We start from the raw sequence: 57,671 nt of genomic DNA on the forward strand, positions 1-57,671 counted from the left end.
TTTAGGCATCGCATTTCCCTTGAGTACACGATCTTTATCATCAATTTTAAAATCACCATTCTGATCTTTCCAAATCGGGTCTCCTGCGGCGAAATCAACACCATCAAATTGCATTTTTTGGCCATTTCTCACTGGAATTTCTGTTTCTGCGTTATAAATTCCTTCATTTTCGTAGAGCCAGAATTTATCCACTGCTTCCCCAACACGCAATAAACGATTGTTAATTTTTAGCTCCTGTTTGCCATTTGGCAAAGCTGTAAGCTTATTTTGATTCCAATTTAGATTTAAGGCCGTATTCCATTGTAATCCTTCAGGATTAGATAGTACGTTAACATTTAAATCTAGATCGATACCTCTATTTTGTACTGTCATACCATTGACAATTTGCCCAGAATAACCATACTCAGCAGGTATAGGCATATTTGCCAGTTGATTGACATCCTTCTTTTGGTAAGCTGCAATTGCAAAATTCAGACGCTTGTCAAGCATGGAACCATCTAGAATTATTTCGGCGTGATCTGTATAAGGCCATTTTATATCATAACCAACCCAGCCTTCAGAATAAGGACGTGATGCAACGGCAAAACCATTGTATGATACAAGAGACTTCTCAGAACCCCAGTTTAAATCAGCTGTATAATTGGGACCTACGGCATATTTACTTGTAAAAATAGGTTTTCCGATCCGGGCCCATGATGCTTTGATATTGAGGTTATCCATCATTGCATGTTCCTCAGGATTGATCAAATGATATTTTGCTGAAAATGCTGGAGTCATCAACCAACGCGAATCAGGTTGCATCGTCGAAGAACCATCATAACGGAGCACTGCATTGACATCCAATTTGTCTTTCCAGCTGTACATACCCGACAAAAAGAAGGAATGAAGTCTAAAATCCTCCCGATTTGTCCATCGGTTGACATACAAACCGCCAATCGGTTTCAGATAATCGCCAGAGTTTGGATCGCCGTTAACGACATTGACTTTAATAAAGTCATTCGGGCCGTCATACGCACGGGCATAATGATACCTGTAAAGATCTTGGGTATAGTTTGATCCCAAGATAAAATTAAACTTATGTTGTTGCTGCAGTGTAAAATTGTAGTCTAAGCTATTATTAAAAGTTAGTCGCTCATTAAATCCAAAATATCCTGACATGTAGTTGTTTGTCTCCATCAAAGACCCCGGAAAAAATGCCTGTCTGGACCCCTCAGAATAATCAATACCTAGATTTGTGTTAAACTTAAGGTTCGGCAATAAGTAAAGATCGAGATTAACCAACAGGTTAAGCATATTGACGGAGTTATTGTCCAACGCTCTCTTATAAATATCTAAATATTGACCATACATCTCCTTATTCGGCGAGATTGGAATGGACAAATCCGGAACATAGGCTGCTTCTCCAAAACGATCTCTTAAACTTCTATTCCGATCACGAAGGCTTCTGCTAGCGTTAACAGTTGTCCCAAAATTAAACCACTTAAATGGTGCCATATTTACATTGAACAATGCATTATACCGTTCTATATTGGTTTTATCTGCAGAGCTCGCATTTTTCATATAGCCGCCCATAAATGCAAAATTCGCTCGGTCACCACCGCCTCGAATACCCAAATTCCCACCGTAAATAGGTGTTACTTTGTAGTATTCTTCATTCCAATTTGCTGGACCATAATAATTTACATTGGTTGAATCACTGAGATAGCCGGGATAATTCAAACGGTCGCCTGCTGTGCCATATTTATTGTAAAAAGTAGAGCGGAATAAGTTTTCATATTGTGCGTTTACAGGTGTCACAGTAGGTTTTGTAGCTAAACCAACATAAGCATCAAAACTAATTTCTCTTCTCCCCTCCTTTCCTGGCTTGGTCAAAATCCAAATTGCGCCATTTGCTGCAAGTGGTCCCAACTTAGCCAGCACGATCGGATCCTTGATTACCTCAATTGACTCAACAACAGATAGGTCAATTCCGGCAAAATTATCCGTTGCCGGACCTATCCGATTAAATTGATATTGCTGAATTGAGTAGGTAAAATTGTTATCCCGGGCAATTGGTACACCATTGACATAAACTGTCGGTTGGACATTGACCGCATCTTTGGTTTCAAAAAGGGGACTTCCGAGACCTCTAAGCACCATATTTTTAGGAGCTCCAGGTTCGCCAGTTGCTTCTTGAACGTAGAGTCCAGCAATCTGTCCTTTTAGCATTTGGGCAATGCTCACCAAAGGCAGCGTTTCAATATTGCTCGTATTGAGGCTATCCCTCACACCTTGTTTTTTGAGCAATGTCTTAAGTCTTCCCCGTAAAAGCTGTTGATCAACCTCGCTTATCTCGGAGGTGTCTTTTTGAGCTCTCCAGTCGAGCCAAGTATGTGCTTGGGTTTTCTGGAAAATCGGAAAAAGAAATAAAAAACAAAATAGTCTTCTCATTCGATTTTTGTCTTAGGCTTAAATTTAAAAATTGGCACACAACGGCTTATAGCGTTCGTGTCGGCAAATAAAAAGTTCGCTGCTTTTGGGCGGCAATAATTGATAGTACATGACAATACTATGAATTATTAGCATAGGTAGATGATGCCGACATAAACGAAATCGATTGCGTAATTCACACAAACGATTGCATTGGTATTGAATTCATAAAAGTTCGTCACAACGCAAGTTTAAAGAAATGTTTTTTCTTTAAAAATAATCAAATAACATGCAAGGAAACATAAATAACATACAATAGTAAATAAAACATGGATTATGTTGTACATATATTTTTTATTTCTATTATAGAATATTAGAAATATGATTTTTTAAAAAAAGATTAAATCAAAACTGAAATTTTAACAAAACAACGTTCCTTGATTTAACTGGATCATCAGCTGTTATCGTATGATTTTATGCTTTGCAGAGAAGATTCAAAGGCTGGTATCGAATACCAATCACGTGACTTCAATCATTAATAAAATAGCATAAAAAAAAAACCGGTGCTAAACAAACACCGGTCTTTTTTAACACCAAAATTGTTGTGTCTATACAGGAGAGCTGTCTACCGACACTGAGCTATCCTGACTTATATAGATCACAACTCTTTGAAATAAACATTTATTCTATTGTCGGATTAAATTCTCCACCCCAGTCTTTATTTTGTTTTATATTGGGATTCTTATCTATCACAGATTGAGCAATCGGGAAAAAATAATAGGTATCTGGCACCAGATTGATTTTATTTCCGGTACTAGGCACCTGCAATACATTGTACTTAAACTGATTTTCTTTCAGTTGATAATTTTTGGCCAAGTCTGCAGCCGCCTTTAGATCCATATCGGTTCCGTTTGCATTGATCGCAATAGCTTCTACTCCCTGCTTGGTTTTATTGTTAAGGACAGCAAGCTTACGCAGGCGACGTAAATCCCAAAAACGGTGCCCTTCGAAGCAGAACTCAATATTTCTTTCCGCCAATAAAGCTTCCCGCATATCTGCTTTATTATCGGCAGCGATACCATAGCTATTATCTCCCCCCGGTTCAATACCTGCACGCATCCGGATCTGTCTTAAGAGGGTCATTGCCGTAGTCAGGTCCCCTGTTTCATTTGCTGTTTCAGCATAATTCAATAGTACCTCCGCATAGCGCATGAGCACAAAATCCACATCATATTGGGTCTCCACCTGTGTTTGTCTTAAAGAGAGTTTTGAATTCTTCAAAATAAAAAAGCCTGTATACCGGTCTCTATTCGAGGAGGTTGTTCCAGCTTTTGGGTTTTCTCCAAAATTGTCTAATGCATCCGCGATGCCCAGCGAGGTATATTGTCTTTTCCCTGTTTTAGCCGAAACCTCATAGACCTTCCCGTTCCAAACAATGGATTTGTCAAAACGAGGATCGCGGTTCTCCCAATAGCTTTGTAGAAACTGTTCATCCGTTTTATGGTATTTACCCGTTGGATCTGTATATAATTTACCATCTTTCATCGGAAATTCTTTCACAAAATCCCAGGTTGGGACAGCACTGGCAGTTCCCCGGCTTTCGGAGCCCGGCCGTACCCCATTATCCCAGTTAGCAACCTTGTTGGGATAGGAGTTTATGACAGCAAAGACCACCTCAGGACCTTTCTCTACTAATGTAATATTGGCGTAATCAGCAGTCAGACTATACCCCTGTGCCTTTAGCTGCTCATAGGCTTTTTTATTCACCGCATTTGCTTCTGCCCAGTAGGCATTCCCATAAGGATTGGAAGGATTAAACTGTGGCGATGCTTTATACAATAATACTTTAGCTTTAAAAGCCAGAGCGAAATTACCATCAATACGTCCATAATCTGCTGTCCCCTTCCCAATAGTCATCGGCAAATAAGTCAGCGCCTCATCCAGGTCTTTTACCATGAAATCAAAACATTCTTTGGTACTGTTTCGCGGCACTTTCAATTCATCACTCTCCAGATCCTGCGGTTTTGTGATATAGGGTACTCCACCATGATGCTTGACCATATTAAAATACATATAAGCACGCATAAAAAGTGCCTGACCTAAGATAGATTTCTTAGTTGCATCATTTAATCCTGTACTTCCGGACACTTTCTGAATAGCGGTATTGATCTTACGCATGGTTGTATAGTCCCAAGCCTTATAGGCCGTATTATTGACTGTAACCGCATTCAAAGGAAAGTTAATCCCTGCAAGCTGTTGCGAATTATTGTCTGCGCCACTGCTCCAGTTTCCAAATAAGGTATATAAATTAGCCAGATAAGCATTGACAAGATTGGGATCATTCCACACCTTGTCTTCATTTACCGAGTTGAGATCCTCAATATCCAATACATTCTTGCAAGAAGCCGTTGTCAGCAACAAGGCAACTAGCGGATAAAATATCTTTTTCATCATTAAAATCAATTAAAATTTAACATCAAGACCCAATGTGAACGTTTTCATCACCGGATATGAATCGTACATTTTTTGCTCCGGATCATGGAATTCCTTCATCGGTGAAAAAACAAACAGGTTAGTACCATTTAAGAATATGTTGACACCCTTCATTTTGATTTTTTCCATCATTGCCTGTGGCAGTGTATAGGAAATATTTAAATCTCGTAATCGCATATAAGCTCCATTTCGGATCCAGAATATTGAAGAGGTGGCACCGGATTCCTGCCAATTATAGCCTACAGGCCGAGGGTATTTAGCTTCTGTATTCTCAGGGGTCCAGACATCCGAAGTCCAGATAGGATAATAAGGTCTAAACGTATCCCCATGTTGCCGCATTCCTGCACCTTCCTGATTGCTGATCACACGATCATAAGCCAATACGCCTTGAAATAAAGCAGAGATATAGAAACCTTTCCAACTGGCATTAAATCCAAATCCATAATTAATGCGAGGTGTATTATTCTCCGAAAGTAACTGCATATCATTGTCATCAATAATGCCGTCTGGCTGGTCAGAATAATTTTGTCCACGGATATCTTTATACAGAATCATACCCGGATAAGGGTCACGTCCATAAGTCTTAAAGCCCTTTCCCTTCAGCGCATCAGCTTCGGCCTGCGTACGGACCAGTCCCGAAGCTTCCAGACCAATAATGCGATTTTCAGGTCGCCCTACCTTGGATCGAAAATTTTCCCGTCCTCCTGCTGCGTAGGAAGGTTCCTCGTCAAAAATATCCCATCGGTCTTTTGCATATCCCATATTCGCATTCAAACCGTAAGAAACTTCACCAACCCTGTCATTCCAGTTGAGCGAGAGTTCTCCTCCTCTAAAGCTTCGCGCCGCATAATTTTCCGGTGCCAACCCTCTCCCATAATTATCAGGAACCTTAATCCCCCGCGTTCCGAGAATATCGCTCTCCTTCCGGATAAATCCATCTAAACTACCCGTCAATTTATTGTGAGCAAAACCAAAGTCTACCCCTACGTTGTAACTCTTTGATTTTGTCCAAGTAAGATTCATAGTTGGGTTGTCAAGGTACGTTACCCCGGTGTAATAGCTATCGCCAAAAATATATCCCGGCACCGGTGTTCTGCTTCCTGTTCGTGAAGTGATGATCGAGCTATATTTCTCCATATACGAATAGGGTAATATCGAATAGCCTTCCACATCCACAAAGTTGCCCGAACTTCCATACGATGCTCGTAGTTTCAGATCACTGACTGTATTCTTGATGGACGAAAAGAAGTTCTCATCCGACATGCGCCAGCCAAGAGACATAGACGGGAAAAATCCCCAACGCTTATCATTTGGGAATAAAGGCGAGCCGTCGTAACGGAAAGAAAACTCGGCTATATACTTATCCGCATAGTTATAGTTCGCTCGACCGATTACTCCGCGTCGTGCGTCCATTAATTCAAAAGCATCCGTCGATCGCATGCTCCTGTCTGTCGGATAGATATACATCTGATCCAATGGAATAATTGGATTTTCTGCCCGCGACGTAATATTGGTATTCCCCGATTTAAACTGCTCATAGACAATCAGACCATCCACCGTATGTTTGCCAAACTTGCGGTTGTAGTTTAGGAACCAGTCCACCTGATATTGCCATTTGCGCTGTGGATTATAGTCCATAAAAGGTTGGGCCTGGCTAAAAGTGAATACATTTGTCCTATCCTCTGACGGTGGGGCCGGTATGAAACGGTTGCCATTAGGATTCAGCGAAGTAAATGTATAGTTCTTTTGAAAACTCATATAGCGTTTACGCATATAATCTTCCGCTACGTAACTTCCCACCAATTTTGTTGACAACCCCTCTAGCAGTTTATCCAACTTTAAATTAAGGGTCATGATTGGATTTACCTGGCGTACTTTGCGATCGATATATCGGTCACCGATGACCTGGTCGATCACATTCCAGGCCTGCCAGCTTCCCATTGGCGTTTGAACCGGATAAGCCGTTGGAGTATTGCTCGGCGTCCCATCTGCGGTCAGATAAAATGGATACATCTTGGGCCAGTTGAAAGTAACGCGGTAGAAATCCGAAACATCAAAATCATCATCACTCGCGGATGTACTAAATGGCCAGAAAAACCTATTGGAATTCGTCTGGTTGGCCGAGATGTTAAAATCTAGGCTAAATGCTTCACTAATTTTCGCTGAAATATTGCTCCGGAGATTAAATTTTTCGTGATCCAGCGATTTATAAGATCCATTTTCTTTCCGATAGCTCAATAAGGCATAGTAGGTAATCTTGTCGCCACCACCGTTAACAGCAATAGACTGCCTATGGCTGAAAGGATTTCGCCAAATAACATCATTGGTATTATAATTTTTGTCTTTAAAATAGTCAAATTCGCGCTGTCCATTTGGAGCCACCCATGGGGTATTCTTGCTCCCCTGTTCCCAACGGAATTGGGAAACTCGATTCTGATAGATTAGTTCATCCGTAGCGGTAGTCAGATTGGCCAATAAAGTCTGTGTTGGTGCACTGAAGGAATAATTGCTCTGCACATTGAATACCGGAGCCTGGGCAGTCCCTTTTTTTGTCGTCACTAATACAACGCCATTACCTGCTCGCGTACCATATACAGCGGCGGTTCCGGCATCTTTTAAGAAACTCATCTGATCTACTTCATTTGCTTCCAGCGCGTCAAAAGCCGCTTTGTCGCGCACCACACCATCAATCACATAAAGCGGTTCGACAGCAGCTCCACGGATACGTAAGGAAGAGGAAGCTCCGGCCATCCCTGAGGTATTGGTCACATTAACCCCAGCAGCCCTTCCTGCCAAGGTATTGGACAGATTGGATGGCGAGATATTTTTCAGTTGTTCAGAGTTTACCGCTGCGACAGCCCCGGTTAGATTTCCCTTTTTCTGCTTACCATAACCCACGATAACCACCTCTTCCAACGACTCGGTATTGCCAATCATCGTCACAGCGATCGTTCCGCTACTTACTGCGACCTCTTGTCGCGCATAACCTTGATAATTGATAACCAAAAAATCGCCCTGTTTGGCGCGAATGGAAAAGCTGCCATTGGCATCGGTCGACGCTTGGATCGTGCTCCCTTTTACGGTAATCGTAGCACCCGCAAGCGGTTCGCCCTTTTCATTCTTCACATTACCCGAAATTTGCTGTTGTTCGACATGAAAATAACTCAATTTCGATTTCAAATTGCTCGCAATTAAATTAGGGGACGAGCATAAAAGACTTAGACCTAAAAGACTTAAAGGTCTGGCTTTGCTGTAAAAAAGATAATTCTTTTTCATAATTAAGATGGAGGTGTTTAGATAATAGTTTACAAACAATTACTAAAGGTTTATTGGTATTTTATCTTTTGTCAAAAAATCACAAAAGATAGTTGATTCTACTAGGAAATTAAATAAAAGAATCTGAAAATAAAAATGAAATTGAACAAAAGAAACTGAAAACTAGATTGTTTTTTTATGTTTCACAGATAGGTTATTAGAATAATTAACCCATTGTTTTTATAAAACAGCGAATTCAGCAGGAGCTGGTCGCACTAAAAAGAGCAATATTTAGACAACAGAAGAGGTCTTTTTAACCACAAAAGCAGCTACCGGGGCAGCTGCTTTTGTGGTTAAAAAGATATATTGCATGTACTATCTTTTCTCCGTTCTGTTGAAAGGAAGAGTTGGTGACAAATTAAATGTAAAATTACCCCTCGAATCTATTCCACCAGCTCCTCTAACACGAGCCTTGATTTCGTATTTCGCATTCGGATTATAATCTCTCACCGTGAAATTGTAATAAAAAGGTTTAATCTTATTCGTTCCTCTAAATTTATCCGCAAGCGCATGATGTCCATCCTCATCAATAATACGACCATCTTGCAGCAATTGGACAGCGTCTATCTCCAGAAAATTCTTACCTTCTAAAAAGAAAAAACCAGCTTGTGCCCGCCCATTGTCATAGATCTTTTTTGTCACATCAAAGGTTAGTGTACTATACTCCTCTTTAATGTCTTCACTTTTCCAGCTACCTGCGATATAACCGCCAGTATGATAGTAATCAATCCGCATGGAATCCAAACGTGGAAGATTAGCATCCAGCCTACGGCAAAACTCCGCATAATCTTTCTTCGACTTAGAAGCCCAACCTATTTCAGCGACGGCAAGTAAGCGTGGAAAATTCTGCACATTCATATCTTTGATATCCTGCGCAATCGCCGACCACATATTACCCTGTACCCCCAACACCAATTGATCCTCCATTGCTGTCAGCCCATTTGATGGATCAAAGTCATAGACCCTCTTTAAAGAATTAATCTGCGGATAGGCCAGGTCGGTCATTGTGCCATCATTGCGGTCCGTCTGCGTAATATCGAAATACAAATGCGAGGCGGGTGTTGCCACAGCCTTAAATCCATCTTTGGTCGCCTCCTTAATCGCCTCCTCTCCTAGCCAACTCATGATAGCTGTACTTTTGGGAAGATTCTTAGCATCGGCTAAAATATCATTCCAACCAATAGGCTTTTTCCCTTTCTGAACAATGATAGCTGATACACGTTGTACAAAATAGCTTTGCAATGCTTTGACATCGGCAATCTGATGCTGCTTCATAAACTCCTGCACATGTGGTTCCTTTTCCCATAGATCATGACGGACCTCATCCCCCCCAAAATGAATATAGCTTCCTGGAAATAGACCGGCAATCTCTGTAAACACATTATCCAAAAATTGATAGGTTGTCTCTTTTGTTGGATCAAGTGTATTTGGTGTAAACTGGTTACCCCAATAACCCCAGGACGATACGAAAGGAAAGATATGATTGGGGTAAGAATTTTTGTTCACCCCCAATGCAGGATAGGCTAATATTGTTGGCCAGGAGTGCCCAGGTACGTCGATTTCAGGAACGATTGTAATATTGCGCTCTTTAGCATACTGAACCAGCTCCTTTATTTGCTCCTGCGTATAAAAACCGCTACGCTCAGCCGGTTGTTTTTCAGTACGGTGGAAGACAGTCGCATTCTCTGCTGTTAATTTTGGATACTTCTTTATTTCGATACGCCACCCCTGGTCATCCGTCAAATGCCAATGAAAGATATTCATTTTATATAAAGCCATCGCATCCAGGTACTTCTTCACCGTGTTTACATCATAGAATGTCCGACTTACATCTTTCATATATCCACGCCAATGGTATCGGGGATAATCTTTGATCGCCACAGCAGGAATGGACCAGGTAGATTCAGGAACTGTACTCGTATTAGTCTCTATTGCTAAGGGGAGGAGTTGGCGCAACGATTGTGAGGCATTGAAAAGACCATGTGCTGTCTTTGCTTTCACCGTTATCTTTTTAGCAGATACATGTAATTGATACCCCTCATCACTAGGCAGATCCAGTTTTTTATCCAAAATAAACTCGATCGTATTGCTTGATTGCTTTTTTTCCAGCATTGGATAATGGCTTGCTTGCCGCAATTGCCGAATGAACAAGTCCACATCTTTAACGCTACAATTTTTAAAACTTATGGTCGTTTGTTTATCTAATTGGAATAAACCTTCCCCGTAAGTGATTTCCTGTGGTTTTGGAATAATATTTACAATAGATTGCGCATTACTTACCTGCCAGGTAATCAGTGACAACATTGCTGAAATAAACAGTTTTTTCATCAGTTTTACAATTTGTTATTTTAATGGAGCTGAATTATTTTGGCTCAACTATTTGACTCTTTTAGGTTTCCATCTGTAAAATAGAAAATAAAAATTGTACTATCGACTCGCCTTTTCAATCAAACGATTGTGTAAGTTTTTTAAAAAGTAGCGATTAATTGACAGTTATAAACAACACCTTTCATTTTTAAGTCTTAAATTTGAATTCCATACTAAACAAAGAGGCTGTAATTAATTTATTGGTTGAAAGAATAACAACGTGAAAAATAATAGAAAAATATTTATTTTCAGGACAGTTTTAATTGCTTTTCTGATTCTTTCTTTAGTGTATATCGGTTCGATATTTACCTATCAATATATTGAATATCAAAAAACTGAAGCTCGTCTAAATAAAGCCTATAGTTCCAAAAATCAATTGACAAGTTTATTTTATGAGCTATTTGCATCTTATAACGCTGCAGGAAACGCATTTCGGTCATATACGGTAGATTTTAGTACCGAAAATTTGGCAAACTATACGAAAAACTTAGATAGCCTCCGCTTTTATATTGACTCCCTTTCTACGCTTTCTTCCAAAAAAGGAATATCGTTTTCAACCAATACACCATTGGAACAAAACATTCATCTCTCTGATGAATTCGCACGCATCAAGAAATCTGTAGACAATATGATTTTCCTGGCAAAAGACTCCCTTTCTCTTTTGACAAAAACCAGTCGAACATTACGCCCAACGACTAATCGGATAGATGCGGATTCAGTTGTTAGTAGAATATTACGGGATACCTCCTTAACTGTAAGCAAAAAAGATACAATTGTCAGAAAAAAAGAAAAACTTTTCACACGGATTTTCAAAGCAAAAAATGACACTTTAGTTTCTAACAAACTTGAACAACAATTTAATGTCAATCAGATTAAAGCAATTCACAGCCAGATCCAGACGTTAATTGAACAGAATGAATCGTTCTATAAACAAGATTTTAGTAAAATCCGTCGTTCTTTCGTCGAACTCCAAGATAAAGAAAGACAACTCCTACAATCAAATTATGCACTTTTTAGTACAATCAGTACCGCTCTGCTCAAGATAAAAACACAAGAAGATGAGTCCTTACGGGCGGCCGAGATACAGGATTTCACATTGTATAAGGAAAATTCTGCCTTTTTCGGAAAGCAGGTTATTGCCTCAATCATCCTAATGATTATTATGGTGACTTTGATTCTATCCTATCATTACAATACCATCATTTACGAACGTAAAATCACAGCAGCGCGAGATTACGCCCTGCGCACTGCCAAAGAAAAAACCAGTATATTAGCTAATGTGAGCCACGACGTGCGTACACCGGTCAATTCGCTGGTCAGCGTCATTGACCTCTTAAAGAACAACACATCCAACAATCGTGTTAATCCCGCATTATTGGATTCCATCACACAGGATATCCATGTGATCAATGATACTGTTGAAGATATACTCAATCTTGGCAAATTAGAATCAGGTATGCTTGAAATTAAAGAAGAATATTTCTCACCAGCGAACTTGCTTGCCAATTTGATAAAAATGCAACAAAGTCAGGCTGATAAAAAAGGTCTTAAGCTTATCAGCCATATTACGATAGAACCAGACACCTTAATCAAGAGCGGGGCATATCGTTTGCGTCAGATTGTATCCAATCTCCTGAGTAATGCTATTAAATATACTGACAAGGGACAGATAGAGATAAAGGCATTTATCAACTCGGACGCAATAAAAACGTTGCAAGTACAGGTCAGTGACACTGGAAAAGGTATTTCGGTTAAAGATCAAGAACATATTTTTGAACAATATTACATGACTGACCTCAGGTCCAAAAATAGCTTTGGATTGGGATTACATATTTCCAAACTTATGGCTGAGCAGCTAAATGGAACATTAAGTGTGCAAAGTAAACAAGGAAGAGGGTCGACGTTTACATTAGTCGTTCCAATTGCTGATGAAAAGAAAAGCCCGACGCAAGTTATTACACAGGACAATCTACCGCTACATTCACATATTGTCGTTATCGATGATAACCCAATCAATAATTTATTTATTAAGCAGGCCCTGCAGCAGTTCAAAGATGTACAGATTTTTCAAGATTCGTCACATGCGATGGAGTATCTTCAAAATAATACCAGTGATATTGTCATTACTGACCTCAACATGAATGGTCCTAGCGGCTGGGATATTTTGAATTTAGTCAAAGGAAACACAACTATCCACGGCGCTAACAACAAAGTAATTGCATTAACATCAGATGAATCACAGGTAACCGTACAGACCCCTCAAGGGCAAATGTATCATTTTGATGGGATCATGGTCAAGCCTTTTAATCTAACAACATTCGTACAAATTTTAACATCTTAGATCGTATTGCTAGATGCTGTTGCAATTATCTTCCCATAAAACCAACATCCGTTCCTATCGGCTTCAATACAAAATAAGATCTACATCAAGAAAATAAGGAAAGGGGCCTGCAACGCTTGCAGCCCCTTTTTCTTACGTATTATTCATAATCCTGAAGCACTTCATTACAGCTTGGTTGCCGTTAATCGTTAAGATATTATTCGGGTGCTCGGGATGGTAATAAAATATTGGACAGGCCTTCTGCTTACAATCCAATAGAATTTCAACATCATGTTTAGAACTTAGGTCTTTGATGGCTTCTGCCCCTTCATTCGTTCGCGGAATATGTATTTGATTGGCTTCCCGTCTCTCACTTGGGAAACTACAGCATCTCTTCGCAACACAACGCCGCATGGGGGGAACAAACTGAGCCGCTACAACATTCGTAATCGACTAAGCAGACCTGTCCAGACAAAGAACAAGACGAAATTCCCCCTGTAAGTAGTAAAATTAGAGTTTCTCCATAGCTGCAGAGTCATTGCCACTGGAAAGTAGATAAACGGAATAATAGCGCAATACTTTAGATCAGTACCCGGCAGAACCGTATTTTATAGTACAACTTCGGAGACTTATCTCTGTGTGGCTTTGTGGCGGCACCACTTTTCTTTGGAACCTTTTGGGAAGTCTGTAAACGAAAGAAGCCCTTGACTGTTTCCAGCAAGGGCTTCCGTGTAAAAAAAGGCACCGACCTACTCTCCCACCTGTTACGGCAATACCATCGGCTCTGGCGGGCTTGACTGCTCTGTTCGGAATGGGAAGAGGTAGACACCGCCGATATAGGCACCTAAAGATCTTGTATAGTATCAAGTTTTAGATAGCAGTATGTAGACTTTCATGTGAAAGTTTATACCCATCTTATAGCTTAAACCATAATGACATATATATTGAAAGATTAATTCAAAAATTAAAGAGGAAGACAACAGTGTCTGTCTGCTTGAGAAAGCTTCGGGCTATTAGTACCACTTGGCTTTGGTCTCTCAACCTTTACACCTATGGCCTATCAACGTAGTCATCTCCTACGACCCTATAAGGAAGTCTCATCTCGTGGCTAGTTTCGCACTTAGATGCTTTCAGCGCTTATCTATTCCAGACGTAGCTACCCTGCCGTACACCTGGCGGCATAACAGGTTCACCAGAGGTCTGTCCAACCCGGTCCTCTCGTACTAAGGTCAGATCCACTCAAACTTCCAACGCCCACAACAGATAGGGACCGAACTGTCTCGCGACGTTCTGAACCCAGCTCGCGTGCCACTTTAATGGGCGAACAGCCCAACCCTTGGGACCTTCTCCAGCCCCAGGATGTGACGAGCCGACATCGAGGTGCCAAACCTCCCCGTCGATATGAGCTCTTGGGGGAGATCAGCCTGTTATCCCCAGCGTACCTTTTATCCTTTGAGCGATGGCCCTTCCATACAGAACCACCGGATCACTATGTCCGTCTTTCGACCCTGTTCGACTTGTTGGTCTCACAGTCAAGCAAGCTTATGCCATTGCACTCCACGTACGGTTACCAAGCGTACTGAGCTTACCTTTGAAAGCCTCCGTTACCTTTTTGGAGGCGACCACCCCAGTCAAACTACCCACCAAACAATGTCCTCCTCATAAAGGAGTTAGAAACCGAATACAGAAAGGGCGGTATTTCAAGGTTGATTCCACGACTCCTGGCGAAGCCGCTTCAACATCTCCCGCCTATCCTACACATCCTGTACCCAATCTCAATGTTAAGCTATAGTGAAGGTGCATGGGGTCTTTCCGTCCCGTTGCGGGTAATCGGCGTCTTCACCGATACCACAATTTCACCGAGCTCATGGCTGAGACAGCGCCCAGATCGTTACACCATTCGTGCAGGTCGGAACTTACCCGACAAGGAATTTCGCTACCTTAGGACCGTTATAGTTACGGCCGCCGTTTACTGGGGCTTCGATTCAATGCTTCTCTTACGATGACATCCCCTCTTAACCTTCCAGCACCGGGCAGGTGTCAGGCCTTATACCTCATCTTGCGATTTTGCAAAGCCATATGTTTTTGTTAAACAGTCGCCTGGGCCTTTTCACTGCGGCTGCTCTTACGAGACAGCGCCCCTTCTCCCGAAGTTACAGGGCCATTTTGCCGAGTTCCTTAGCCATGACTCACTCGAGCACCTTAGGATTCTCTCCTCGACCACCTGTGTCGGTTTGCGGTACGGGTCTTCATAACCTGAAGCTTAGCGGGTTTTCTTGGAAGTCTGTTTACCTGCTCTATCAGCGCCACCGGAGCTTTGCTGTACTATTGGGGTTCAGCAGGGTCGGCGGATTTGCCTACCGTCCCTATACCTACGCCTTTCAACGAACTATTCCGTCAGTTCGCGGCAGTGTCACTACTCCGTCACCACATCGCAGTTATGAAGAGTACTGGAATATTAACCAGTTGTCCATCGGCTTGCCCCCTTCGGGTGCGCCTTAGGTCCCGACTGACCCTGATCCGATTAACGTTGATCAGGAAACCTTGGTCTTTCGGTGGGCGGGTTTCCCACCCGCCTTATCGTTACTTATGCCTACATTTGCTTTTCCATACGGTCCAACACCCATTACCAGATATCTTCGCCCCATATGGAATGCTCCCCTACCAGATGCATATCTTTCAATGCAAATCCATAGCTTCGGTACCGTTCTTGATGCCCGTTTATTATCCACGCCCGGCCGCTCGACTAGTGAGCTGTTACGCACTCTTTAAATGAATGGCTGCTTCCAAGCCAACATCCTAGCTGTCTGGGCAACCGGACCTCGTTAGTTCAACTTAGAACGAATTTGGGGACCTTAGCTGATGGTCTGGGTTCTTTCCCTCTCGGCCTTGGACCTTAGCACCCAAAGCCTCACTGCCGGCCATATTTAATAGCATTCGGAGTTCGTCTGGATTTGGTAGGATTTGACTCCCCCGCACCCAATCGGTAGCTCTACCTCTATTAAACTCGATGCCGACGCTGTTCCTAAAAACATTTCGGGGAGTACGAGCTATTTCCCAGTTTGATTGGCCTTTCACCCCTACCCTCAGGTCATCCGGAAACTTTTCAACGTTTATCGGTTCGGTCCTCCATTACATGTTACTGCAACTTCAACCTGCCCAAGGGTAGATCACAAGGTTTCGCGTCTACCTCATCTGACTATGCGCCCTATTAAGACTCGCTTTCGCTTCGGCTGCGTCCCTGAAGGACTTAACCTTGCCAGACAAGAGTAACTCGTAGGCTCATTATGCAAAAGGCACGCTGTCACAGAACTTGTCTGCTCCAACCGCTTGTAAGCACACGGTTTCAGGTTCTTTTCACTCCCCTGTTCGGGGTTCTTTTCACCTTTCCCTCACGGTACTGGTTCACTATCGGTCTCTCAGGAGTATTTAGCCTTACCAGATGGTGCTGGTGGATTCCCACAGGATTTCTCCGGTCCCGCGGTACTCAGGATACCACTATGCCAATATTCTTTACCTGTACGGGGCTCTCACCCTTATCGCGCAGTTTCCCACCTGCTTCCAGTTCATAGCATTGTACAATATCGTGGTCCTACAACCCCGACTATGCCGTAACATAATCGGTTTGGGCTCTTTCCCGTTCGCTCGCCACTACTTGGGAAATCATTGTTATTTTCTTCTCCTACGCCTACTTAGATGTTTCAGTTCAGCGCGTTCGCGTATTATACGACTATTCTTCAAATAGTCAGGTTGCCCCATTCGGAAATCTCTGGATCAAGTCGCATTTGCCAATCCCCAAAGCTTATCGCAGCTTATCACGTCCTTCTTCGCCTCTGAGAGCCTAGGCATCCCCCGTGTGCCCTTATTTACTTTCTTCACCGGCATAGCCTTTTGCTACTATGCGGCTGCTTGTGATATATATACCAATATGCTACGCAGTGATTCGTTCGGCCTTCGACCGAGGGTCTCCTCCCTACATCAAACACATACAAGTATTGTCTCTATACTGTTGTCTTCTCTTGTAATTTTTTTTCTCTTTCAATATGTCAAAGAACTCTTTTTTTAGTAACCAGTAGTTAGATAGCAGTAGTTAGACTCCGATATGTCGCCATATCATCTCTAAATACTATATACCAAATACTTTGTACTAAGAACGTGGAGAATAACGGATTCGAACCGTTGACCCCCTGCGTGCAAGGCAGGTGCTCTAGCCAGCTGAGCTAATTCCCCTTTTTGTTAGACCTGAGATGTTAGACATTAGTCCTTAGATCCATGTATGTCGCCATCCATTTGTCTAAATACTAGATACTAAATACTCATTACTACCTGGTAGTCCCGAGCAGATTTGAACTGCTGACCCCTACATTATCAGTGTAGTGCTCTAACCAACTGAGCTACGGGACTAGCTATTCTGTTCATCTCTTCTCTCAGGGACCGCTCCATTAGGGGCGGGCACTTTCTTCTGATGTTTTTTCTTCTTATGCAATCATATGTAACGTGACGAGTACCGATCCGCGATACTCTAGAAAGGAGGTATTCCAGCCGCACCTTCCGGTACGGCTACCTTGTTACGACTTAGCCCCAATTATCGGTTTTACCCTAACACGCTCCTTGCGGTCACATGCTTTAGGTACCCCCAACTTTCATGGCTTGACGGGCGGTGTGTACAAGGCCCGGGAACGTATTCACCGCGTCATTGCTGATACGCGATTACTAGCGAATCCAACTTCATGGGGTCGAGTTGCAGACCCCAATCCGAACTGTGAATGGCTTTTAGAGATTAGCATCATATTGCTATGTAGCTGCCCGCTGTACCATCCATTGTAGCACGTGTGTAGCCCCGGACGTAAGGGCCATGATGACTTGACGTCGTCCCCACCTTCCTCACTGTTTGCACAGGCAGTCTGTTTAGAGTCCCCACCATTACATGCTGGCAACTAAACATAGGGGTTGCGCTCGTTGCGGGACTTAACCCAACACCTCACGGCACGAGCTGACGACAGCCATGCAGCACCTAGTTTCGTGTCCCGAAGGACGAGACCGTCTCTGGTCTCTTCACTAACTTTCAAGCCCGGGTAAGGTTCCTCGCGTATCATCGAATTAAACCACATGCTCCTCCGCTTGTGCGGGCCCCCGTCAATTCCTTTGAGTTTCACCCTTGCGGGCGTACTCCCCAGGTGGATAACTTAACGCTTTCGCTAAGACGCTGGCTGTCTATCGCCAACATCGAGTTATCATCGTTTAGGGCGTGGACTACCAGGGTATCTAATCCTGTTCGATCCCCACGCTTTCGTGCATCAGCGTCAATACCAGCTTAGTGAGCTGCCTTCGCAATCGGAGTTCTAAGACATATCTATGCATTTCACCGCTACTTGTCTTATTCCGCCCACTTCAAATGGATTCAAGCCCATCAGTATCAAAGGCACTGCGATGGTTGAGCCACCGTATTTCACCCCTGACTTAATAGGCCGCCTACGCACCCTTTAAACCCAATAAATCCGGATAACGCTCGGATCCTCCGTATTACCGCGGCTGCTGGCACGGAGTTAGCCGATCCTTATTCTTCCAGTACATTCAGCTCTCTACACGTAAAGAGGTTTATTCCTGGACAAAAGCAGTTTACAACCCATAGGGCAGTCATCCTGCACGCGGCATGGCTGGTTCAGGCTTCCGCCCATTGACCAATATTCCTTACTGCTGCCTCCCGTAGGAGTCTGGTCCGTGTCTCAGTACCAGTGTGGGGGATTCTCCTCTCAGAGCCCCTAGACATCGTCGCCTTGGTAGGCCGTTACCCTACCAACTAGCTAATGTCACGCGAGCCCATCTCTATCCTATAAATATTTAATAATCTCCCGATGCCGGAAAATTATATTATGCGGTCTTAATCTCTCTTTCGAGAGGCTATCCCCCTGATAGAGGTAGGTTGCTCACGCGTTACGCACCCGTGCGCCACTCTCACCAATGATAGCAAGCTACCACCGGATCCCGTCCGACTTGCATGTATTAGGCCTGCCGCTAGCGTTCATCCTGAGCCAGGATCAAACTCTCCATTGTAAAATGAAGTTTTTGATTCCAACTATTTACATAATCAGAATTCTTTTTTTATATCTCTGATCTTGGATCGAATTGAACTAATTCTTGAATTTGTTCATGACTTTCGTTTTGCCTACTCGTCACGCTTACATGATTGTGTTTTCTTAAAGAACTTCTCTCGCTTCAACTTCCGTATCCGCTATATTCCGATGAGCATTGCGCTCCTCTTTATCTTTTTATCTTTCCCTCCGTTTCCGTTGGGACTGCAAAGGTAGAAATCTTTTTTGAAATACCAAAAAACTTTTGAAGTTTTTTTTCTTTTCTTTTTTTCCGATTTCCGCGCCTAACTTCCGTTAAACCCTTCTTTTTTCAGTGGTATCCCCTTCCGGAGTAACCGTCCCTCCCTTGCGGAGTGGTGCAAAGATAGGATCTTTTTATAATCACTTCCAAGCCTTTTGTTTTATTTTATTTCAATATGTCTGTAACTCGCTGGAAACTTGGCGGATTGTTTTTCTCAGCATGGGCTCCAGGGGGCTGATGGAGCGAAAAAAGGACTGGAGAATGGAACGTGGGGGTGGATCGCCTGAACTGGAATGGTTATAGAAACAGAGGCGTTTAGTCCGAAAGGGGGTTATCATGGCCACGGGAGACGCTGATAACAACGGGATGTGCACAGAGTGGAAATAGGTCTCAAAACGCACAATACCAACAAAATGGACTGGGATGCTGACCGCAGCACAAAGGACAGCATAGGACGATTATATAGAGATTGACCGGCAAGGAACAGGAAGCTGAACGCTGCAGGAAATCAAATGAACGGAGAGAAGTCCCGGATTTTAGTCAAATCGCCTATACGGCAACGCACAAATAGGTTATGAACAAATTATAGTTTTACTTAGGTTTTAGTTAGGGTTTGTTTAGGTATAGTTTAGGTTTTGATTAGGTATAATCTAAACTATACCTAGCTAATAGATAACTTAAATCTTTCTTATTACTAAGCTAACAACGAGTTTGCTCATAAAAAGAAATAGCATTGGGCCGATCACGCACAGCGTCCTGTGACTTTCGGGCAATAGCAACGTTCGGGAGGCATATATTTATATATCATAATATATTACGCGCTGCAGTTCCCATTAGCTCAGGGGCTGAAGCGCAGTTTTTTGAAGCAAAACCGTGAATATTTTATAAAAAGGACTGTGCTTAAAACAAGAAACTCCAAATTACTTTCGCAATTCGGAGTTTCTTGTTCTATACATCGTCAATACTAATTGAAGTTGCTACATTTGACTGGACATTAAGTTAAGAGAATTTAATAACTTAACAGACTTATGTCAAGAGAAAGAAAAGTTTATACCAAAGAGTTCAAACTGATGAGCGTTGAACTGAGCAACACGCGTAGCGACCTTAGCGCGCTGGCCAGGGAACTGGATATTAGCCCAGCATTATTGTATAGGTGGCGAAAGGAACATTCTGTAAAACAAGGAAGTAGTTTCTCTGGGAATGGAAAAGTTATCTTGAGTGAGAGTGAACAGGAGTTAGCACGATTAAGAAAAGAACTTCGGGAGACACAGATGGAACGGGATATATTAAAGAAGGCTGTAAGCATCTTCTCCAAGAGCGACACCAAATATTCAGGTTCATAAGGGACAATAGGGAAATATTTTCAGTCGAGAAGATGTGTCAGGTGTTCAAGGTGAGCAGAGCGGGCTACTACAACTTTTTAAAGGGTATCCCTTCAAATAGAAGTATTGAAAACCAACAGATTACTATGGAAATCCAGGATGCATTTATAAGAAGTAAAAATACTTACGGCAGTCCGCGTATTACCAGAGAACTACACAAAAAGAATATTAAAATATCCAGAGTGAGGGTAGCCAAACTGATGAGAAAGGCCGGGTTAAGAAGTATTGTCAAGAAAAAATTTAAGGTGACCACAGACTCCACCCATAAGTTTTCGGTACCGGAGAATATATTGGACCGTGATTTTAAACCGGGAACACTTGGTGCAGTATGGGTATCAGACATCACTTACATCAAAACGCAGCAGGGATGGTTGTATCTGACAACTGTAATCGATCTGGGAGATCGAAAAGTAATTGGATGGGCTTTAAGTGAGACTATGAATGCGGTAGATACGGTGATTTCTGCTTTTAAAATGGCACAAAAAGCAAGGCCAATCACCCAGAAACTAATATTCCATTCCGATCGTGGCGTACAGTATGCCTGTCATGAGTTCAGCTCTATGGTGGAAAAAAATCCACTCATCATAAGAAGCATGAGTAGAAAGGGAAATTGCTGGGATAATGCTGTCGCTGAAAGTTTTTTCAAGACACTGAAAGCGGAATGTATATATCAGCATAAATTCGCTCACAGGAAGCAAGCTGCGCTTATTGTCTTTGAATATATTGAGACTTGGTACAACCGAAAAAGGCAACATTCTGCCTTAGGATACTTATCACCAGAGGAGTTTACTAGAAAAATAAATAAACAAAATATTGCAGCTTAACTAGGTGTCCATTTTATTGTTGCAATTCCAAATTGTCTCTTAGCGTAGTAAGATCTATTTTAGGTTGGGACAAGTTCATATTCTTAATAACCTTCTTGCATTCATCAACCATTTCTTGCGTCATTGTATAAGTATACTTTCCGTAATCATCATACTCCAATGTACCAATATAAAAGAATCCATACTTATCGAAGAAATCCGTCAGATCTATTTTGGCAACCTCACACGCTGTTTTAACAAAGTTTAATTGATGAACAGCTGGATTCCGTTCGCCCATCATCCTATCGGAACTCCAATCCGAACGACCCCTTCGTGAAGGTTTAACATTATGCTGTTGACGAAAAGCCTCAAATAGATCCGCATAAAAATCTGGACGCTTTCCAATTCCCTCAAAATATAACTGTAATTGCCAGAAAGGGATTAAACGATTAAATACATCAGGATCGGATAAGTAAGAAATTCTCTTCTCAATAATACTGGATTTGGCTTTTTCAAAATTATTCTGCTCAGAAACGCGTGTTTTATTACCAAATGATCGTGTTACATATAAAGAAAACAGGTTATTGCTCACTTCACCAAGCCCTCCCCAATTAAACATTGGTCGAGTTTGATGCACATGTCCTACTTCATGACTAAACCCCCAGCAGGGATCTCCTTTTATTACTGAAGCAGGATCAACAACCATCCGCATCGCATAACCGACTTTATCACCCATATAGGCAACACCATCTCCATCACGGAACATGTAATAATTATAATTTACCCGCGCAAGGATACGGTTCTTAGGAACTCTTTTGTATTTTTCCAAGCCCATCAAACGATGCTGTCGGAATACTAAAGAATCATAATTACTGATCAGTTCAACACCTCTCCCATAGGCATATTTCTTCATTGCCTCAATAGGATAAGCTGTCTGTATATGTTCGCCCTTTGCATCCATAATTGGAAAGACTGCATGATCAATCAGACTGTCCCATTCTTTGTTGCCCTGTTTTTTTATATCAAAATATCCGTTTACCTGTCCTGTTGGAAAATGCACCGTAACAGGTTTTTCTTTCTCAGGTTCTTCAGAGAAATAATCGATATAAGCTAAACTTCCAAAATCGTTGAGCTGGATAATATTCACGCCATTATGCAGTCTAAATTCTTGTTTTTCTAATCCCCAGCCTTTCGGATCTTCTGTGGGTTTGGTCGGATCCGGAGCTTTACGCAACCAATTTGGCACCATTAGGTTAACTTCTTTGCCATGTGCAATCCCATCCACAATAACAATATGTCGTCCTTTTGGAAGATATACCCCAGTTACATTCTCATACTTGCTATAGCCATCACCAATACTCAACTGATGACCTAATGTCGATGGGTTAAGCAAGGCAGAATAGGTCGCGTATCTATAGTCTTTATTGTAATTGCCAGCTAGCATAGCTAAGGCTACGCTGCGCAATGTGGTATCACCTATCTGGCTGATCTGCTTCTTCTTAACACCTTTTTTTAATTTTAATGCGAATGCATCTTCGAATACGGAAAGATCCGCATAGGTCTGCTTAAAATCCTGAGCAGATTGTGCCATTAGATTTGCACCCATCAATAGCCCCATCCCTAAGGCCATAAATTTATTTATCATATCGATTATTATTTTGGTTATATCTTTAATTCAACTATTTCAATTAGTATAACATATGATTTATTCATTTTCTATTTCACAGATCTAAAATCCTGTATCGTTCAACCACATAAAAAACAATTGTTCTATTATATGAAAAGGAGGTATACAAAAGCACACCTCCTTTTCATACAATAGCATATGATAACTAATTCACCCTCGTCACCTGCGGGACTATAACCTCCACTTGATATGTCCCTGGGACAAATGCTTGAAAAGAAAATCTCGCATTACATGAATAAGTATTATAAGGCAAGTCCAAACTATCATCAAATTTAACATAAGGCGCTGGAATTCGATAATAATAATTAAATCCGTTGCCCAATGACACCAATGGGAAAGGCAACACACCATAAACAAACTCCATCCGATCATCAAATAAGGTGGTTGAAATAGAATAATCTTGCATTGTCTGTAAAAAGCCTCCTGCGGTCCCCGAATTCGGACGTCTCGCTATTTCACCTTTTTTAGGATTAAATGGAAGACCATTTTTATCAACTATTTTTACAACAACTTTGTTTTCTCCAAGTCCCAAATAAGTAACTTTAATATGACTGGCGTTGCTTGGGATAGATTTTGTGGTCGTTTCCGCCCCAACCTTCATCGCAACAGTAGATCTAACTGCCGGAACATCGTAGTAAGGTGCTTCGACCAGTGAAAACTCACCAATCGCCGGGTATATTCTGGTTCCAACCGCATTTTTTATTTCGAGATCAAACACATAGTTACCCTTTGGCAGCTTTAGCGTATTTGGAGTTGCCTCAATTGCTCCTGAAAATTTATTTATACTTAACGCTGTCATTACAGTATCTTTCTGTTTTGCTGCAATTAAGTCCAATGTAGTATCCACTTTGGAATCGTATAGTTTTTTCCAGATTTTAATAGGAAATGTTTGCAAGAAAATATCTGTTACATCCTTTCCTGTTTCCTTCTGATATACTTTCAACAATTTGACCTCAATAGGCTTGCTAGAGCCTGCCGGATTTATTGCTGTTGAAACTGTAGACCGCCCCATTTGAATTTCTATGGGGAGCGTTTCATAACGTATAATGTCGCTCAAGTTGCCTTCCGGTATTTTTTTACATCCTACTAGTGCAAGCGCCACAAGTCCGATAGTATATATTAATTTACTTTTCATAATCATTAACGATAATAGAATAAAACATGCGAATTACTTAATACGTGCACCACACCTGTCGTTGTCTGCGCATTAGAAGTTTGAACTAATGTACGGCTACCAACAGGTGGAACAATAGATTTCACATCAAAAACATCACCAATCGCCTGATACAGATAGGTAAACAATACTACCCTTGGAATTACAGTAGAGTTTTCATTATAACCTAATGCTGGATCTCGTGTTTCCTCATAAGAAATGATAAAATTGCCCCCTTTATTATTTTTATATTTTTTACCTGAAGCTGTTAATTTATCATTCGTCAATTGTTCTTTGGTGATATACATATCAATAGAATCCGCAAATCGCCCCAATTCATATTTCATAATTGAGTCTACCGTCCACATTTTTTTTGGATCTACTTTTTGAACCTGTCTCGTCCGGGCCTGCACATAGTTATAAACATCATAGTCTGTTGGTGCAAAAAAAGTAACTCCCTGCGCATTGATCTTATCCTTCACACCCGCCTTATCGATCAGCATCAGTACCGTATCAAAAACACCATATTTGTTACTCTTCATCCAATCATAGGTCGTCATATTAATCTTTGGATTATGGAGGTCACCACCAACAAAATAATCGTTCTTTTTGCATGAACTCATAGCTACTATAATTCCCAATAGGCAAGCTATATTTACAATAATTTTTTTCATGATTTCTCTAATTAATGATTTTTCCACCACGGATTCTGAGTCAACAATTCATTTTGAGGCAATAGGTTGCGCATATCCAAAGGCCAATAGTATCCTTTGTTAGCAATTCTATCAGCCGAATAATAAGCCGAATATTCATCAAGTTGCTCAAACATATTCATCCGGATCAAATCAAATTGAATAACTCCCTCTCCAATGAGCTCTCTCCTCCGTTCTCTGAATATTTCTTTAAACAATTCCGCACCGGAAACTTGTATCTCTTCTAGGCCAGCTCTCTTTCTAATGGTATTTAAGTCGTTCAATGCAAGTGTTGTCTTACCATTTTTATAATAAGCCTCCGCTCTCAAAAGAATAATATCCGCAAGACGAATTAATACCAAATTATTACTAACCGCATATTTCCCTTCTCTATACTCGACAATATCATCATATTTCCGAATAGTTTTAAGCGCAGCATTATCTGGGAACGGCATTGACATGGAGTCCAATCTTGCCTCAGGCTTATCAAATTCTGTTTCAAGAAATTCTGGTTCAATATCCCACACCGAACCACTTCCTTTACCTGGGATACTGGCACTTGACAAAAATCTACTAAAGAAATCCTCAGTGAATTCATTTCCACTCTCACTGTATAACATATTCAATTCAAAGATGGATTCTTTAGAATTACCTTTCCATATCTTGCGATAATCTTTGACGTCTTCTAAAGAATATCCGAATTTTAGCGTCTCATTCGCATACTTTTCGGCGTTAATATAGTCATGCTCCCAAGCACAAACTTCTGCCATCAAGGCATTAGCCGCTCCTTTAGATGCAAAACTCTTTGTAGGATTCTGCTGAAGGTTAGCTATTGCATACAATAAATCTTCCTTACAAAACGCCAAGGTTTCTTTTTCTGGAGTTCTAGTCATATCTGGAATATTCTGTGGATTTTTAAAAGTCTCTTTAACCAATAACACATCACCCCAAACACGTTGCATATAGAAATAGGTGTATGCTCTCAGGAATCGCGCGTTTGCGATATAGCCCTTTTTCTCATCTTCACCTCCATCAAATAATTTAATATCCATCGCTTCGGCTTGCTCAACAATTAAATTACATTGATTAATTATACCATAGAAGCGCGTCCAGTTCCAAAGACTTCCCTCCAAGTAGGGTGCATAGCTAAATTTATAGCCCCCTGACCTTGCAAATTGGTCCATATTCCAATCTTCATCTGCCTGACGTACTATTCCCGATGCTATATCACCAAATATAAAATAGGATCGATCTGCCCGGAGTGAATTGCGCAATAGCGCATATGCACCGAGCGTAGCTCTATTCACATTTTCCCCATCCTTCCAGAACACTTCGTCATAGGTACTATTTTCTGGCTTCAAATCAAGATATTTCGAACAAGAGGAATTAAAAAGTATCATTCCCGATATCCCGATTAACGATAATATATATTTAAATTTCATTTCGATCGCTTTTAAAAGTTAACTTCTAAACCAATTGTATATTTTCTAGGTAAAGGGTAAGCTCCACCACTATACTCTCCCTGAGGGGTTACCAATTCAGCATCGGGCACCGACGCTTTTTGAAACGTGTGAAGATTATCCAACATGCCGTAGAATCTAATATTTCGCGCACCTATTTTTAACCTTTCAACGATATGTTTTGGCAGAAGATATCCGACAGAGATTGTTTTGATTTTGAAATAGGTTCCATTCTCATTAAACATGGTACTAAATGGAAGGTATTGATAGAAATAACTTCCGTAGGGAGATATCGACGGAAAGTTTGCTTGATAATTTGGATCTTTTGCCTTTTCTGGAGTCCAGTAATCCAAACCTTCTAAATCAGGCAGCCTATTATTGGTGAATTTAGTTACATTTCCACCAATAGCATTGAACTGGTTACTTTTTAGGTTATTAATAATATCCCGGCCAATCGTAAAGGTATTTAACATACTGATTGAAAAACCTTTGTATATAAACTCATTATATAGACCTCCTGTAATACGTGGATTAGGATTACCTGTCAACATTAAGTCACCGTCAGCAGCTCCTTTATCCTCATCGCTCCACGTATCCCAATCTTGATTTACATCTGCCCAAATCGGATAGCCCGGTTTAACAGGGTAATTTCCTTTAAAAACAGTGAGCGGTCTTCCTGTTACCGGATTTACAGGGATTTGATCTTGATGCGAATATACGCCTTGATACAACATTTGAGCCCAACGATAAATCGGACTACCTACTGTGTACAATAACTGTTGGTTCCAGCCTCTAGAATCAGCATAGAAGCTCCGATCACCAAATGGCAATGCACCAATTCTATTTTTATTAAAAGTCATGTTTAGATTTGTATTCCATTGCAATGCACTTGCTTTAGAAAGGTTTCTGGTCATAATGGTCAGGTCAATACCTTCATTATAAACTGTCATTGGAACATTAAACGATAACTTTGTGTAACCGGTGTAATACGGGAATGAAAATCCCATAATTGGGTCCTTAAGCACCTTTCTATAGGCATCGAACGTTACAGTTAGACGATCATTGAAAAGTCCTAAGTCGAATCCAATATTTGTTTGCTCTGATTTATTCCAGGTCAAATTCTTTAAAGTCAATGGCTTGGCAAATGATGGCACAGCGAATGTTGTACCATTATAAGTATCCGATGACAATGCCCAAACATTATATGGGGCATAAAAATCTTCTGGCAGAACCCCGGATCTACCCCAGCTTCCCCTCACTTTAAGCAAATTAACCCAAGTCAATTTTTCCATAAATTTCTCATCCGAAACGACCCAGGCTCCCGACAATGCCGGGAAAGACCCCCATTTGGTATTTACCCCAAATCTGGAAGACGCATCCGCACGCCATGATGCATTAAAGATGTAGCGTGATTTATAATCATAAGAAAACTGTCCCATATAAGACAGCAGTCCAGACTCAACTTTGTTTGTACTTGCGATTAGATCCTTGGTTGCGACACCTTGGATGACATGGATATCATCGGTTGGCAAATTAAATCCTTCCGTTTTGTGAGACAATTGTTTATCATATTGAAAGGATTGCAAGGCTGTTAAATTAATTGTATGTTTATCGTTAAATGTCTTGATATAGTTCAAAACGTTCGCGATATTATAGGTATATGCATTTCTGCCCGTTGATGCGGCATAGTTGGTTCCCTGATTAAGTTCCCTGGGCTGGAATTGGTTTCTACTATCGAGATTCGCCTGTACAGACCCTTCCAACGAATATTGCAAGCCATCAATAATGTCCACATAGGTTTTTGAGAATATATTGATATTATCGGTCTGATTATCATCTTTCAATTTATCATATTGACCCAGATAGAAATCATAATCCGCTTGGCCAAGACCTACAAAAGAAGAAGGCATCTCTCCTTGGTTAACAGGAACAACTTGATCAATACCTCTACCGAGGCCGCGTTTGCGATTAATTCTCGCTGCTGACACCATAAAATCCGATTTGATAATTGGTGAAAGCGTAAACCCAAAATTGCCCCTAATTGAATAGCGTTTAAAACCTGTGTTACGGACAACACCATCTTCGTTATAATATCCAGCAGACAATCTATAGTTAACCGACTCACTTCCACCAGAAATACTCGCATCGGCATTATCTATATTACCTGTGGTATAAAATAGATCTTGCCAATCGGTAGCATTATTATAACTACTGTTTAAACTATCGGTCAAAGGCTGTGTAAATCCACCCATTTGACTCCAAGAAGCATATTGGCTTAGTATATCCATCTTAGTCCGTCTTTCCGCAGCACCTCCCAATGTTCTTTGCAATTGAGGGCGCTCTGTAATTCCTCTGTAATAAGATGCCCGGATAGATGGAATTCCCACCCGGCCTCGTTTCGTCTTAATTACAATTACACCATTCGCTCCGCGAGAACCCCATACTGCTGTTGCAGCAGCATCTTTCTGAACAACAATACTTTCAATATCATTGATATTTATACCAGCGATATAGTTTGTTCCTGTCGCAGAAGAACCACCTAAGTCAGATACAGATAGTGGCATACCATCAATAATATACAATGGAGAGCTCATGGTGTTTGCCAGGTCGACTTCAGAATTTAGATCTGGAGATATTGTCGTATTTCCACGAACGGTGAAAGTATTCCTTGCTCCGGGCTCACCTGTAAAGTTTTGAATATTAACTCCTGCTACGCGTCCTTGTAACAGACTTTCGAAACTTGGCGCGGGCAGATCTTCAATGGTCTTTCCAGAAATCACTTGGACAGCACTGGTTGTCTTTTTGACCGATTGTTTTTGATACCCGACAACAACGACTTCATCCAATGATGAATCGTCACTTGAAAGGACCACCGGGGGAGCTTGCTGTGTTGTAACCCGGACTTCTTGTTTCTTAAAGCCGACACCAGAAAAAGTCAAAGTAACTGGAAGGCTTTTTACGGATAATGTGAACGAACCTTGCTGATTCGTTGATGCTTGATTTGTTGTACCTCGTTCGGTGACGGTCATGCCCGCCAGCGGTTGCCCTTTGCCATCTCGAACGATCCCCTCCACTGGGATTGTTTGACCGAAAACATGGAAATAAGACAACAACACGAGAAAAATCATAGGTAAGATTCTCTTCATATTAATTTAGTGTTAGTGCTAGTGAAGGTAGATCAAAAATTCTAGTCACACAAAAATTACACGACACTAAAATAATCTTTACGATATATTTTATCATATAAAACGACTCAATCGATTGCGTAACATTCACGCAATCGATTGAGGAAAATACAGCACAAAAGCGCCATATAACGAGATACAGCTAAAAATAACCCATATCACTAAGAACAATTAATACAAAAAGCTATCTACCAAAAAAAAGAAAGAAACAAATAAAAATAAATACTATATTTAATTATTAGGATAACATAAATACTCCAAACAAGATCGTAATTTTTAAATTAAAATAGGAATCTCTAAAAACAGGCTATATTTCAGATCAATTAAATACGGAAAAATCGCAATTCAACGAAAGTTAAATAGCAAATCATATCTTAGTAAGAATCATATCATAATTACCAAGATTGTCTCTAAAAACACGGCATGATTAGGCCAATTATTTTTAACAGGAACATCAGCTACTACTGGCTTAATACAAATTGCATCGCTCAATCAAAATGCGGTGGTTCAAGTTCACTGTTTGAAAAAGTAATATAAAAATAGAAAAGGGGATGGTCTTACACGATCCTCCCCTTTTCTATGTACTCTATTTTCGTCCATTTAATGAATGCCTTTAAATATCCGCTTCCAACGTATTTTAGAAAGCCCTTTTCCGTCTGTATTCCAGCTCATCCAGGTAAATAAGGCTTTACCCACAATATGATCCTCGGGAACAAAGCCCCAATCTCTGGCGTCCAACGAATTATGCCTGTTGTCTCCCATCATCCAATAGTAATCCATTTTAAATGTGTATGAATCCGTCTTGCTGCCATTCAAGTATAAGCCATCAGCCCTCTTCTCTAATCGGTTATGCTCATAGACCCGAATGGCGCGCTCGTAAAGCGGCAAGGTCTGCGCATTTAAAATAACTTTCATACCCTTTTTCGGAATCACAAAAGGTCCAAAATTATCGTAATTCCATTTGTACTGCGGATCATTTGGAAACGTGTTGATCTGTGCTTCGCCAGGTTTACCGATGTTCATCTGCATGGATTTGACATTGGACCATGATTTCACCATTTGAGCCTGCTCTTGGGTTAGAAAAACAATATAAGTTCCGGGTTGAAGCAACCTTATCTCGATGCCCATATCTTTCATTCGCTGTTCATCCAACTCTGTTCCATCGGTCATCACGATATAATCCATCTGACTTTCTGGTGCGACAAAACCAGGTTGGTCATTTACGTATAATACAGCCTCCTGCATACTGATCTTATCCCCAGGCATTCCTACGCAGCGTTTGATCAAATGCTCTCTTTTATCCACGGGACGTGTTTGAATGGTAAATTGCTGGTGTACGGCTTCATAACCCATCGAACGTACCAGATCATAATAAGGCTGGTCTTGATTCTCTATTGCCACAGTGTCTCCTGCCGGTGCATTAAATACAATAACATCATTTCGTTTGATCTGCTGGAAACCTGGAAGCCGTTTGTATGGAAGCTCAATCAATTCAGAAAAAGCCTTTCCTCCAACAACGGGCATTGTATGATGTGCAAAAGGAAAAGCAATAGGTGTATTGGGAATACGTGGCCCATAGTTCAATTTACTCACAAATAAATAGTCACCGATCAAAAGTGATTGCTGCATGGAGCCCGAAGGGATCATAAAGGCTTCCAGTAAGAAACCTCGGATCAGTGTTGCTGCAACGGTTGCAAAAACGATCGCATCCGCCCATTCACGGACCATGGATTTCTTATAGGGATACTTGACTTTGAATTCATTGTAGGATTCGTGTAGCAATCCCAGCTGAATCTCCTTTGTCATTGTTTTTCCTTCGCTATTTGCCGCTTTAAGCTTTTTAGCATAAATTCCATTGAGAAACTGAACGTTTTTATCTCTTCCCCATAGCGGTAATACGATAAAAGGTAACAATACCGCAGCGCAGTTTTCCCAAAATCTTCTCTTGCCAAAACAATGGATAAAATCGAGGTATAAATTATAAAAGACAAAGACATTCACAATGGGAACGATCAACAACACAATATACCAAACAGGTCTATTGGTGATCTGCCCCTGAATCCATTGACTATAAACTGGAACGATACCCTCCCAACCACGACGTCCTGCCTTTTCAAATAAAAGCCAAAAACCATAAGCTGCGATAATGGTTAGTACAATAAAAATAATAAGCTCCATATTCACTTTTTTATCGAAATGTAACTAGATCAACGTTAATAAATAAACAACCTGGATGAATCCAACGGAGATTCTTTCGCGCGCTGTAACTCATTATATCTCATAATATATCTGATAAATACATCATAATTATATTTCTGTTCTTTTTCAAATTCGGCAAATAATTCGGGTTCATCATTGATCAGACGCCCCAATGTCAGTGTGCGTTTCTTTTTGTTTCCACTAAATAAGCCACTCGAATTACTGTTTATTTCAATCACCTCACCTGTTGCTTTCTTGAGCGCATAGGCATATTTTGACTTTGTAAATCCGACACCAATCATTGGCGCAGCTCCACCGCTACCGATCATCATCCCGCCACTACCTCCAAAATGTAATTCGGAGACATAATAAGCCATAATTTCACCATCGACAAGCACTTCCGCAAAAGTCGGTTCCAGGTCTTGCGCCTTCCGGACTTGATAGATCTGTGGAGAAGTTCCCGGCACAGGATCCAGTCCATTTTCTACATAGGATGGGGCATACACTTTCTTTTTGGATTGCCAATAGGCGCGAAACACCTGATCGGGAGTAAAAGTCAACTTTTCTTTTTGTAGGTTCTCAAATTTTAGCTTACGATCCTTGACTGAAGAGATCTTTCCATACAACGTATCCGCATTCATCAATACGAGGTAATCTACGTTTTTTTCATCCTTTTGCGCTTGTACTACAGCTGAACTACATAAAAAAAATAAGAAAAAAACAATCCTAAAATTTGATATCAGTCTCATAAACCACTATTTATACCTGTAAAGCTACATAAAAATACATGATTCAGCTATAATTCTTCCAGCTTTAACCTTTCTTAAGTAAATCTGTTTCCCGGAGTGATTGCTATTTTATCTTGTCAGGATTATGCCATGGCAAAAGACAAACTTATAGCGAATAGCTACAACCAATCAATATGCTGATTTATAAAAAAAGCTGCCCAAAATATTTGGAACAGCTCATTTTATCCGGTTAAAATTAGACCTTATCCTTTATGTTTACCCTCAAATTCTGTAGACGCTTTGTTCACTCCGTTGCTCATGCTTTCAAAGGCTTTATTGATATTATCAAGCAATGCAGATTCTGTCGTCGCATCAGAGGTTTTGCTTTTACGCAATTCGATCAACTTTGGATAGTCTTCTGTTACAATCTTTTTGTAACCATTCAGACCATCGAGCACTGCTTTCTGAAAGCTGGCGTCACCTTTAAAATCACCTAGATCTTCTACTTTCTTAATATCGTCGTTTAGAGATTTTCCCCACTCTGTACGTACCTGTTCTGCCTTTGCATAGTCAGCAGCATTCATGGCAGCATTCATCGCTTCAATATGCTTTTCACTTCCATTGATGACAGTGATAATTGAATTGTTATACGTCGCAGGATCCTTCGTTCCTGAACCACAACTTGAGATCGTCAGTACCGCTACGGTCAAGATGCCTGTTATAAATTGCTTCATCATTGTTGTTATATTTTATAGTTTACTTGTCTTTTTGTTTATAAACGTCTCTTACTCCTTATTCCATTTCCGCATTGGCCCATTCACCTACAATATCGTAACTAACTTAACCAAAGATAGTTGAGTTCAAATGTATTTTTTATCACTGATTTCAGGGATTTATTATCACAACCTTATTGTGCAACATAGTTGCTTTTAACATTTCTTTACTTATATTTGTTGCAACTTAATTGCAATATATAATTTACAAAAAGCCCAGCTCAATTGATGAACAGACGCACGATTCTCACGCTCTTATTTACGTATAGTATCTTATACCCTGCTTGTGCACAAGAAAAAGCAACAAAGACAATTGGGCTAAGGGAGGTATACATTGAAGGGGGACGTTACAAAAAATCAGCTGAAGGTGCAATGTCCATAGATGTCCTAACCAGTGATTCATTACAGAAATATCAGGCCGGCAGTTTGATGCAAACTTTAAGCCGACTTCCTGGAGTGAATGCCATAGGCATCGGCGCTAGTCAATCCAAACCACAAATCCGGGGTCTCGGTTTTAATCGGGTGGCCACTGTCGAAAATGGAATTAAGCACGAAGGACAGCAATGGGGCCTGGATCATGGGTTGGAAATTGATCAATATAGCATTGGCACTGCTGAAATTATTAAAGGAGCTAGTTCATTTATGTATGGATCAGATGCTATTGGTGGTGTCATACGCCTATCCTCGCCAGCGGAACTCCAAGAGAATGGTTTGAAAGGTCATATCAACTTATTTAACAGGTCCAATAATGCCACCTATGGGGGTTCCTTACAATTACAGGGCAAAAATGGTAACTGGGTTTTTGGTGGCGGAGTAACACATTTGGGCTACGCCGACTATCGTGTACCGACCGACACAGTATATGTTTACAACTATGCTATCCGGTTAAAAGATCGACAGGTTCGCAATACCGCAGGACAAGAGACCAGTTTTCAACTTCGAGGCGGTTATGTCTCCGATCGGTTTTCCTCTATCTTTTATCTGAGCAACTACCATACTAAAATCGGATTTTTCGCCAATGCACATGGTTTAGAGCCACGGGGTGTAGATACAGTACTGTATGACCGTTCTGATCGAGATATCCTTTATCCGAGTCAGCATGTTAATCATTTTAAACTCATTAGCCGAAATTATATCGCGCAGGACGCGCATAAGATCTGGATGGATCTTGGTTACCAAAGAAATTATCGGCAGGAATTCAACAACTACACCGCTCATGGATATATGCCCCCCGTTTACCCGCAGGACATGAACATTCCGATGAATCTCGAACGACTGTATGATAAAGAGATCTATCATATGACTTTAAAAGATGAATTTGCTTTGGCTACACATCGGCTCACTATAGGTGGTAATGTTGAATATCAACGTAACAACATCGATGGCTGGAGCTTCCTTATCCCTTCCTATAGACAAAAAGCACTAGGTGTATTTATCTACGATCAATATCCGATCAACGAACAAACAACACTCTATGGTGCATTACGTTATGATCACAGCAATATCCACAGCTCGCCTTATCAAGATTGGTTTGCATCCAAACTGGAAAACAATCAATCTGCTCATATCGTCCGGGCGGACGAACTTCATCGTAGTTTCAATAGTCTCGTTTGGTCTCTTGGTGCAACACGGCAAATGGGTTTATGGGAGGCAAAATTGAATGTTGGTAAAAGTTTCCGGGCACCTATTGCGCAGGAACTGGCTGCCAATGGTGTGAACTATCATTATTTTAGTTATGAAAAGGGGGATGCGTCCCTTTCTCCCGAGCAATCCTACCAAATGGACTTATCTGTAGCTCGGCGCACCGGAAATACGTACATCGCATTCACACCTTTTTTCAATTATTTTTCCAATTATATCTACCTCAATCCTACATCGGGTTATGATCAGTACTATGGTGCTGGCAACCAAATATTTGAATATTCACAAAGCAAAGTACGGCGTTATGGTGCCGAACTAAAAGTGGAATATCGTCCTTTAACCCATTGGAAAGTAGAATTATTGGGTGAATATGTTCGATCTGAACAACTTTCAGGCAGCAAGAAAGGTTATACATTACCCTTTTCTCCCGCCCCTTCACTTGTATTGGATCTCAGTTGGTCTCCCAAAAGTAGCACCTATTTTAAGGAGCCTTACCTCTCCTTGGATTCCAAATGGACAGCTAGCCAAAAGCATATTGTCCCACCAGAAGAAAAAACAAAAGGTTATCAAATTCTCAATTTCAGAGCGGGAACACAGCTGATCCTGGGCAAATCAGCACTTCAATTGCGCTTACAAGTTCAGAACATTTTTAACACAAGATATATGGATCACACCAGTTTCTACCGGCTGATCTCACTCCCTGAACAGGGACGAAATATCATCCTATCTGTCGGGATCCCTTTCGGAACCCAAAATCGAACCTAACAAACTCATTGATACAATAAAAAACAGGTGCTAACTCATCATGATAAAAATAAATATACATATGCAAACACTCAAAAAATATGCGCTCATGGCCATCATAGCTGCCTCTACCATCGCTTGTAAGAAAGATAAGGAAAATATTGATACCGAAAAACCAACAATAGATATCAGTGCAGCGACCGCTTTTCCGAAACAATGCAGCCAAATCAGACGTGGATCCAGTTTTACGTTCCGCGCAAAACTATCCGACAATGTCGCTTTGGGCAGCTACAGTATTGACGTTCATCATAATTTTGACCATCATTCACACAGTACCGAAGTGGAGGAATGCACATTAGAGCCGATCAAGAAACCAATCAAACCATTTGTTCTGGTCAAATCTGTTAATATACCGGGGCAACCACAACAGTATGATGCCCAATTTCAGATTGATGTCCCTGCAGACGTCGATCCCGGAAACTATCACTTTATGATCCAAGTGACGGATCAATCCGGCTGGAGTATCCAACGTGGAATCAGCGTACGTATCACTGAATAACAGCGCCCTAACAGACAAAATACTTCGATTATTTTCTATCATAAAATTTAAATCCAATGAACACGAAAACTAGAAACATCAACTTTTTATTACTGTTTACAGCACTTTTCTTCGGCTTTCTGTCTTCTTGTAAGAAAGACAACGCCGATATTCCTGTCACAACAAAACCTACGATCGGCACCTTAGAAATTGGATCTGGCAATAATAAAACGGTCAAGGCCGGAACAGACCTCCATCTCGAAGGTGATATCGTCGCTGAAGCTCTTATCGACAAGATTGAGATCGAAATCCATCAGGAAGGTGGCTCCTTCAAATTTGCCAAAATTTATACTGATGAGAAATATGTTGGCAAAAAAAATGTGACTTTTCATGAGCACATCGACATACCATCTGAAGCTCCTGCTGGTCAATATCATTTTCACTTTACAGTGACGGATAAGGCCGGAAACACAACGACTGTAGAATCTCCATTGACCGTTCAGGCATCAGAGGCGAGAGCCAGCTATAAACTGATTTTTACAGAAGTCAAAGGTTCGGCTCATGGCAACCATTTTCATGATCTTGCCGACAAAGATAATGTAGAACCCACTACCATCAGCTTCGACAATACTGGTAAAGCAATAGCTGGTCATGCTCATCTTAAACCGGCAGGAATTTATAAAATTGAGCTAAAACAATTTGACGCCAATTCCAAAGAAATCCAAGGGCAATACATCAAGAACAAAACAACGGCAGATTATTACAAAGCATTCCTGACCAACGCACCTTTTGTGTTAAATTCAAAAAGTAAAAATGAAAGCGGAGCCATATTTCAACCTAGGGAAACAAAATATGAAGATGGCACAGCTGTTAATGGAGCCCTAGAAACTACAGGTATTATTACTTATTTTACAGCTGGCAAGGACAATGAAGGGGAAAAGAAAGTCGTCTATGTTCTTCGTAAATTTAGCGACTCTGCTACCAAACCCAAAATCACACGCGACGATTGGAACCATTCGGATTATGTGACCAGGTATCCTGGTGAAGATGTGATTAAATTATCTTTCGAACTCCATGCCGAAGAGGGCGAAGATTAATTTAGGGAGAAAGATAATTTAAATAAAAAGCACCTGGTTACGCATGCTAACCAAGTGCTTTTTTTACTAAACCAAACTCGCTATTCAGATTAATCTCTTATTTTACCCAATACATTCCCCTGTGTATCGACGACAAGTTTCCATTCGTCTGTCTGACTTTTCACTTCGAATGCATAAGTAATCTTTTGTTCCTCAGTGATCCTTTTTACATCTTCTATACGATAGCCCGGAAAATCCTTTTTCACCTTTGCAATAACAGCTTTTGGTAAATCATTTTTTGCAAACTCTTCTTTGTGACGCACAATTTTACCATTACTTTGAATCCATACCTCATGATCTGTTCCAAACAAACCTGTTTCGAACTCAGCTTCATATAGTCCCGCTTTCAGTTCCCAGTCTATCCCTTTGGCTTTTGGAAATTTCTGTTGAAAACTATTCACCACCACAGCAGGTACCTGACTTTGGGGAATATCCTGAGCAAAAGCTCCAATTGTTGAGAGTGCAAGAGTACATGCACTTAATATCATTTTACCGTTCATGACTTTACTATTTTTAATGTATTACAAAGTAAACCCACGATTCTGTAAAGATTTGGGAATGTTATTTATGCTGGTATGCTGGGCGAAAATCTAGCTTAAATATATGTTGACTTTTGTCATAATGATAGGAAATAGAAAAACCATATAAATTACATATTGCCTGAACGATCGCCAGCCCCAGACCAGTACCTTTGGACGAGGCATCCGATTTATAGAACCTTGAAAACACATGCTCATTTTCCAGAGCAGTCTGTCCGCTCGTATTCGCAACTATAAGTGTATTTTCAGCAATCGCTATGTTTACCTCCCCCCCATCCATATTATGAAACAATGCATTACGGATCAAATTTGATACAACGATATTGGCCAGAGCACTATCTAATCGTACCTTAAGTTTATCTTGTTGTCTGACATTGATCTTAATATTTTTAAAAGCGGCAATATCTTCTAGTTCATCAGCGATATGTGTGACAAGCTGATTGATTGAGAGATCTTCGTTGTGCAGGAATTGTTTGTTCTCAATCTTGCTGAGCAGCAATAATGATTTATTCAATCGAACAAGTCTCTCTGCTGTGTTTAGTACTTCGGCGATTGTATTCAACTGTTCAGATTGTAGCCCCCCTGTTTCAGCCATCATTTCCAACTTATTGATCATAATAGCCAAGGGTGTCTGTAACTCATGTGACGCATTACCAATAAACTGTTTCTGCTGTTCATACGTTTCCTCATTATGATGGATTAAGGTTGTGACAGCGAGCTGTAAATCTTTAAACTCCTGGATATTGGTATTCATCGCTGGCTTATCGTCCGATTTTCCCAGCCGGAATTTCGTCAACTGATCTAAAAACCGATACAATGGGCTCCATAATCGCTGTATAACAACTTTATTGATTGAGACAATACTGACAACCAAGAGGACAAATAAAATCAAGACAGAATAAAACAGGTTCTTGATCAAATCACTTTCCTCGATCATTGAATTGATAATTGATAACTCGTAGTAGTGCCCCTTATGCTCAAATGCAGTAGTCAGCATGCGTACGGGCTCCAATTCAGGTTCCGGATCGTCATCATCCTGCATATATAACAAGGTGTCTTTATATACATTCTGCATTTTAATCGCCTGTTGCTCGGAAATTTCACGTACCTTATAATTGTTAATTCCAAATTCCAGGTCTGGAGATACAAGTGTCTCAGAAGCCAGTTCCTGAATAATTAAGCGTTTTTGATTCTCCAATTCCTCATCTATATTATCATGGATTACTTCCAACATAAATAAATAAAAGATGGTCGACCATACCGCAATGACCACCAGCACCGAAATAGAGAGATATTTGAGCGTTTGATTGGCTAATTTCATTTTTCAACAAGTTTATACCCTATTCCATACACCGCTTCAAAATCAACTTCCGCTTTTTTCGCTAAAAATTTCTTTCGCAAATTCTTTATCTGTGAATAGATAAAATCGAGGTTATCTGCTTGATCCGTATTATCTCCCCAAACATGCTCTGCTAGTGCATTCTTGCTTACAAGACGGTTTTTATTGAGTAAAAAGTAATTGAGGATATCAAATTCTTTTCTATTCAAAGCGACAGATTCGCCGTTAATCGAAAGACTACGCTCGTTCAGATCAAGCACGAGATTGCCCATCTCCAAAGTATTTTTGCCATCCCGTTGTTTTCTGCGTAATACTGCTTTAATCCGCGCATTTAATTCGGCAATATGAAAGGGTTTGGTCAGATAGTCATCCGCTCCAAGTTCCAGTCCCTTTAGCTTGTCATCCAACGAATCTTTTGCAGAGATAATAATAACATTATCCGACTTGCCTTCCTTTTTCAGTAGATCCAATACCTGCAGTCCACTCCCGCCCGGAAGCATGATATCCAATAAAACACAATCATAGTCATAGACCGACACCTTATCCAGCGCAGATCTAAAATCGCTAGCTGTTTCTACAATATAATCCTCTTTGACAAGAGAGTCCTTTAATATCTCTCTCAATTCCGCTTCATCTTCAATTACAAGTACTTTCATTGGACTATTGTTTTTTTATTACCGAATCTCAATACTGCTTAACTCCAGTTATATTGCTCTCATCGCTACAAATGTATCCCCAATTTAGGAAAGAATTAGGAAAATGACTACTGTTAGTTGACTACAGTCACACAGTGCAGATCGAATAGCCTATTTATTTTTGCGTATTAGCGAAAAAACAAAGCGCATTTCGTATTTTAGGTCTGATACGATCTACTATGGACAAACGCAATGCTAACATCTGGGCGCCTGTCATTGGACTGGACGGTTTTCGCAAAGAACAGACCGCCGGCCGTGAAGAGCTTCTTTTCAATGAATTACATGGTGAAAGGCTAATAGACAAGCCCCATAAGCATGATTTTTTTATTATTAATTTATTTGATAAAGCTTCTGGTGTGCATACGATTGATTCGATAGACTATCCCATTAAAGGCCATCAGGTACATGTACTATTCCCAGGTCAGATGCACAAATGGCATATCCATGCAGGTACTATCGGCTACCAGTTAATGATCGAACGGTCTTTTTTCGAGCATTTTGCTCCCTTCTTTCGCTTTTCCTTTACTAATTATCAGAATCATCCTGTAATCGACCTGACCAAGGAGGCCTTCATTCAGCTACATTATGAATTTGAATCTGTCAAAAAGGAATTGGAAAGAGAGCATTCACTGATTCCCTTGATTACGGCTCGTGCTGGTGTTATCGCTGCTATTGTCAGCAGAGAAGCAGAGCATGTCTTCACCGAATTTAAAGTCTATCAATCCGTCCCTCGGCTTGCCAAATTTAACATGCTTATAGATGAATTTTTCAGAACACAAAAATTGGTCGCCTTCTATGCGGACAAGCTGCATATTTCTCCAAACTATCTCAATATTCTGTGTAAAAAGCACTTGAAAATCTCCGCCACCCAACTTATCCACCAACGGATTTGTGTTGAAGCAAAGCGCCTTCTCCAAAGTACGGAATCCTCCATTAAGGAAATTACATTTGAATTGGGCTTTGCTGATCAAGCCTATTTTTCCAATTTCTTCAAACAGCAGACTGGTGTAAGTCCAAGTGATTTTAGAGAAAAAAGATAAATCGCACAAGAAATGGCAGAAATTGCCCAGTAATACTAAAGCTCCCTGTATATACCTTTGTAAAAGGCTGATCGACTTTATTGATCGTCAATTAGATTGTAACGTAAATAGGAAATAAAATGAAACCAATAGCGCTTTCACGTAAGGAATTTATACGAAACTCTGCCCTAGCACTTGCTGGAGCAACATTAATCCCAGGAATGTTATTAGCAGAAGATGGCGGCCAACTCCCTCATCAGCATATTTTGGACGGACATCAAGGCAAAAAAAGTTATATCCTAAAGAATGTTCTGTTGGAAACAGGTTTTGAGTATGATGGAAACGGCAATGTCATCGCAACAAAAACCGGTCTTTTCTCCATACAGATCGAAGCAGGAAAAATCAAAAAAATAGGTCCCAACAGTACTGCTACAAATGCCATAGATGCAAAGGGCCGATTGATGCTTCCTTCTTTTAGAGACATGCACATTCATCTGGACAAGACATTCTACGGTGATAAATGGCAAGCTGTACGACGAGGTGCAGGTGGTGTAAAAGGAATGATTGCACTCGAACAACAAATCCTTCCTGAGCTACTGAAAAATTCAACCTATAAAGCGGAAAAACTAATTGAATTACTGCAATCCAAGGGCACAGCTTTCGCACGCAGCCATGTAAACATAGAGCCTACATCTAAGTTAGATTCCCTACATCACCTACAGATTGCACTAGAAAACAAAAAAAACAGTTTCGGAGCTGAACTCGTTGCCTTTCCCCAACACGGCGTATACTACACGGATTCTGTACCTTACCTGAAGGAGGCTGCAAAGACCAATATTGATTTTATCGGCGGAGTAGATCCATTTACCATCGATGGTGCCATTGAGAAAACAATGGATTTCACGGTTCAGCTGGCGCTGGATCACAACAAAGGGATTGATATCCATTTACATGAGTCTGGAGAATCTGGGCTAAAAACGGTCGAGTATCTGATCAACAAAGTAAATGAAAACCCCGCATTGAAAGGCAAGACCTACCTCAGCCATTGTTTTGTATTGGGAAGACTGGAAAAAGCCAAACAACAGGAAATAGCAGAAAAGCTTGGTGCAGCACAGATTGGTATTGTTTCGACCATTCCTTTTGCCGGTCTAATTATGCCTATCCCTACACTGATGGAAAATAACGTCACCGTAATGACGGGAAATGATAGTATTGTCGATCATTGGAATACCTTTGGAACAGGAAGTGTACTTCAAAAAGCCAATATGGCTGCACAAGTATATGGTCAGGTCACAGAACATGGTTTGTCACGCATGCTAAAACTGGCTACTGCAGGCCCGATTCCTTTGGATGACAAAGGGAAACAGCAATGGCCAAAGCCCGGCGATGATGCAAACATCGTACTCATCGATGCGAGTTGTTCAGCTGAGGCTATTTCACGAATTTCGCCTGTAGGATCGCTTATCTATCAGGGCAATATTGTCTATTAGGCTTCTGACAAACGAAGTACTACACCACAGATCTTTTTAACACAATGGCAGTCAATTGCTTTCAAACAAGCTTTTGATTGCCCTATTGTGAAATACAATTGCTATTAAAACAGTATTGAAAATCATGTCAACCCCATACACAAGCCCTCTAAAGGGAAAGTATACACTAAAAAATGTCCTCCTTGAAACTGACTTTGTTTCAGATGAAAGGGGGATAAAAGCAACAAAAACCAAACTCTTCTGCATAGAATTCAATGCCGGAAGAATTACAAAGATATTTCCAAATGATCCAAAGCTCGCTACAGCAGTTGATGCGAAGGGATACTTGATGCTGCCCGCTTTCAGCGATATGCATGTACATCTGGACAAAACACTTTATGGACTTCCATGGCAAGCGCAATCTCCAAAGAAGAGAACTGTGCTTGAGATGATAGCTTATGAACAGGAAATTATCCCTGAATTACTTCAAACATCGACCACACGATCAGAGCAACTTATCGACCTGCTGCAGAACTATGGTACCACTTTTGCCAGAACACATTTTAACGTCGATACCACTTCTGGACTTCGTTCTTTGGAAAACCTTCAAAAAGCACTAGACAGTCGCAAAGAGAGTTTCAGTGCAGAATTGGTCGCCTTTCCGCAACATGGATTTTTCTATACAGACTCCGCTCCCTTGATGAAAGATGTGGCACAGATGGATCATGTGGCTTATATCGGTGGTGTAGATCCTTACGGGATAGATAAAAATATTGAAAAAGTGCTCGATTATACAGTAGCATTAGCCCTTGACAATAACAAAGGGATTGACATCCATTTGCATGATGGTGGAAAGGAAGGTATACACACCATTGAATACCTTGCCGAACAAGCGCTTCAGAATCCGAAGCTACAGGGACGCACCTTTGTAAGCCATGCCTTTGTGCTGGCCCAGTTACCAATAGCTGAAGTGGAGCGTATCGCCGAAAAACTAGCAGCCGCCAAAGTAGGTATTGTCTCTTCCATTCCTTTCGGCGATTTGGTCATGCCTATCCCAACATTATTGAAACAGGATGTCGAAGTGTTGGTAGGGAATGACAACGTGCAGGATTATTGGAGCACTTTTGGCCCCGGAAACATGTTAGCAAAAGCCAATTTAATGGCCGAAATATATGGTTGGAGATCCCAGTTTGACCTATCCAGGACACTTCGCTTTGCAACACACAACATCTTACCATTGGATGACAAAGGCAATATGCAATGGCCAAAAGCGAATGACAGCGCTGAGTTTGTACTGATCAACGCAAGCTGTTCAGCAGAAGCCGTTTCGCGTGTATCACCAACCATGGCCTTTGCCCATGAAGGTGCACTTTACTGGAAAAAATAACCCCTACATTATACCATGAAAAACAGGAAAAAGCTCAGCATCAAATAATGCGGAGCTTTTTCCACTGTAGCTTTCCCATCCCTCGCAATCGAAGCTATCGTACTTATCCGATAACCATAATAGGACGCATCGAGTCAATAGTATTATCGCTTAAAGAACCTCATGATACGAGGCTCTACCCAATCGCTCAGGATATAGGCAATACCCAACATCAGGAGAGTAACAGCAGAAACAAGTACATATTTATTTATGTAGTCGTGAAGCTGATTGAAAATAATAAAACCAATATGCTGATGAATAAGATATAAGGGATAAGTCAGCATTCCTATTTTGACAAATTTAGGTGAATTGAAGCGTTGTAGCTTTTTACAAGAAACAAGTAACATGACCATGTAAAATACAATGATGGTCCCAGCAATTATATAGGAGGAAAAATCGCTATGGAAGGTTCTTGCTAGCCAATGGATTCGACCAATAGCGCCATCGATGGACAAGTACAGGCACCAGGGCAATACAATAAAATGCTTCAACGCGGGACCTTGTAGAAAAATTTGGCAAAATACAATTCCTGCAATAAAATAAGCGCTCCAGTCCAGAATGAAAAGGTGGTGAATGGCATCGTAAATTTCAGATGGTCCAACAAGTAGGCGCAAGCTTGACAATAACAGCCAAAAGTAGACAAGATAGTCCAAACTGATCTGCTTATAACGGTTTACGATAAGAAATACAGCAATAATGAGGTAAAATTTCAACTCAATATACAAGGACCAATACGCACCATCGATATTTCCCTGACCGAACAACTCTTGGACCATTGTGAAATTAGCTAAGAGCTGTTTGAATGTGACCAGGTAACGTGGCGCCCCAAAGAAATAAACGATCACAAATGTTATGATCAAACAGATCCAATACATTGGATACAGACGTTTAAAACGCGAATAGCAAAATTTTGGTAGCGAACGATGTTTTATGGAAAAGGCGATCACAAAACCGCTGATGATAAAAAAAAGATCTACACCGAGATACCCATACTTGAAATATTCGCCAATCTCGTCAAACCGCAGCAACGACATATTTCCCCCTTTATATCCCCGATATAAATAGTGATACAATACCACTGCGGACGCCGCGATAAAGCGAAACAGATCAATTTGATAGATTCTTTTGGACTCAGACATTTGAGCGCAAATATAGGCGGTTTCATTTATAGTTTCGGGTAATGGTTCCAAAAAAGAGTACGCTAAACCTCATTATTTACAACCTTCAATTCGACTTACAATCGTGAATGCACCATCGAATTTATAACATCATTATGTGACTATCGCACATTGTATTTCCATCGCATCCTGGTTAACTTTACTTACATTAAATATCCGTAAAACGAGGAAATTATGAAAAAGAACCTATTAATAGTCTTTATTGCCGTCGCCGCCATATGCTTCGGTTTTCAAGCAAAAGCGCAAACTGCCACATCGGGCCCCGTCACTGTCAACATTAATCTTACCGATGCTATTTCCATTACCTTGGGCGCCGATCCAACAGTCAATTTTGATTATACCACAGCGGCCGATTATGCAGCGTCAAAAACCGTAACGAAAGCGAATCATTTTACGGTGGTTAGCAATAAGCCTTATGACCTTACTGTAACCGCTGGAGGAGCATTTACACCAGCTGGTGGACCTGCACTAAATATTGTTACAGTTACTGTACCAGCTGCAACTGCCAATGGCGGGACTCCGGTTGCCAATGTGCCGCTGAGCACTACTGCTGCTCCTTTGGTCAATGGTTCGACGGCATCCACAGGTGCAATCTATACAGTGGATTATACCATCTCAAATCCGGCATCGTTATTAAATCTTGCAGGATCGACTTATAGCACTACAGTAACTTATACGGCGACGCAACAATAAAAACCTGACTAAACATTTTATTTGTGAGATATTATCTAGCAGTATTTATTATTTTGATATGCAATACCCTGATCCACGGACAGGGTATTTCCATTTCACCTTCCCGGATATTTTTCACTGGTGAAGCTGGACAAACCGTCAGTCAAGCCATTACGTTCAACAATACCACTACTAGTGATCTTTCCTTTGTCGCGAATCTAAAAGATTGGGACCGTGATTCATTGGGCAGCAAACGGTATTATGCCACCGGGGATAATGCCGGGTCAAATGCCTCCTGGCTTACCTTATCTGAAAATACGGTACAGCTAGCTCCTGGGGAAACAAAAGTGGTCAATCTTTCCATGACAATTCCTGATCATCCGACAACAAAACAGCAGCGCCATAGCATGCTTTTCTTTACACAGGTTAAAGAACAGAAAGCTTTGCAGCCAAATGGACTCCATATGAACGTTCTGATTGAGGTTGGTATCCAAGTATACCATACGCCAACCGGGTTAAAAGCGGGCGATCTGGAATTTCTTGCCTTTGAAGATAAAGGAACAGTTACTATCCAGGAAGGTAGAGCTGTCCGGCGAATGGAAGTCAAGGTTAAAAACACAGGCCAGATCAATAAGGATGCTTATGTACGGTTTGAGTTGACCAATATAGAAACTGGAGAAGAGATACCTGTGGACGCTGTAGCCATTGCAATGCTTCCTGATTCAGAACAATGGGTCCGTGTAGACCTACCTGGTAAACTTCCCCCCGGTCGATACCTCGCTGTTGCGATACTTGATGCTGGTAGCCAATATGATTTAAAAATTGCAGAGAAAGAAATTACATACTAGATTAAGTTTCGCCTTACTGTTTATTGGCGCTGTTTCCTATACAAATAGTGTAAAGGCTCAGGCAACCGTGACGGTACCTCAGGCAAATATTCAGGCAAGAACCGACTATACCGCAAGTATTACCGCCGGACAATATACTAGTGTATTGACTCTACTGCCCACCTTTCGCGTTAAAGCCGATGCATCTACATTTAACAGTACGACCAGTGGCAATTTCCCCACAAATCTTGTACATATTAAGCTTTCGAGCATAGGAGCAGTCCCTTTACTTTCATTATCTGGAAATAACGAGGTTGCCCTTTCAACGACGAATCAAAATCTATATACCGCACTTGCCAGCCTGGCGTCGGGAACAATAACCGCTAACGCCCGTATAGCCACCTCCAGCCAAACCTGGGTTGCGGGGTCATATACTAATAATGTTTCCTTTTCCACACAGGGCATTTTAGCGGGATCCATTACACCGACCAGCTTCGTATTGACGATCAATATCCCCGGATTTATAAGCCCCCCTGCGAGTATCGGTACAACCAGTATTTTGGTCAATGACCTGAACTATTATCGCGCTGCAAATGGCATCAGTAGTAACAGCGTTATACCCCTATCGACCACCGTCCCCTATATACCAAGTATTAAGAGCGTAAACACACAATTTAGCTTTAGCACCACCTCAGCCTATAATACCTTGCCCGTCACTCCTGTATCAGCCGTTAATACAACCTTAACGGGTATTGCGAATGCCACCTCCGCCGCTTTATCCACCACAGATCAATCTTTAACCAATACCACCGGTATTGCCGTTCCAACCAACAATAATCACTCGTTGACCTATACCTATAATATTGGATTAAACCAACTGAAAACAAATTTTATACAGGCAGGCACGTATTCTGTCCCATTGACCTACACCTGGAACAAATTATCATCAGCCTATCCCAGTGGCAGCGTACAGTCACAAGCAAATGGAAACCTGTCTGTTGTCGTAAGCGACCTAGGCGAAATAGTTGCCAATCAACAAACCGTCAATCTTGCTTTTGCGACAGCCAATGATTATAAGAATGGTGTCAATTTAGATATGCCCGCTCACCTTAAGGTGAGTAAAACTACGCCATACAACCTTTACGTGCGCGCGACATCGACAAGCTTTGCTTCAGGAGGCAACAGTATCCCTTTAAATGTATTGCGCATTGGTCCAATGGCTGGTCAAAGCGGCATGAACACCGTTACGCTATCCACCACAGCCCAGCAGCTTATCCAGAATGCCGACCCTGTGATAGACCGTAATCTGAATATTCTTTACAGTATCCCCGCGAGCGCAACAAGTGTGCTTCTCAATAAACCTGCAGGCGCCTATACGGCCAATATAGTTTTTAGCTTTGTCGCCCCTTAAAAGCGTATAACACCAACTTTTCTACGCTCATCCCGATAGTTAAAATCGGGAATCACACAATCCTTATCCGTTTTTACTTCGATCTCACAATTTTGATTTTCGATCGAGAAGGGCATTCCTTCAGTAACAACAGCTATTCTGTAATTTCCTAATGGAAGGTACAGCACATACTCACCACTTTCCGAACTTAATGTACTGTAGGTTTTCCCCTGACGATCTATGGCAGTTACTTTTATTCCACCAAGTTGCGGTCTCGATTTTAGATACTTATTTTCAACGACCTTAATGCGGCCTTTTAATGGTCTAGTTTTTATCAGCGGAATTTCCAGCCGTTGGTTTTTAGTCATCAAAACGTTTATCGGCCCCTGCGAAACCCAACCTTTGCTATTCTCCACCTGGACCATATAAGGACCAGCTCCCATGTCAACAAATTTCACATGGCCTTTCTCATCCGTTAGCGCCACTTCTTTTCCGATCCGCACCAACACAGCCTGGGATTTGGCTTCACCAACATCATTCCTACCATTATTGTTATCATCTTCAAAAAAAGTCAACTCCAGCTTATGACCTTTTTGTCCAGCACGTCGGCCAAAATTCTTTTCTATTCCCAGGCGAATCTGCCTATTATCAAAAGAATAACGATTGAGCGGATTGGGATCGGGCGGCAAATTCGGATCTACAAGAAACAGCGACTTTCCGCTTATTGCAGTATAGAATATATCGGCTGTCAGATTCCAGCTATCTTTTATCTGCCAGCGGACATTACCATTTACCGAGAGGTTGTTGCTTCGGGAGAAGCCATAGTAGCTATACATAGTCGAGAGCTGTACATGCAGCTGATTATTAAAAGCGTAAAATTGCGTATTTGGGCCTAAAGAATAAATGCTGTAATTCGAATTTGCGTTAGTCGCCAAAAGATCACTTAAATAATAGGGATTGATCTGGATAAATGTATTGAAGCCAAAGAGCTTGTTATTGTAATTTCCATTGATGCGAACAGAGTGAAACGGCGCAATAGGTCTATTGGATGTATTCCTATACGTATATCCATAATCCGTTTGCAGCGAGAACCTATGCGCTTGGGTAAAAAAATTAAGTTCAGCTACCGTGCGAAGGGAATTTGACTTCCAATTCACTGGATTAGTTGCTATTCCCCACCAATTCTGGTAGGCACCATGTTGTGCCATAAAATAAGGTCTAAGATCAAGTTGTAGTTTTCCAAGACCAGTATGGTATCCCAACTCATAAATCTGTATCCGAGAGGCATTATTAAAAAAATAGTTTCTGTCTCCGGCAAGGTATTTCGGATTATTATCCATGTAACTGATCCGGGCAGAAAGGTTTCGATCGTTGGCCAACAACATCGTTAAACGTGAATCTGTTTGGGTAAGACCTCTACGCAGACCCACATAGTACGGTGAACTATAATAATTGACACTTGTAATCTGATAATTGCGAAAAGATTTATTATAATTTATCCCTCCTGCTACTGCTAGCCTATTATTTCCGCTTTCAACCTGTTCAATACTCGTCCCTCCTTCCAAGAAAAGACTATTGTTATTACCCAAATCAATAAAACCTTTGCCACTGAACAGACCGCTGCGCACCCCACGATAATCATTATTGCTATGTAAGTAAACGATGCTGTTTTCCTGATTTTTTTCAGTTTGAATGGCATATTTAACGCCAACTATTTCTCCACCAGGAATTGGATTATCCATCTCGGTGAACAACATGTAATTGTTCTGGATTGCATACAAACTGAGGGAACGCCGTTTATCGAATTTGTAGGTCCCTTTTATACCACGTCCATTGATAAACTGATCGAGATTTTCATAAATATTCCCCAGTTTCACGCCCCATTTTTCTGTATCATAATCCAGGTAGGTATCGTATAGATTAAAGGTGCGTTGATCTTGATAATAATCGAGATTCATGCGATAGCTCAATTTATCTTTATCGCTTAAATCAATTTTGCCATCTCCCTGTAACTGGTAAACCGAAATATCTTTCCCCATATTGATATAACGTAAAGCAACTCTATTGTCAAAGGGTTGGTTTTGCAAATTCATATTGGAAAAGAAACGCTTTACGCTACCCACTGTCATCATACGGATACGCTTAGTGGCTAAAACGCTACCACCGCCCTGGACGGCCTGAATATCAACATCAAAATCCATATTTGCATTTTTCTTTCGCAAACGGGCAGTAAAAGTCAACAATGACTGTCCTCCCGCGACTAATGTGAACGGCAGCGTCTCACCAATGATCTCCAGATTAGGAGAAAGATTAGGAAAATGCAATTGAACGGTAAGGGGTACCAGTCCCCGATTAACAGCCCGAACTAAAAATTGTGTCTGGCCAGTGGCCTGATCGAGGTAATATTCCGATTGTTCGGTCTGTATAAGGAAGGCCTGTTCCATAGCCAACTGTGTGTAAAAGGATTCAGGTTCCTGTATTTTTACTATGGGATCATTCGATTCAAATCCTATCGTAAAGGTCTGTGTTCCCGCAGCAATTGTCCTTCTATCAGCCATATATTTTAGCGGAAATACCTTCGTTTCTTTGGGCTTTAAAATAATCGTCCCAGGTAACTTTATTAAGCCCTGGAGAGCGGCAGTGTTAGCCGCAGCAGGTTTTAATTCAATTGGTCTATCTGTGTGATTACTGATGTTTAATTTATTGGAGAATGTTTGTGAAGATCTAATCTGTATTGTATCACGTTCGAAATAATACATAATATCGTATTGTTGCTGACCTTTCGCTTGAGACAAGAAAAGAACAGCATAGCAGAAAAGAAACAGGAAAATCCAGCGGCTTCTTATTGGCATAGTATACGATTCAAATATCCATAAAAGTCAGGCTAAATTCTATGAGATTAAAATATAAGACGTCACATATTCATGTAACGAAATCTTAGGCTGTCAGTTGGGCGATCAGTTCGCCTTTGCTATTGATCTGGAGCTTCCGATAGACGCGTTTGATGTAAATGCGTACTGTATCCAATGAAATGGTATACTTTTGAGCAATCATCTTATAGCTCAATCCCTCGATAATCCCATTGGCAATCTGGAGCTCCCGTGCTGTGAGCAGGTCCTCATATTTCTTTGATTTAAAACTTTGTTCGATCAGGGCCCTATTTATGCTGGGACTTACAAATGATCCATCATTCATGGTAATGTTGATTGCAGACATCAATGATTCCAAGCAAGTTTTCTTTAATAGATAGCTAACGGCACCGTATCGGAAGCAGTTACGCACAGTCCTTACATCAGCCACCTCAGTTAATATAATAATTTCGGTCTTTGGAAAGGCATTTTTTGCGTGTTCAACAATTAAAGGTTCCTGATTTTCAATATCAACAATCAATATATCAGGAGCAAGCATGGCTCTATCCACACGTCCGTTGCCTATATCAAAAAGAACTTCAATTGTATGTGCTCCCACTTCATTTTCTTCATAAAGTATACGCTGGGTTTCTAGTCTTGCGCCTTCGTCTCTATCAATAATGCCTACAGTAATCATGTGCTTGTTATTATTCCGTTTTATAATCAGTCATACATGCCCCAATATTTATCTTGTCGAGCATATCTAGCAGCAATTCGAATCTTATGTGCAAAATCTGAATCAAGCTTAATATAGTTACTACTTTCTTAAAAAACAACTACTAGAAAAGAATTGTTTTATAAAAGAAAAAAATCATAAATATAATAGAAATTTTTTCACAACAAATCAGTACTTATATAGGCTTTCAACATCTGAATTGAATAGAAAATAACCCGCCAATAACGAGAATAGAAGATTTTCATAGTGGATATTGTGTATAATAAGATGGTTTATATGCAAGACAGTTTTTTTAGAAAGAATCAATAAAAAAGCCTGCAAAACTCAAAAATAATTTGAGTTTTGCAGGCTTTTAAACCATCCTATAAAATTAGAACTATATAGCAGACCCCGGTAGCTATTTAAATTGCTGTAGTGTCCTCCGATTGGCCACAACTCTTTCTTTATCAAAAAACCAGCCCCATTTCCCGAAATATGCACGAATAGACCGGATATGAACTTTGAATAAGTTAAAATTTTTACTTGAACCGGCGGCATATCCATGTATGACGGATGTCTTCGAAAAATAAACTGTTCTATACTTCATATTCATTCTTCGGGATAAGTCCCAGTCTTCAAGGTACATAAAAAAGCGGTCGTCATATAATCCCACTTCACCTAAAGTTGATATTCGTAATAATGTAAAACATCCCGAAAGAACAGGCGTATCATAGACGAGCTGAGGCGACACATTTCTTAGCTCATATTTTTCTACCGAAGATAGAAAAATATGAAACTTTCGATACAATATCCTTTTTAAAAATGACAGCGGGTTAGGCAGCAATTTGGGTAAGAACTGAATTGTTCCATCTGGATTCAAAATTTGTGGCATGGCCATCCCCACATCGAGATTATTTTCCATAAAGTCTACCATCAAGTTTATGGTATTATCCAGTAAAAGGACATCGGGATTAACAACAAAATGATATTTACTCCCCATGGCCATTGCTTTCCTCATACCAATGTTATGGGCGGCTCCAAAACCAGGATTGTCTGGTTGATGAATATATTTAAAACGAGCATGATGATCTCGAATTTCTTTTTCAATTGAGTTTAATGGAGAATTATCTATTATAAATAGGACATCAATTTCGGGCCCGTCCAACCCTTTCAATAAATCCTCAATTTCGGAATATGTCTGTTTATATAATACTATTGAAGCTGTAGTCATTGTTATTCATTTACCTTTAAGAAAGCGACTCATTTAAGTTGTCTGTCATCTTTCTAATAACTCTCCTATCTTTGGTTCGTCAGTCTGTGTTCTCTTTGAAAAAATCATTTATGATCTCTTTAACAGCACATTTCTTTTAGTCCGAACGAATATAATAGCTGTTTATAATATATCATTTTGAGGATAGTTTTTTTTGTATCCTTCTCAAGGTGTTAAAAATTTAAAGCGAAACCTTAATCTTTACAAAAATACTAAAATTACTTAATTATACGACATAAGTACTCCCCATAACCAGATTTACGCAATGGCTTAGCAATGTCTAACAATTGCTGATCATTAATGTAGCCCATTCGAAAAGCGACTTCCTCAATAGCACCTATTTTCATTCCCTGACGCTCTTCAATCACCTGCACAAATAGAGCGGCTTGCATCAGTGACTGGATGGTACCAGTATCTAGCCAGGCTGTACCTCGGTCAAATATACCCACCTTTAATTTTGCACGCTTTAAATATTCTTTATTGATATCTGTAATCTCCAATTCCCCACGTGCTGAAGGCTTGATACTTTTTGCGATCGCAACAACATCGTTATCGTAAAAGTAAATTCCTGGGACAGCATAGTTCGATTTCGGCTGTGCCGGTTTCTCTTCAATAGAAACTACATTTTTCGCTTCATCAAACTCCACCACGCCATAACGTTCAGGGTCGTGTACAGGATACGCAAATACAACGCCACCATCAGGATCGGCACAAGACTGCAATAGCTTTGACAAGCCCGAGCCATAGAAAATATTATCACCCAGAATTAGCGCGACCTTATCATCGCCTATAAATTCCTCGCCCAACAAAAATGCTTGCGCCAAGCCATCAGGGCTTGGCTGCTCCTTATATTCAAACCTACAGCCTAGTTGAGAACCATCGCCCAATAGTTTTTGAAAGTTTGGTAAATCCTGTGGAGTTGAGATAATCAATATTTCGCGAATGCCGGACAACATTAATGTAGACAATGGATAGTATATCATTGGCTTATCATATACTGGCATTAATTGCTTACTTACTGCAAGTGTCAATGGGTGCAAACGGGTTCCAGATCCACCGGCTAATATAATTCCTTTCATTTTATAGTATTGAGTAATGCGTATTGAGATCTTACTATTTAGACTCTGGTTGTATAAGCCGTCAGCGTAATAATCTCTTTATTATTTTTTAATTTCCTCGGCAAGCATTTTCGCTAAGCTCTCCTTCCATTCGGGCACGACCACATCATAGACCGCTTTAATCTTCGATTTATCAAGCAGTGCGTACTTTGGTCGTTGCGCTGGCGTCGGATAGGCACTCGTCGGAATTGGATTTACCTGACAATCAAACGAATTAAAATCACGTATTGCTACAGCAAAATCATACCAGGAAATTTCGCCTTCATTACTGTAATTATAGATTCCCCCTCCCCAATTTGCTGCATCAGCGATTTTCAAAATCGCTATAGCCAAATCTTTTGCATAGGTTGGGCTACCAATTTGATCATTAATTACATTCACCTCATCCCGTTCAGCCATTAGTCGGCACATTGTCTTCACAAAATTCTTTCCATAGGAAGAATATACCCAAGAGGTCCGGATAATAATCGCTTCGGAGCACCATTTTTGAATAGCGTTCTCGCCAGCAAGCTTGGTCTGGCCATACACATTGATCGGTGCTGTTGGTGCGTCTTCGGTTAGCGGAACAGCAGAATTACCATCAAACACATAATCCGTTGAAATAGCAATCAACTTTACCTCATGTAGATGACAGTATTGCGCAATCTCATCACATGCTAGATGATTGACCAAATTTGCCAGCTCAGGTTCTTCCTCAGCCTTATCGACCGCGGTATAAGCGCCCGCATGAATAATTAAATCTGGCTGATACATCGCCAAAATATCCTGAATCAGGAGAACCTGATCCAGCGGCAGCTGTTTACGATCCAAAAAGTAGCACTCTTTTTCGCTATCATTTGCCAATAGTTCATTTAATTCGGAACCTAGCTGTCCAGAAGCGCCTGTAATGACAATTCTCATCAAATCTTTTTTATGGTATAAACATTCTAAACCGCCTATTTCTCCCAAACAGAAGCTTGAAAATACATAGACGCTCTATTTTGTTATTTAAATTTATTGTATAATGCTGTAAAATTTTGTGCCTCTTTGTCCTTTTGCGACAAAATCATCTGATTGACTGGAATCCGCCAATCAATAGCCAATTGCGGATCTAATGGATGAACACCATCCTCAGCGTCTTTGTTATAGTTATTGTCACATTTGTAGGAGAATACCGCCTGTTCAGACAACACGGAAAATCCGTGTAAAAATCCCCGCGGTACAAATAGTTGCTTTTTATTTTCAGCTGAGAGTTCCACGGCAACATGCTGCCCATAAGTGGGAGAATTGGGCCGAACATCAACAGCTACATCCAATACTTTGCCCTCTAGTACACGGACCAGTTTTGCCTGTGCATGCTCATCTGCTTGCATGTGCAATCCCCTGACCACACCAAATTGAGATTTCGATTGGTTATCCTGTACAAAATGGGGATTATGTCCCAATATTTCGGCCAATCTATTTTCATTATACGATTCAAAGAAATAACCTCGCTCATCTTCGAAAACAGCAGGCTCCAAGATAAAGCAACCCGATAATTTAGTTTCAGTATATTTCATGTTTAAGCGCCGTGATATTGGTTATTATAATAATGTTGATAGTCACCCGAAGTCACATGATCCAGCCATTCCTGATTGGACAAAAACCAATCTATTGTCAGTGATAAGCCTTGTTCAAATGTCACCGATGGACTCCAACCCAATTCCGTATTTATTTTATTTGCATCAATCGCGTAGCGCAGATCATGACCAGGTCGATCTTTCACAAAAGTTATCAGAGAAGCAGCTGTCCCCTCTTCACGGCCTAACTTAGCATCCATTTGTCGGCATAGTTCTTTGATCAGATCTATATTCTGCCATTCATTAAAACCACCGACATTGTACGAATCGCCATTTTTACCTTGATGAAAAACCAAGTCTATCGCTTTGGCATGGTCAATTACAAAGAGCCAGTCCCGCGTATACTTTCCATCGCCATATACTGGCAGCGGTTTGTTATTTAAGATATTATGAATACACAGTGGAATTAATTTTTCAGGAAAATGATTGGGGCCATAATTATTGGAACAATTCGTTAAGACAATCGGTAAACCATAGGTATCGTGATAGGCTCGTACAAAATGATCCGAACTTGCTTTCGAAGCAGAGTAAGGTGAATGTGGATCATATTTGGTGTCTTCTGTAAAAAAGCCTGTTTCGCCTAAAGCACCAAAGACCTCATCAGTTGAGACATGATGAAAACGCTTGCCTTCAAAATTATCCTTCCATATTGCTCGAGCAGCGTTCAACAGATTGACTGTCCCGATCACATTGGTCATCACGAATGCCGTCGGATCTGCAATGGAGCGATCAACATGGGATTCTGCGGCCAAGTGAATCACACCATCCGGCTGATATTGTTCAAAAACAGCATTTATTGCTGCTTGATCCGTAATATCTGCTTTGACAAAAGTGTAATTCGGATGATCCTCTACATCTTTCAGATTTTCCAGATTGCCTGCATAGGTTAGTGCATCCAGATTAATAATTTGATAGTCTGGATACTTTGTAACAAACTCACGGACGACATGGGATCCAATAAATCCTGCACCTCCGGTGATTAAAATTTTTTTATTCATATACGTTGCTTATCGACGGAATACCGCACGAGCTAATCTGTCAAAATTATTACTCTAGTTAAATAGTTCGCTAAAATTAGGTTGATTTTTGCGAATTGACAAGTTTTAATCGATTGAGAAAGCATAATAAATGCAAAAGTCCCATTACTGGGACATTTGTATATAGATAGGACTATATTCTTTTGTGTTACTTTTAAATCTTTTTTATAAGCGAATATACCGGGACCTCGTCCATGAATTCATGAGCTTCGTTGTTATCCAATGCTTCGTACACAGAATTCTGAGATTTAAATTCAGGGACTATTTGTTTCATTGCGGCAACCAAAGTCACAAAATCCGGCAACTGTCTATCTCCATCAATAATTTGCTGACAAACAGCATTGATCCGTTCCGCTTTCAGTATCAATTCATCGTGTTTTACTTTTGCAATCATAATTTTCGGATGATGCGTTTTCACGGTATTTTCATTATTGGCCAAAAGTTCTTCAAAGATCTTCTCTCCGGGACGCAAACCAACAATTTTGATATCTATATCTTCTGGATATCGGTAACCTTTCAGCTTGATCATCCGTTTGGCAAGATCCATTATTTTAACCGATTTGCCCATATCAAAGACAAATATCTCACCCCCTTTCCCCATCACACCGGCTTCCTGTACCAACTGGCAGGCCTCAGGAATGGTCATAAAAAAACGTGTAATTTCAGGATGGGTCAGGGTCAATGGACCGCCATTTGCCATTTGTTTCTCAAACAGCGGGATAACCGAGCCATTTGAGCCCAGTACGTTACCAAATCGTGTAATGATAAAGCTCGTTTCCGACCTTCCGCTACAGCTACTCACATAGATTTCCGCCATCCGTTTGGTTGCTCCCATCACATTCGTCGGGTTGACCGCCTTATCTGTCGAAACCATGACCATTTTCTTAGCGCCAAAGGCCATACAAAGATCGGCGACATTTTTACTTCCAAGTACATTTGTCTGGATGGATTCATAAGGATTTGCTTCCATCAATGGCACATGTTTGTACGCTGCAGCATGAAATACCAGATCCGGTTTATACTGCGCAAATATATTTTGCATGAAAGCATAATTGCGCACATCACCGACGACACAATGCAAATGCTCGGGCTGTGTTGCTTTTATCGACTGCTGGATATCGTACAAGGCGGATTCCGCTTGATCCAATAGAATTAATTTTTTATAATAACGC

At 40.8% G+C, this 57,671-nt stretch carries 35 protein-coding genes, 2 tRNA genes and 3 rRNA genes (2 of these 40 cut by a window edge); 11 read left to right on the forward strand and 29 right to left on the reverse strand.

Translation table 11 applies throughout. The features are described 5' to 3' along the window. The 4 genes from OGI71_RS18780 to OGI71_RS18795 form a co-directional block, all read right to left on the reverse strand. Positions 1-2,430, reverse strand: partial view of a SusC/RagA family TonB-linked outer membrane protein gene (locus tag OGI71_RS18780; protein ID WP_282251014.1) — the 5' portion only. The gene continues 504 nt to the left of window position 1, outside the view; the window shows 2,430 of its 2,934 coding nt (coding positions 1-2,430); it begins with the start codon at positions 2,428-2,430; its stop codon lies off the left edge, out of view. Positions 2,431-3,090: 660 nt separating this feature from the next. Next, positions 3,091-4,863: a RagB/SusD family nutrient uptake outer membrane protein gene (locus OGI71_RS18785; RefSeq protein WP_282251016.1), complete on the reverse strand. Its 1,773-nt coding sequence runs from the start codon at positions 4,861-4,863 to the stop codon at positions 3,091-3,093. Between the two features lie 9 nt (positions 4,864-4,872). Then, entirely contained in the window at positions 4,873-8,178 is a 3,306-nt protein-coding gene (locus tag OGI71_RS18790) for a TonB-dependent receptor (protein ID WP_282251017.1), read from the reverse strand. A gap of 354 nt (positions 8,179-8,532) precedes the next feature. Next, positions 8,533-10,545: a beta-N-acetylhexosaminidase gene (locus tag OGI71_RS18795; RefSeq protein WP_282251018.1), complete on the reverse strand. Its 2,013-nt coding sequence runs from the start codon at positions 10,543-10,545 to the stop codon at positions 8,533-8,535. A 259-nt stretch (positions 10,546-10,804) separates the two neighbouring features. Between OGI71_RS18795 and OGI71_RS18800 the strand changes: the two genes are divergently transcribed. Continuing rightward, a complete protein-coding gene (locus OGI71_RS18800) occupies positions 10,805-12,925 on the forward strand; it encodes a hybrid sensor histidine kinase/response regulator (protein WP_282251019.1) in 2,121 nt (706 codons plus the stop codon). 715 nt (positions 12,926-13,640) lie between these two features. Here the strand turns inward: OGI71_RS18800 and rrf are convergent. From rrf to OGI71_RS18825, 5 genes are all read right to left on the reverse strand, one after another. Further along, positions 13,641-13,752, reverse strand: a 5S ribosomal RNA gene (gene rrf, locus OGI71_RS18805). Positions 13,753-13,898: 146 nt separating this feature from the next. Continuing rightward, positions 13,899-16,780, reverse strand: a 23S ribosomal RNA gene (locus OGI71_RS18810). 280 nt (positions 16,781-17,060) lie between these two features. Beyond that, positions 17,061-17,134 (reverse strand) — tRNA-Ala (locus tag OGI71_RS18815). 97 nt (positions 17,135-17,231) lie between these two features. Beyond that, a tRNA-Ile gene (locus tag OGI71_RS18820) sits at positions 17,232-17,308 on the reverse strand. A 122-nt stretch (positions 17,309-17,430) separates the two neighbouring features. Continuing rightward, a 16S ribosomal RNA gene (locus OGI71_RS18825) occupies positions 17,431-18,958 on the reverse strand. The 16S, 23S and 5S rRNA genes sit together here with 2 tRNA genes alongside, the layout of an rRNA operon. Before the next feature lie 1,307 nt (positions 18,959-20,265). Here OGI71_RS18825 and OGI71_RS18830 point away from each other — a divergent pair. Then, a protein-coding gene (locus OGI71_RS18830; RefSeq protein ID WP_282251020.1) for an IS3 family transposase occupies positions 20,266-21,443 on the forward strand; the annotation gives its coding sequence in 2 pieces (ribosomal slippage) (positions 20,266-20,536 and positions 20,536-21,443; 1,179 coding nt in all). A gap of 13 nt (positions 21,444-21,456) precedes the next feature. On the opposite strand, the gene OGI71_RS18835 is transcribed toward OGI71_RS18830, so the two are convergent. The 8 genes from OGI71_RS18835 to OGI71_RS18870 form a co-directional block, all read right to left on the reverse strand. After that, on the reverse strand, positions 21,457-23,067 hold the full coding sequence (locus OGI71_RS18835) for a M60 family metallopeptidase (RefSeq protein WP_282251021.1): 1,611 nt from the start codon (positions 23,065-23,067) through the stop codon (positions 21,457-21,459). 187 nt (positions 23,068-23,254) lie between these two features. Further along, positions 23,255-24,244: a DUF5007 domain-containing protein gene (locus OGI71_RS18840; protein WP_282251023.1), complete on the reverse strand. Its 990-nt coding sequence runs from the start codon at positions 24,242-24,244 to the stop codon at positions 23,255-23,257. Between the two features lie 5 nt (positions 24,245-24,249). Then, a complete protein-coding gene (locus OGI71_RS18845) occupies positions 24,250-24,936 on the reverse strand; it encodes a hypothetical protein (protein ID WP_282251025.1) in 687 nt (228 codons plus the stop codon). A gap of 11 nt (positions 24,937-24,947) precedes the next feature. Beyond that, positions 24,948-26,396, reverse strand: a complete 1,449-nt coding sequence (locus OGI71_RS18850) for a RagB/SusD family nutrient uptake outer membrane protein (protein WP_282251027.1) — start codon at positions 26,394-26,396, stop codon at positions 24,948-24,950. A gap of 11 nt (positions 26,397-26,407) precedes the next feature. Continuing rightward, the gene (locus OGI71_RS18855; protein WP_282251029.1) at positions 26,408-29,560 is read right to left on the reverse strand and encodes a SusC/RagA family TonB-linked outer membrane protein; all 3,153 of its coding nucleotides are present in this window, start codon (positions 29,558-29,560) and stop codon (positions 26,408-26,410) included. A 639-nt stretch (positions 29,561-30,199) separates the two neighbouring features. Then, positions 30,200-31,777, reverse strand: coding sequence for a signal peptidase I (gene lepB, locus OGI71_RS18860; protein ID WP_282251031.1), 1,578 nt, complete (start codon positions 31,775-31,777; stop codon positions 30,200-30,202). A 35-nt stretch (positions 31,778-31,812) separates the two neighbouring features. Beyond that, on the reverse strand, positions 31,813-32,547 hold the full coding sequence (locus tag OGI71_RS18865; protein WP_282251034.1) for a hypothetical protein: 735 nt from the start codon (positions 32,545-32,547) through the stop codon (positions 31,813-31,815). Positions 32,548-32,789: 242 nt separating this feature from the next. Beyond that, positions 32,790-33,263 (reverse strand): hypothetical protein, encoded by a 474-nt coding sequence (locus OGI71_RS18870; protein ID WP_282251035.1) that lies wholly within the window; start codon positions 33,261-33,263, stop codon positions 32,790-32,792. A 264-nt stretch (positions 33,264-33,527) separates the two neighbouring features. Between OGI71_RS18870 and OGI71_RS18875 the strand changes: the two genes are divergently transcribed. The 3 genes from OGI71_RS18875 (at position 33,528) to OGI71_RS18885 (ending at position 37,319) form a co-directional block, all read left to right on the forward strand. Continuing rightward, on the forward strand, positions 33,528-35,705 hold the full coding sequence (locus tag OGI71_RS18875; protein WP_282251036.1) for a TonB-dependent receptor: 2,178 nt from the start codon (positions 33,528-33,530) through the stop codon (positions 35,703-35,705). A gap of 61 nt (positions 35,706-35,766) precedes the next feature. Then, positions 35,767-36,243, forward strand: a complete 477-nt coding sequence (locus OGI71_RS18880; RefSeq protein WP_282251037.1) for a DUF4625 domain-containing protein — start codon at positions 35,767-35,769, stop codon at positions 36,241-36,243. Positions 36,244-36,299: 56 nt separating this feature from the next. Continuing rightward, positions 36,300-37,319, forward strand: a complete 1,020-nt coding sequence (locus tag OGI71_RS18885) for a DUF4625 domain-containing protein (protein ID WP_282251038.1) — start codon at positions 36,300-36,302, stop codon at positions 37,317-37,319. Between the two features lie 89 nt (positions 37,320-37,408). On the opposite strand, the gene OGI71_RS18890 is transcribed toward OGI71_RS18885, so the two are convergent. From OGI71_RS18890 to OGI71_RS18900, 3 genes are all read right to left on the reverse strand, one after another. Beyond that, on the reverse strand, positions 37,409-37,858 hold the full coding sequence (locus OGI71_RS18890; protein ID WP_282251039.1) for a PepSY-like domain-containing protein: 450 nt from the start codon (positions 37,856-37,858) through the stop codon (positions 37,409-37,411). 61 nt (positions 37,859-37,919) lie between these two features. Beyond that, a complete protein-coding gene (locus tag OGI71_RS18895) occupies positions 37,920-39,218 on the reverse strand; it encodes a HAMP domain-containing sensor histidine kinase (RefSeq protein WP_282251040.1) in 1,299 nt (432 codons plus the stop codon). After that, positions 39,215-39,892 carry a response regulator transcription factor gene (locus OGI71_RS18900; protein ID WP_282251041.1) on the reverse strand — a complete coding sequence of 226 codons (678 nt, stop codon included), beginning with the start codon at positions 39,890-39,892 and terminating at the stop codon, positions 39,215-39,217. The genes OGI71_RS18895 and OGI71_RS18900 overlap by 4 nt, the downstream gene beginning before the upstream one ends. 218 nt (positions 39,893-40,110) lie before the next feature. Between OGI71_RS18900 and OGI71_RS18905 the strand changes: the two genes are divergently transcribed. The 3 genes from OGI71_RS18905 (at position 40,111) to OGI71_RS18915 (ending at position 43,806) form a co-directional block, all read left to right on the forward strand. After that, positions 40,111-40,971: a helix-turn-helix domain-containing protein gene (locus tag OGI71_RS18905; protein WP_282251042.1), complete on the forward strand. Its 861-nt coding sequence runs from the start codon at positions 40,111-40,113 to the stop codon at positions 40,969-40,971. A 119-nt stretch (positions 40,972-41,090) separates the two neighbouring features. Continuing rightward, positions 41,091-42,440, forward strand: coding sequence for an amidohydrolase (locus OGI71_RS18910; protein WP_282251043.1), 1,350 nt, complete (start codon positions 41,091-41,093; stop codon positions 42,438-42,440). A gap of 124 nt (positions 42,441-42,564) precedes the next feature. After that, entirely contained in the window at positions 42,565-43,806 is a 1,242-nt protein-coding gene (locus OGI71_RS18915; protein WP_282251044.1) for an amidohydrolase, read from the forward strand. Between the two features lie 143 nt (positions 43,807-43,949). Here the strand turns inward: OGI71_RS18915 and OGI71_RS18920 are convergent, their stop codons facing one another. Further along, the gene (locus OGI71_RS18920; protein ID WP_282251045.1) at positions 43,950-44,984 is read right to left on the reverse strand and encodes an acyltransferase; all 1,035 of its coding nucleotides are present in this window, start codon (positions 44,982-44,984) and stop codon (positions 43,950-43,952) included. 213 nt (positions 44,985-45,197) lie between these two features. Here OGI71_RS18920 and OGI71_RS18925 point away from each other — a divergent pair, with 213 nt between their 5' ends. Genes OGI71_RS18925 through OGI71_RS18935 form a run of 3 tightly spaced genes read left to right on the forward strand, consistent with a single transcriptional unit; the run spans position 45,198 to position 47,933 of the window. After that, positions 45,198-45,716, forward strand: a complete 519-nt coding sequence (locus tag OGI71_RS18925) for a hypothetical protein (protein ID WP_282251046.1) — start codon at positions 45,198-45,200, stop codon at positions 45,714-45,716. Positions 45,717-45,739: 23 nt separating this feature from the next. Further along, the gene (locus OGI71_RS18930; RefSeq protein WP_282251047.1) at positions 45,740-46,543 is read left to right on the forward strand and encodes a hypothetical protein; all 804 of its coding nucleotides are present in this window, start codon (positions 45,740-45,742) and stop codon (positions 46,541-46,543) included. Beyond that, positions 46,518-47,933, forward strand: a complete 1,416-nt coding sequence (locus OGI71_RS18935; RefSeq protein ID WP_282251048.1) for a hypothetical protein — start codon at positions 46,518-46,520, stop codon at positions 47,931-47,933. Before OGI71_RS18930 ends, OGI71_RS18935 begins: the two co-directional genes overlap by 26 nt. Here OGI71_RS18935 and OGI71_RS18940 read toward each other — a convergent pair. From OGI71_RS18940 to OGI71_RS18975, 8 genes are all read right to left on the reverse strand, one after another. After that, positions 47,930-50,764, reverse strand: coding sequence for a hypothetical protein (locus OGI71_RS18940; RefSeq protein WP_282251049.1), 2,835 nt, complete (start codon positions 50,762-50,764; stop codon positions 47,930-47,932). The two genes, OGI71_RS18935 and OGI71_RS18940, sit on opposite strands and share 4 nt — an antisense overlap. An 85-nt stretch (positions 50,765-50,849) precedes the next feature. Beyond that, positions 50,850-51,458: a response regulator transcription factor gene (locus OGI71_RS18945; RefSeq protein WP_282251050.1), complete on the reverse strand. Its 609-nt coding sequence runs from the start codon at positions 51,456-51,458 to the stop codon at positions 50,850-50,852. 436 nt (positions 51,459-51,894) lie between these two features. Then, positions 51,895-52,707 (reverse strand): glycosyltransferase, encoded by an 813-nt coding sequence (locus OGI71_RS18950; RefSeq protein WP_282251053.1) that lies wholly within the window; start codon positions 52,705-52,707, stop codon positions 51,895-51,897. A 257-nt stretch (positions 52,708-52,964) separates the two neighbouring features. Continuing rightward, positions 52,965-53,825, reverse strand: coding sequence for a glucose-1-phosphate thymidylyltransferase RfbA (gene rfbA, locus OGI71_RS18955; RefSeq protein ID WP_282251055.1), 861 nt, complete (start codon positions 53,823-53,825; stop codon positions 52,965-52,967). A gap of 81 nt (positions 53,826-53,906) precedes the next feature. After that, positions 53,907-54,764: a dTDP-4-dehydrorhamnose reductase gene (gene rfbD / locus OGI71_RS18960; protein ID WP_282251057.1), complete on the reverse strand. Its 858-nt coding sequence runs from the start codon at positions 54,762-54,764 to the stop codon at positions 53,907-53,909. 83 nt (positions 54,765-54,847) lie between these two features. Next, complete coding sequence (rfbC, locus tag OGI71_RS18965) at positions 54,848-55,402, reverse strand: dTDP-4-dehydrorhamnose 3,5-epimerase (RefSeq protein ID WP_282251059.1); 555 nt, start codon at positions 55,400-55,402, stop codon at positions 54,848-54,850. A 2-nt stretch (positions 55,403-55,404) separates the two neighbouring features. Next, positions 55,405-56,460, reverse strand: a complete 1,056-nt coding sequence (gene rfbB, locus OGI71_RS18970) for a dTDP-glucose 4,6-dehydratase (RefSeq protein ID WP_282251060.1) — start codon at positions 56,458-56,460, stop codon at positions 55,405-55,407. Positions 56,461-56,653: 193 nt separating this feature from the next. After that, positions 56,654-57,671, reverse strand: the 3' portion of a protein-coding gene (locus OGI71_RS18975; protein WP_282251061.1) for a nucleoside-diphosphate sugar epimerase/dehydratase. 959 nt of this gene lie beyond the right edge of the window; the window shows 1,018 of its 1,977 coding nt (coding positions 960-1,977); its start codon lies beyond the right edge, outside the window — the gene reads right to left on this strand; the stop codon is at positions 56,654-56,656.

Origin of the sequence: Sphingobacterium sp. ML3W (assembly GCF_029542085.1) — a bacterium.
In the GTDB taxonomy this organism is placed as follows: Bacteria; Bacteroidota; Bacteroidia; order Sphingobacteriales; family Sphingobacteriaceae; genus Sphingobacterium.

What these genes read in the sequence shown, in the direction of transcription:
- OGI71_RS18785 (WP_282251016.1), bottom strand. Translation starts at nt 4,863, where the DNA reads ATGATGAAAAAGATATTTTATCCGCTAGTTGCCTTGTTGCTGACAACG.
- OGI71_RS18790 (WP_282251017.1), bottom strand. Translation starts at nt 8,178, where the DNA reads ATGAAAAAGAATTATCTTTTTTACAGCAAAGCCAGACCTTTAAGTCTT.
- OGI71_RS18795 (WP_282251018.1), bottom strand. Translation starts at nt 10,545, where the DNA reads ATGAAAAAACTGTTTATTTCAGCAATGTTGTCACTGATTACCTGGCAG.
- OGI71_RS18835 (WP_282251021.1), bottom strand. Translation starts at nt 23,067, where the DNA reads ATGATAAATAAATTTATGGCCTTAGGGATGGGGCTATTGATGGGTGCA.
- OGI71_RS18840 (WP_282251023.1), bottom strand. Translation starts at nt 24,244, where the DNA reads ATGAAAAGTAAATTAATATATACTATCGGACTTGTGGCGCTTGCACTA.
- OGI71_RS18845 (WP_282251025.1), bottom strand. Translation starts at nt 24,936, where the DNA reads ATGAAAAAAATTATTGTAAATATAGCTTGCCTATTGGGAATTATAGTA.
- OGI71_RS18850 (WP_282251027.1), bottom strand. Translation starts at nt 26,396, where the DNA reads ATGAAATTTAAATATATATTATCGTTAATCGGGATATCGGGAATGATA.
- OGI71_RS18855 (WP_282251029.1), bottom strand. Translation starts at nt 29,560, where the DNA reads ATGAAGAGAATCTTACCTATGATTTTTCTCGTGTTGTTGTCTTATTTC.
- lepB (WP_282251031.1), bottom strand. Translation starts at nt 31,777, where the DNA reads ATGGAGCTTATTATTTTTATTGTACTAACCATTATCGCAGCTTATGGT.
- OGI71_RS18865 (WP_282251034.1), bottom strand. Translation starts at nt 32,547, where the DNA reads ATGAGACTGATATCAAATTTTAGGATTGTTTTTTTCTTATTTTTTTTA.
- OGI71_RS18870 (WP_282251035.1), bottom strand. Translation starts at nt 33,263, where the DNA reads ATGATGAAGCAATTTATAACAGGCATCTTGACCGTAGCGGTACTGACG.
- OGI71_RS18875 (WP_282251036.1), top strand. Translation starts at nt 33,528, where the DNA reads ATGAACAGACGCACGATTCTCACGCTCTTATTTACGTATAGTATCTTA.
- OGI71_RS18880 (WP_282251037.1), top strand. Translation starts at nt 35,767, where the DNA reads ATGCAAACACTCAAAAAATATGCGCTCATGGCCATCATAGCTGCCTCT.
- OGI71_RS18885 (WP_282251038.1), top strand. Translation starts at nt 36,300, where the DNA reads ATGAACACGAAAACTAGAAACATCAACTTTTTATTACTGTTTACAGCA.
- OGI71_RS18890 (WP_282251039.1), bottom strand. Translation starts at nt 37,858, where the DNA reads ATGAACGGTAAAATGATATTAAGTGCATGTACTCTTGCACTCTCAACA.
- OGI71_RS18895 (WP_282251040.1), bottom strand. Translation starts at nt 39,218, where the DNA reads ATGAAATTAGCCAATCAAACGCTCAAATATCTCTCTATTTCGGTGCTG.
- OGI71_RS18900 (WP_282251041.1), bottom strand. Translation starts at nt 39,892, where the DNA reads ATGAAAGTACTTGTAATTGAAGATGAAGCGGAATTGAGAGAGATATTA.
- OGI71_RS18905 (WP_282251042.1), top strand. Translation starts at nt 40,111, where the DNA reads ATGGACAAACGCAATGCTAACATCTGGGCGCCTGTCATTGGACTGGAC.
- OGI71_RS18910 (WP_282251043.1), top strand. Translation starts at nt 41,091, where the DNA reads ATGAAACCAATAGCGCTTTCACGTAAGGAATTTATACGAAACTCTGCC.
- OGI71_RS18915 (WP_282251044.1), top strand. Translation starts at nt 42,565, where the DNA reads ATGTCAACCCCATACACAAGCCCTCTAAAGGGAAAGTATACACTAAAA.
- OGI71_RS18920 (WP_282251045.1), bottom strand. Translation starts at nt 44,984, where the DNA reads ATGTCTGAGTCCAAAAGAATCTATCAAATTGATCTGTTTCGCTTTATC.
- OGI71_RS18925 (WP_282251046.1), top strand. Translation starts at nt 45,198, where the DNA reads ATGAAAAAGAACCTATTAATAGTCTTTATTGCCGTCGCCGCCATATGC.
- OGI71_RS18940 (WP_282251049.1), bottom strand. Translation starts at nt 50,764, where the DNA reads ATGCCAATAAGAAGCCGCTGGATTTTCCTGTTTCTTTTCTGCTATGCT.
- OGI71_RS18945 (WP_282251050.1), bottom strand. Translation starts at nt 51,458, where the DNA reads ATGATTACTGTAGGCATTATTGATAGAGACGAAGGCGCAAGACTAGAA.
- OGI71_RS18950 (WP_282251053.1), bottom strand. Translation starts at nt 52,707, where the DNA reads ATGACTACAGCTTCAATAGTATTATATAAACAGACATATTCCGAAATT.
- rfbA (WP_282251055.1), bottom strand. Translation starts at nt 53,825, where the DNA reads ATGAAAGGAATTATATTAGCCGGTGGATCTGGAACCCGTTTGCACCCA.
- rfbD (WP_282251057.1), bottom strand. Translation starts at nt 54,764, where the DNA reads ATGAGAATTGTCATTACAGGCGCTTCTGGACAGCTAGGTTCCGAATTA.
- rfbC (WP_282251059.1), bottom strand. Translation starts at nt 55,402, where the DNA reads ATGAAATATACTGAAACTAAATTATCGGGTTGCTTTATCTTGGAGCCT.
- rfbB (WP_282251060.1), bottom strand. Translation starts at nt 56,460, where the DNA reads ATGAATAAAAAAATTTTAATCACCGGAGGTGCAGGATTTATTGGATCC.